Below are 52,215 nucleotides of genomic sequence, written 5' to 3'. Positions count from 1 at the left end.
GCCGCGCGTGTACTGCACGGCGCTCAGTCCGCCGGTCGGCGGGCGCAGCCGGTGGAGGTCGCCGTGCTGCACGAGCGGCCGGATCTCCTTGTAGAGAGCGATCCACTCGCGGGCCTCGGCGAGTTCCTCCTCGGTCCACTCGAAGAGGTCGCCGCCCACGCCGAGAACCCCGGCCATGGCGCTCACGAAGCGGAAGCGCAGGCTGCTGACCCGGTCGTTGAGCTGGGTGCTGGGGCTGTCGGTGACCCAGGCGGCCATCACGCGCGCGGGGTGGATCTGGCTGAAGCCGTGCTGGATGGCGAGCCGGTCGAGCGGGTCGGTGTTGTCGGAGGTCCACACCTGGTCCGTACGGCTGAGGATGCCGAGGTCGATCCGGCCGCCGCCGCCCGAGCAGGACTCGAAGGCGACACCGGGGTGGGCCTCCCGCAGTCGGTCCAACAGGGCGTACAGGGCGCGCACATGGTCGACCCAGAGGCGCTGCGGATAGGCGTCGCCGGGCCAGCCCGCGTCGGTGAAGCAGCGGTTGAAGTCCCACTTCACATAGTCGATCGGGGCGCTGGAGAGGAGTCCGTCGAGCTGCTCCCAGAGGTACTCCTGGACGTCCTCGCGGGCGAGGTTGAGGATGAGCTGATTGCGGAACTCCGTCCGCTTTCGTCCCTCCTGGTACTGCACCCAGTCCGGGTGGGCGCGGTACAGGTCACTGTCCGGGTTGATCATCTCGGGTTCGACCCAGATGCCGAACTGCATGCCCAGCGAGTGGACGCGGTCCGCGAGGGGCTTGAGGCCGGCGGGGAAGCGGTCCGGGTTGGGGGTCCAGTCGCCGAGTCCGGCGCGGTCGCTGGTGCGGGCGCCGAACCAGCCGTCGTCGACCACGAACAGCTCGACACCGGCCGCCGCCGCACGCTGTGCGAGCACCTCCTGCTGCTCCTCGGAGATGTCGAACTGCGTGGCCTCCCAGGAGTTGTAGAGCACCGGGCGGTCCTTGTCGGCGTCCGGGATGACGTGCGTGCGCTGGTAGTCGTGCCAGGTGCGGCTGGCGCCGCCGAAGCCGGCGTCGCTCCACAGGGCCGCGAAGAGGGGCGTCGTGAAGGACTCCCCGGCCGCGAGGCTCAGCAGCCCGGACTCGTCGTACCCGGCACCGCCGGTGATCTGCACGCGCGCGTCCGGGAGTTGGGCCACGGCGATCCGCCAGGACCCCGACCAGCCGAGGGCGCAGCCGTAGACCTCGCCGCGTTCCTCGGTCGCGTCGGTGTCGAGCGCGACCCAGGGGAGGTACTGGTGTCCGGTGTGGCCGCGGCGGCTGCCGATGACCTTCTCACCGTAGGTGAGGGGGGAGCGCACGAGCCGTGACTCGGCGGCCCAGCGTCCGTGCACGTGCGACAGCTGCCACTCCTCCCGGTCGGGCAGTGTCCAGGTGGCGGAGTCGGCGCGCAGCAGCTCCAGCGGCTCGGTCCCCTCGTTGTCGAGGACCGTCCAGCGTTCCACGACGTCGCCGCGCGTCCGGTAGTGCAGGGTGATCGCCAGTCCGGCGTCGCGGAAGCGGAGCCGCAGTTCGTCGCCGTCGGTGTCGTAGCGGTCGAAGGTCCACTCGGTGCCGCGCCGCTCCGGGGTGCGCACCGACAGGGCGGGGCGGACGAAGCGGGGGCCGCCCTCGACCGGGTACTCCTCGCGGCCGTCGAGCGGGGACTCGAAGGAGGAGCCGCCGGGGAGCGGGCGGGCGGCGAGTTCCTCGGCGTCGGCGAGCGCGATACGGGGACCCCAGTGGAGATGGAGCAGTTCGTCGCGCTCGGTGAGATGGACGGCGTAACTGCTCGTGGGGCCCGAAAGCACCCACGTACGGCCGTTCTCGGCGGTCTCCAGCATCAAGTCCCTCACAGATTCGAACAAGTCCACTCAAGCGCCAACATCATCAATGGTGCGGGACCTGCGAGGCAACGCCTGTGGAGAACTCATAACCTGTGGACACTCGTGTCACGCGTCCGGGTCAGCGATGACGGCCCGGTCCGGTCAGCACTCCGCTGAAGCCGGCCAGCACGGAGGGATTGTCGACCAGCCAGGCCCGTACCCGGTCCGCCCCGTGCCCGTCGGCCGGACCGGACCGGAAACAGGTGTCCAGGGTGTCGAGGAGAGCGCCGACCGTGCGGCGGGCCAGTGGCTCGCGCACCCGGTCGTGCGCCTTGGCGGCACGGTCCCGCCACAGCCGTGTCTCCTCGGCCGCCGAGGGGACGGGCGGTCCGAAGGCCGCGACGGCCACCATGCCGAGGGCGGACATCGCCCTGCGGTCGAGCGGTGCCGTGGGGCTGTCCCAGACACCGGCGAAGATCGTCCGGGCCTCCGGGAAGCGGTCCCCGTGGAAGGCGAGCGCTCCGCGCAGGACGGCCGCGGCGGCGCGGACGTCGTCCGCGCCGAGTTCGTCGGCGAGCCGCGCCACCTCCGCGAGCCGGTGCTCGGCGGTGGCGATCGCGCCCTCCCCGATGTCCAGGCAGACGATCCGCAGCGCGGTGTAGGCGTAGAGGGCGCGCGCGCCGATGGGGCGCAGCAGGTGGACGGCCTCGGTCCAGTGCTCGCGGGCCCGGTCGCGGAAGCCGCCGCTCTCGTCCGCGTCGCCGCGGAGCACGAGGGAGAACGCCCGCGCGTAGTCGTCGCCCGCGGCGCGCGCCGCCGCGACGGCGGTCCGGCCGTGCGCGCGGGCGCCGTCGATGTCGCCGCGCTGGAGGCAGTACGTCGTCCAGTTGGTCTGTAGGACCGCCCGGTCCCAGTGGAAGTCGGTGCCCGCGATGCCGTGCTCGGCCCGTGCGAAGAGTTCCTCCACGTCTTCGTGGCGTCCGCTCAGCATGGCGTGGAGCGGCTCGTGGCAGGCTCCCAGGACGCCGACGTCGGGGTTCTTCGCCCGTCGGCACGTCACCTGGTACTGGTCGATGAAGAGGCCGGCCTCGGCGTGCCGGCCGACGACATGACTGAGCCAGACGAGCCAGGTGAGCGCGCGGAAGAGCGCCAACTCGTCCTCCTCGGTGGGCTCCACGACGTCGTAGGCCCGCAGGCTGCGGCGCAGGCGGTCGATGCCCTCCTCCTCCCGGCCGCTGATGGTCCAGTAGTAGGCGCGTCCGGTTTCCAGGCCCAGGGCCTCGGCCGTTCTCGACCGGGCCATCAGGAGGTCCGAGGCCGCCCGGACGTTGGCGGACTCCGCGGTGTGCCGGCTGATCCACTCCCCTTGGCCGCCTGGCGCGGTGTCGTGCACGAAGCGCAGGGCCCACGCCATGAAGCGTTCCTCCGCCTCGGCCTCCCGCCCTTCGGCCCTGAGCCGGTCCAGCGCGTACTCGCGGACCGTCTCCAGCATCCGCAGTCGGCTCCCCTCGGGCGTCGGGACGGTGAACAGGAGGGATTTGTCGACCAGTTGGGCCAGCACCCGCAGGGTCTCGTGGCGGTCCGCCCCGGGGAGGGAGAGCGCCGTCTCCGCCGTGTCGAGGGAGCAACCGCCCACGTACAGGGCGAGTTCGGTCAGCACCCGCTGTTCGGTGGTGTCCAGGAGGGCGTAGCTCCAGTCGAGGACGGCACGCAGCGTGCGGTGCCGGGCGGGCGCGGTCCGCTTCCCCTTGGCCAGCAGGGCGAAGCGGTTGTCGAGGCGGCGTTCGATCTCGCGCACGGGCAGCAACCGCACATGTGCGGCGGCGAGTTCGACCGCGAGCGGCAGACCGTCGAGTGCCCGGCACAGCGAACGGACGTCGTCCAGCTCCGGCCCCTCCGCGCTGAAGTCCGGGTCGATCATGAGGGCCCGGGTGCCGAACAGCTCGGCGGCCTCGCCGTCGGACATCGGCTCCAGCGGGAACAGCCGCTCGCCCGCGACGGCCAGCGGCGCCCTGCTGGTGGCCAGCACGGTCAGCGCGGGGCACCGGCCGAGCAGGACCGCCACGAGCGGGGCGACCGTGTCGAGCAGATGCTCGCAGTTGTCGAGCACGAGCACGGCCTGACGCTCCGTCAAGAACGAGGTGAGCCGGTGCACATAGTCGTGCGGCGGCCGGTCGGGCCGTACCGCGGCGTCCGAAAGGCCCAGGGCCGCGGCGATGGCCGGGAGGACACCCGCGCCGTCCGCCGCCGCCAGATCGACCCACCACGCGGCGTCGTACGAGGACGTCATCGACGCACAAGTCTCCAGCACCAGCCGCGTCTTGCCGACACCACCGGGCCCTACGACGGTCACCAGCCGCTCCCGCGCCAGGGCCGCCCGCAATCCGTCGAGGTCCGCCCCACGGCCGACGAACGGGCCGAGGGGATGGTCGGGCCCGCCCCGCCCGGGCGCCGGACGGGAGTCGGCGGGTGCCGGGAGCAGTCGTACGGCGTCCGGGACCGCCGTCCCGGGGGACCGGTCGCGGGTGAGCAACTCCTCGTACAGGGAGCGCAGTTCCGGGGAGGGGTCGACGCCCAGCTCGGAGCGGAGCAGGCGGCGGCCCGCCTCGTAGACGTCGAGGGCCTCGGCGTGGCGCCCGCCGCGGTGGAGGGCGAGCATCAGGCGGGCCCGGGACCGTTCGCGCAGGGGTGCGGAGGAGACAAGTGCCGTGAGTTCGGGGACCAGTTCGGCGGCGCGGCCGAGTTCGAGACCGGCGGCGGCCGCGTCCTCCCGTGCGCCCAGGCGCAGTTCCTCAAGGCGCAGCCGTTCGGCGTCGAAGACCCGGCCCTTCAGATCGTCCAGGGCGCGGCCCCGCCACAGCTCAAGTCCCCGCCGTAGAGCGTCTTCCGCCTTCCGGTACGCGCCCGCCGCCAGCTGCTCGCGCCCTTCTCGGACGGCCGCCTCGAAACGGACCGTGTCGAGTTCGTCCTCCGGGGCCAGCACCAATTGGTAGCCGCCGTAACGGGATTGGAGGCGCCGGTCCCCGCCGTGCGCCGCGAGGGCCGCGCGCAGTTTCGTCATCTGGACCTGGAGGGCGTTGACGGGGTCCTTGGCCCCGCGCTCCTCCCACAGTTCGTCGATGAGGGTGTCGCGGTGCACCACCGCTCCCCCGGCCAGCAGGAGCCGGGCGACGATCGCGCGGGAGACGGCACCCGGCAGAGCGACGGCACCGCTCGCGTCGGCGAGCTCCAGGCGGCCGAGGAGTCGGAAGTGGATGCCGTCATCGTTCATGTCTCGACCTTCGTGCACGTCGGCCACCGTACGGAAGCGGTGGCGGTTACCCGCAAGGGTTGCTGGTACCCGTTGGGTACCATCGCTGGATGACGAAGACATCGGGCCTCTGCGACGACCCCAAGAGCGTCTATCTTGCCGCCTGCCCCTGCCGCGACATGCTGGACCTGCTCGCCAACAAGTGGAGCGCCCTCGCTCTCGGTGCCCTGGAGGGCGGCCCGCAGCGCTTCGGCGCGCTGCGCTCCCGGCTCCAGGGCGTGAGCCCCAAGGTTCTCACCCAGACGCTGCGCCGACTGGAGGACTACGGCCTGGTCGACCGCCGGATCTACGCCGAGGTGCCGCCCCGGGTCGAGTACAGCCTGACCCCGCTCGGCCTGGACGCCTGCGCGCCGCTCGCGCATCTGCGAACCTGGGTGGAGCAGAACATCGACCGTTTTCCTGATGCCGCCTGACCTGACCTGGATACTTCCTGATGGGAAGTAGGCTCCCTTGAAGGTTACTGCCTCCCGATGGATACCGTTCGGAGCGTGGTCGCGGCCCTTCACCGGCCACCGCACGAACCGAGGAGATCCATGATGAGCGTGACCCCGAAGACGATGCCCGCGGTCGGCTACCGCAAGAGCCTGCCGGTCGACGACGACGAAAGCCTGCTGGACCTCGAACTGCCCCTCCCGGAGCCAGGTCCGCACGATCTGCTGGTCCAGGTCGAGGCGATCGCGGTCAACCCGGTGGACTACAAGGTCCGGCAGGGCAACGACCCGGGCGGCGAGCCCAAGGTGCTGGGCTGGGACGCCGCCGGCACGGTCGTCGCGGTCGGCGACAAGGTCGAGCTGTTCGCGGTCGGCGACGAGGTCTTCTACGCCGGCGCGATCGACCGGCCGGGCAGCAACTCCCGTTTCCACGCCGTCGACGAGCGCGTCGTCGGCCGCAAGCCCCGCACGCTCTCCTTCGCCGAGGCGGCGGCACTGCCCCTGACCTCGCTCACCGCCTGGGAGGGCCTGTTCGAGCGCCTGGGTCTGCGGCAGAGTCCGGACCAGACCGGCACGCTGCTGGTGACCGCGGCGGCGGGCGGGGTCGGGGCCATGGTGGCCCAGCTGGCCCGAGCCCTCACCGGCCTGACCGTGATCGGTACCGCCTCCCGCCCGGAGACCGTCGAGTTCGCCCGCCGTATGGGCGTGACACATGTGGTCGACCACCATCACCCCCTGCCCGCGCAGGTGGCCGAGGTGGCACCCGGTGGCGTGGACCACATCTTCGGCACGGCCGGAACGGACCGGAACCTCGCCGCGTACGCCGAGATCCTCAAGCCGTTCGGCGACCTGCTCGCCATCGACGACTTCGGTGCCGTCGAGATCGGGCTGCTGAAGTCGAAGAGCATCTCCTTCCACTGGGAACTCATGTTCACCCGCTCCCTGTACCGGACCCCGGACCTGGCGGCGCAGCACCACGTCCTCGGCGAGATCGCCCGGCTGGTGGACGCGGGCAGCCTGCGGACCACGGCCACCCGGGACCTCGGCACGATCAACGCGGCCCATCTGCGCGAGGCGCACCGCGTCCTGGAATCCGGCGCCGCCATCGGCAAGGTGACGCTCACCGGATTCTGATCGGCCTGTGAACCTCCTTGTTCCTCGTCCCGTTTACCAAGCGGAAGAGGAAAAGGCTTTCTCGTAACCACGGAAAGATGACGAGCATGCGGGTCATGAGGTTCACGCCGGAGCAGCGCATCGATCACCTGCTCCGCTGGGCGGCGGAATGGAACGGGACGCGACGGGGACGAAGTATGTGGGCCTACTCGCTCAGCCTCGGGGGCTCCCATGCCCTGCTGAACGACTGGGTCAACAACGAGCGGCTCATGGATCTCCTCACCTCCGAGGAGAGGAGATCGGTACATGAGGCACGCGAGCGGGCGAGACAATAGCCTTCCCCGGTATTCCGAAGAGCGACGGGCACCGGATGTCTCCGGTGCCCGTCGCGTCGGTCAGTTCGAGGAACCGGACCGCCATTCCCCGCGCCACCGGCACGGTGTCGCGTGAGCGCGGATTTCCCTCCGAGTCGGAGAACCGTACGACGACGGGGGTCGGCGGCGGGCAGATCTGCGGGGATGCCGGACATGTCGTTCCTCCACGACGGCAGTGGGGTGCCGCCATGTTCCGGTACACGAGGAGGGCCGCGGAAACGGTTCACGCGCCCGAGTCGCACGCCCGGCACCGCCTACGGGGTGTAGCCCCGCTCCGCCAGCGCGGCCCGAAGTGCCTTGAGGGCCAGGTGTGTTCGGGACTTGACCGTGCCCGGCGGGATGCCCAGCATGGTCGCCGTGCGGGCCACCGACTGGTCCAGGAACTCGACGTGGACGAGGATCTCGCGGTGTTGCAGCGTCAGGTCCACCAAGGCCTCGCGCACGATCTTCCTGGTGAGCGCGGGATCCACGAGTTCCGGCCCTGGCAGGTCCCGCAGCGCGGTGTCGACCGTCTCCGGAGGGCGGGCCTGCCGGGCGCGGTAGCCGTCGATGACGAGGTTGCGGACCACGGTGACGAGCCAGGGCCGGATGCCCTCGGCCCCCGGGTCGAGGATGTCGGCGTGCTGCCAGGCGCGCAGGACCGCTTCCTGGACCAGGTCCTGGGCCTGGTGGCCGTCGCCCCGGAGCAGTCCGGTGGCCACTCTCAGCAGATACGCGCCGTGCTTGTCGTAGACGGCGCGGATGAACGCCTCGTCCCGTGCCTGTGCCCGTTCACGCGTCCCGCCGTCCGGGCGGGCCGGCCGTGTGTCCCGGATCGCTGTGCCGTGTTGCCTCATTGCCACGTTCCCCCAGTGCGCCGTGGGTCCTGCGCGGCGCACCAATTCGTTGAAAGCTGAACGGGGAAACCTTGGGAGGGACCTCTTGCCGGGCCCTTGATGTCCGCTTTCCTCGCCCGCGTCCCCGAGGACAGGAGCGGGAAAGGAAATGGACAGCGGGCACGCGCGCGTGCCGGCTCACTGCCGGCGGGGTACGGGCGGGCTCTTGGCCAGGGCGGCCCGGACCGCTGCCTCCCGCAGTTCGAAGAGGCTGCCGGACCAGTCGCCCAGCACCTCCTCGTCGGGCAGCAGCCGGACGGCGGCGAGCGCGGTGCGGATCTCGTCCACCTCACCCGCGCAGCCCGGGCACGCCCGCAGATGGCGGCCGACGCGTACGGTCTCTCCGGGATCGAGGGCCGCCATGGCATAGGCGGCCAGTTCGGTTGTCTCCTGCTCACATGTCACCGCGGTCTCCAGCCTGCCGACGCCGTCCGTTCCCCGGTCCTGGGCTATTTCGGGGTGATGGTGTGGTTGTTGACCCGGAAGAGGTTCCGCGGGTCGTAGCGCCGCTTGAGGCGGCGCAGCCGGGCCAGGTCGGCGTCGGTGAACACGTTGTCCGCCCGGTCGTCGCGGCCGGCGAAGTTCGTGTACGTGAGACCCGTGGACCACGGGCGCAGCCGTTCGACCATCCCGCCCAGCATCGTCATACCGGCCTCGACGACCTCCGGCGGGCCGACCGTCGCGCCCCACACGTTGAACACCGCGTCCCGCGCGGCGACGGGAGCGGCGGCGGCCGGCCGGGCCGCCAGCGCCCCGCCGAGATGTCTCAGCTCCAGGACCGTGACGAGTCCCCCGGCGGCGATCTGGGCGCTCTCCACCAGGGAGTCGACGGCGGCGGACGGCAACTCGGCCAGCAGGGCGCCCTGTTCCTCGTACGGGAAGGGTTCCGCCGGGTCGGTGTGCACGAGGGCGTACGAGCCGTAGGGGTGCCGGGCGATGGTGTCGAGGATCCCCGGGCCGATGGCCCGGAAGGGGGCGAGGAGCTTCTCGGCCTCCTCGTCGGTGCCGAGGTGGGTCACCCTGAGGTGGGCGAGGAACCGGCCGCGCAGGGGTTCGGGCACCTGTGGGACCGGCGGGAGGTTCAGCAGCGCCACCGAGCAGGCGAAGGTGTCGGGCGCGGCGCGGACCACCTCGGGGAAGGCGCGGAGCACGGCCTCGACGTCCTCGGCGGGGAAGTAGACGCCACCGCCGTAGAAGGAGGTGACGGGGAAGAGCCCGATCTCCAGTGCGGTCACGACACCGAAGTTGCTGCGTCCGCCGCGCAGGGCCCAGAAGAGGTCGGGTTCGTGCTCCGGTGTCGCGCGGCGCGGTGTGCCGTCGGGCGTGACCACCTCGATGGCCACGACCTGGTCGGCGGCCCAGCCGTGGGACCGGCCCAGGAAGGGGCTGAGTCCGCCGCCGAGGGTGAAGCCCACGACTCCCACGTCCGGGCTGGACCCGTTCAGCGGTGCGAGCCCTTCCTCCTGCGCCGGTCCCACGACGTCCGACCAGCGCGCGCCCGCGCCGACGCGGGCCACCCCGCGCTCGATATCGATGTCGACCGTGCGCATCGCGCCCGTCGTGACGAGCAGGAAGCCCTCCTCGGCCGGGAACGGCTGATGTCCGGTGGCCATGACCCCGACGGGCAGGTCGTGGGCGGCGGCGAAGGCGACCGCTCTCTCCACATCGGCGGCGCTGCCTGCCGCGACGACCAGGGCGGGCCGCTGCCGCGAGCGCAGGTTGAACCCCGCGACCGCCTCCTCGTAGCCCGCGTCGCCCGGGACGAACACGGATCCCCCGATCCGGTCGGCCAGTTCGGTGACGGCCGCTGCGCCGACCACGGTCCGGCCCTGGTACTCGGTCATGCTGCTGTGCCTTTCGTCGGAGCGTCGGCCACCCGGAAAGCAGGCGGAAACGGCTCCCCGACGCGACCGGGTGCCGTCCGATGGCTGCTACGGCGCGCAGTCCGAAGAGGTTCACGGCTCGCGCGTGCCGCCTTGACGAAAGTTCGAGGACGGTCAGCAGAAGGCGGCGAGCACCGAGGAACCGCCCACGAGCCAGGCGCAGACCTGGTCCGGGTCGCCCTGCCCGCTCCCCCCGGAGCGGTGGTGGGTGTCGAGCCGGTCCAGCAGTACGCCCACCGCGTGCCGGGCCAGCGGCTCCAGCAGTCCGCCCTGGGTCCGGCGGGCCCGGTCGGTCCAGGTCCGCGCGCCGGCGGCGGCGGTGGGGCCCGGCGGGCCGAACGTCGCCAGGACCGCGAGTCCCACGGCGGAGACCGCTCTGCGGTCGGCCGGTGCCGCCGGACAGTTCCAGACCCCGTCGAAGACCGTCGCCGCGTCCGCGAAACGGCCGTCGTGGAAGGCCAGCACTCCGCGCAGGTTGGCGACGGCCGCCTGGAGGTCGTCCGCGCCGAGTTCGTCCGCGAGCCTGCTCACGTCCACGAGCCGCCCCTCGGCGGTGACGGACTCCCGCTCGGCGATGTCCAGGCAGGCCAGTCTGAGCACGGTGTAGGCCGAGCGGGTGCGCGCCCCGACGGCCCGCAGGATGCCGGCTGCCTCGGTCCACTGCTCGCGGGCCCGGGCGCGGAGGCCGTCGCTCTCGTCCGCGTCGCCGCAGAGGGTGAGGGAGAAGACCCGGGCGAAGTCGTCCTCGGCCGCGCGGGAGGCCGCCACCGCGAGCAGACCGTGGCGGCGGGCCCCCTCGACGTCCCCGCGCTGTAGGCAGTAGGTCGACCAGTTCGTCTGGAGGACCGCCCGGTCCCAGTGGAATTCCGTGTGCGCCACGGCGGTCTCCGCTGCGGAGAACCGTTCCTCCACATCGTCGCGCCCGTCGAGCATCGCGTGCAGCGCGTCGTAGCACTGGCCCAGGACCGATAGGTCGGGGTTCTTCGCGTGCCGCCAGACCGCTGTGTGCCGTTCCCCATAGGAACGGGCTTCCGTGTGGTGCCCGGCGACATGGTTGAGCCAGGTGAGCCAGGCGATGGTGTAGAAGAGGGCCCACTCGTCGTCCTCGGTGGGCTCCGCGGTCCGCCTGCCTGCTGCGGCGTCGTAGGCGAGCAGGGTGCGGTGGAGGCGGTCGATGCCCTCCTCCTCCCGGCCGCCGATGAACCAGAAGTAGCCGAGTCGCGCCTCCAGCAGCAGCGCCTCGGCCTCCCTGGACCTGGCCGTCATCAGGTCCGAGGCGGCCCGGATGTTGGCGGACTCCTCGGTGAGCCGGCGGACCCACTCCTGCTGGGCGGGGGACGAGAGGCCCGCGCTGCCGTCGCGGACGAAGTGGGCGGCCCAGGCCATGAGCCGTTCCTCGGCGTCCGGCGCGCGGCCTTCCTCGCGGAGCCGGGCGAGCGCGTACTCGCGGACCGTCTCCAGCATCCGCAGCCGGGTCCCGTCGGGGGTGGAGAACGGGACGACGAGGGACTTGTCGACCAACTGCGCCAGTACGTGCAGCAGTTGGGCACCGTCGGCCCCGTGCAGCGCGGCGGCGGACTCCGCCATGTCGAGGGAGCAGCCGCCGACGTAGAGGGCCAGTTCCGTGAACAGGCGCTGTTCGGAGGTGTCGAGGAGGGCGTAGCTCCAGTCGAGGACGGCGCGCAGGGTGCGGTGTCTGGCCGGTGCGGTGCGGTCCCCCTTGGTGAGCAGGGCGAAGCGGTTGTCGAGGCGGGCCTCGATCTGCCTCACGGACAGCAACCGGACGTGGGCGGCGGCGAGTTCGACCGCCAGCGGCAGTCCGTCGAGCCTGCGGCACAGGGAGCGGATGTCGCGCAGCGCCGTCTCGTCCGGGGCGAAGGAAGGGTCGATCATGGCGGCGCGGGCGCCGAACAGGTCGGCGGCCTCCTCGTCCGCCATGGGCGCCAGCGGGTACATCACTTCGGCCGGGACCTCCAGCGGTGCCCTGCTGGTGGCCAGCACGGTCAGCGCGGGGCAGCGGCCCAGCAGCGTCGCCACGAGCGGGGCGACGGCGTCGAGGAGGTGCTCGCAGTTGTCGAGCACGAGCACCGCCTGACGGACCGTCAGGAACGAGGTGATCCGCTGCACATGGTCGTGCGGCGGCTGGTCCGGCCGGACGGACGCGTCGGAGAGCCCGAGCGCGGCGGCGATCACGGCGAGCGCGTTCGCGTCGTCGGCGGGGGCCAGGTCGACCCACCAGACGTTGCCCCGGGCGGGCTGGAGGAGCGCGCACACCTCCAGCGCCAGCCGCGTCTTGCCGACGCCGCCCGGCCCCAGTACGGTCACCAGCCGCTCGCGGTCGACGACCTCCCGCAGCGCGCCGAGCTCCTTGTGCCTGCCGACGAACGGGCCGAGCGGCCGGATCGGACCGCCTTCGCCGACCGCAGGCCGCACGTCCGTACGGAGGGAGGACAGCGCGGACGCACACCCCGACGCGGCAACCGGCCCTTGGAGCGCCGGGTCCTGGCGGATCATCGCGGTGTGCAGCGAGCGCAGCTCCGACGAGGGAACGGCACCCAGCTCCGACCGCAGCAGCGGCCGGCCCGTCTCGTAGATCTCCAGGGCCTCCGCGGTCCGCCCGCAGCGGTGCAGCGCAAGCATGAGGCGGGCCCGGGACCGCTCGCGCAGCGGTGCGAGGGAGACCAGGGCCGTCAGCTCGGGGACCAGTTCCCGCGCCCGGCCGAGGGCGAGACCGGCGGTGGCCACATCCTCCAGGGCGCCCAGCCGCAGCTCCTCAAGACGGGTCCGCTCGGCTTCGAAGACCCGTCCCTCCAGGCCGTCCAGGGCACGCCCCCGCCACAGCGCGAGCGCCGACCGCAGCTCGCCCTCGGCCTTCTCCCACTCCTCCGCGGCCAGATGCTCACGGCCCGCCCGGACCGCCGTCTCGAAAGCGGTTGCGTCGATCTCGTCGTCCGGCCCCAGGACGATCCGGTAGCCGCCGTGCCCGAACAGCAGCCGCGTGTCCTCGCCGCCCGCCGTGAGCGCGGACCGCAGCTTGGCCATCTGGACCTGGAGCGCGTTGACCGGATCCTTGGCCCCGCGCTCCTCCCACAGCTCCTCGATGAGGGTGTCGCGCCGTACGACGGCCCCGTGGGCGAGCAGCAGCCGCCCCACGATCGCCCGGGAGACGGCGCCGGGCAGGGCGATCGCGCCGTTGCCGTTCACCAGCTCCGGGCGGCCGAGCAGTCGAAAGAGCATGGCCGCCATTCTGCCGCCGGCGGCCGACCGCGCCGAAAGGGCTTGTCGGCGCGTCGCGCCGGCGGGTGAACCGAGTCGTGGGAGGCCCCGTAGACGTCCACGTCCACCGAGGCACGACATCGACGGCAGGAGCGGAAATGATCCGGAACCTCGTCTTCTTCAAGCTGAACGACGGTCTCACCCGCCAGTCCCCGGAGGTCGTCGAGGGATTCGAGCTCGTACGGAACCTGGACCGCGAGATCCCCGAGATCCGGCAGTGGGAAGTGGGGTGGCACGCGTTCGACGAGACGCCCGTCTCCTACGACTTCGCCCTGAACAGCCTCTTCGACGACACCGCCGCCTTCCAGCGGTACTTCAACCACCCCGCGCACCTGGCCGCCATCGCCCACTGGATGGACCACGCCACCTGGGTGGTCGTCGACATGCACGTCTGACGGACCGGGCAGGGGCCGAAGTGGCGGGCCGGTCGCGCTGCCGCCAGGCTGACGGGCAGACGTACCGGCACGCACGACGCACGGACGGACGCACAGAGGGACTGGTTCCACATGCAGATCGACCTGACGGGACGCACCGCGCTGGTGACGGGTTCGACGCAGGGCATCGGCGCGGCGATCGCCGCCGGACTCGCGCGCTCCGGCGCCCGGGTGGGGGTGAACGGCCGCGACGAACAGCGGGTCGCGGAGGGCGTGGCACGGCTGGCGGAGGAGGTGCCGAACGGCGTCTTCGTGCCCGTGGCCGCCGACGTGACGACCGAGGAGGGCGCCGCGCGCGTCCTGGAGGCCCTGCCTGAGGTGGACGTCCTCGTCAACAACCTCGGAGTGTTCGGCGCCGCCGACCCGCTGGAGATCAGCGACGCGGAGTGGCGCCGCTATTTCGAGGTGAACGTGCTGGCCGCCGTACGACTGACCCGCGTGTACCTGCCGGGCATGACGGGCCGCGGCTGGGGCCGGATCCTGAACATCGCCAGCGACTCGGCGATCGTCATCCCGGCCGAGATGATCCACTACGGCATGTCCAAGACCGCGCTCCTCGCCGTGAGCCGCGGCTTCGCGAAGCAGGCGGCGGGCACGGGAGTGACGGTCAACTCGGTGATCGCGGGCCCCACGCACACGGGCGGTGTCGAGGACTTCGTCTACGAACTCGTCGACCGCGAACTGCCCTGGGACGAGGCGCAGCGCGAGTTCATGCGGAAGCACCGGCCGCAGTCCCTGCTGCAACGGCTGATCGAGCCCGAGGAGATCGCCAACATGGTCGTCTACCTCAGCTCCGACCAGGCCTCGGCCACGACGGGCGGCGCGCTGCGGGTGGACGGGGGTTACGTCGACTCGATCCTGCCCTGACGCCGCTCGGAGGAGAGCCAGGTCAGCGCCTCCAGGGCATCCCGGGCCGCGGTACGCATGTCGTATCGTCGACAGGGTGCCCGCCGGTGAGCCGCGCCGTAGGGCCGAGTGGGAGGAGCCCTCGTGACGCAGCAGATTCCGTCGACCGAGCCGGAGTTGTCCGGAGTGCGCAATTTCCGGGACGTGGGCGGGCTCCCGACGGCGGACGGACGGCGCGTGCGACACGGTGTGCTGTTCCGCAGCGGCCATCTCGCGCACGCGACCGAGGAGGACGCCGCGTTCCTCGACTCGCTGGGCCTGCACACGATCTTCGACTTCCGCAACGCGTCGGACCAGAAGCTGGAAGGCCCCGACGTCGAACTGCCCGGCGTCCGCAACGTGAACCTGCCGCTGTCCGACCCGGCGGACGGCTCCGAGTTCTGGAAGATGGTCCGCGACGGCGAGATAGAGCAGTTGCGCGAGATCCTCGGCGGCGACAAGGGCGCGAACCGCATGATCGCCTCGTACCGCACGATCGTCACCCAGCGCACCGCCGAGCACTCCCGGGTGCTGCACGCGCTCGCCGAGGACAGTGTTCCCGCGCTGATGCACTGCGCGGCGGGCAAGGACCGCGCGGGTCTGTCGATCGCCGTGACGCTGCTCGCCCTGGGCGTGGAGCGCGAGGCGATCGTCGCCGACTACCTGGAGTCGAACGCCAAGCACCGCCGCTACCAGGTCCGCCGCAGCAACTCCTCCGTCGCCGGCTACTCCCCCGAGGTGATGGAACTCCTCAGCCCCCTCTTCGACGCCCGCGCCGAGTATCTGACGGCGGCCTTCGACACCGTCGAGGAGACCTGGGGCAGCGTGGACGCCTATCTGGAACAGGGGCTCGGCATCACCCCGGAGATCCGGGAGCGGCTGCGCGAGCGTCTGCTCGACTGAACTCGCGCCCGCGGTGCGCTACTTGGCGCCCACGGAGAACAACAGGTAGATGAAGGCCGCGAAGAGATGGCCGACGGCGATGTAGATGAGGAGCCGTACCCACAGGGCACGGGGGAACCTGTCCTCGATGTTGTTGCCGCTCATGGTGTGTCTCCGGTGATCGGGCCCAGGCACAGGGTGGCCGTGGGACTCTGCAACAGGGTGTGGACGAAGAGCACCTCGACGCCGTTCTCGTCGGCGGCGGCGAGGCGGTGCGGGGTGAGCGAGTCGAAGTGGGCGCTGTCGCCCGGCCCGAGGATGTGCGCGGTGTCGCCGAGCCGCAGCCGCAGCCGCCCCTTGAGGACGTACAGCCATTCCTCACCGGGGTGCACGCGCACGATGTCGCCCTGGGAGCCGTGCGGGATGCGGACGCGCAGCGACTGCATCCCGCGGCCGGGGGCGCCGGCCTGCCAGTACGTCCAGCCGCCCGCCCGGGTCGGTTCCATGTCGGCGGCGCGTACGACGGCTTCCCGGTCGGTGACCGTCTCGCCGAGCAGATCCGAGACTGTCGTACCGTAGATACGGGCGAGCGCGAGCAGCATCGGCAGCGAGGGCTGGCGCTGCCCGGTCTCCAGGCGGGAGAGATGGGCGGGCGAGAGTCCGGCCGAGCGGGCCGCGGTCTCCAGGGTGAGGGAGGCGCGGCGGCGCAGGGCACGGAGCTGGGGAGCGACGGTGGCCGGCAGGTCGTCGGCCGGTCCGGCCGGCGGTTCCGGCTCGATCCCGGTCTCGGTCTCGGAGGGGCTCATGCCTCCATTCAGCCGGACTTTTGCCCCTGCGGCAAATTTCTTGTCACAGAGGCAAAAATCTCGGTTCTCGCAGCTCAGCGGTTGGCGACCGCCTGCTTCACGAGCGTCCTGCTGAAGTCCCACATCAGCCCGCCGCCGCTGTGCGCGTCGTCCATCACGGCCGTGAAGGCCTCGACGAACCGGTCCACCTCGCGCTCCCCGACGACCAACGGCGGGATCAGCTTGATGACCTCCAGGTGGTCGCCGGAGACCTGGGTGAGGATGCGGTGCCGCTGGAGCAGCGGTACGACCACCATCTGCGCGAACAGGCCCTTGCGCGCCGCTTGCAGCATGGTCCAACGGCTGCGCAGCTTCAGCGACTTGGGCTTCCCGAACTCGATGCCGATCATCAGGCCCCGGCCGCGCACGTCGGCGAGCAGCTCGTACTTGTCGACCAGCGCGGCGAGCCGGGTCCTCAACTGGTCCCCGGTGGCACGGGCGTTGGCGACGATCTGCTCGTTCTCCATGACGGACAGCACGGCGAGGCCTGCCGCCATGGCCTGGGCGTTGGACCCGAAGCTCGCCGAGTGGACCAGCACGCGGTCCATGGACGAGTAGACCTTCTTGAAGATCCAGTCCTTGCCGAGGGTGGCGCCGACCGGCACATAGCCGCCGGACAGCGCCTTGGCGACACACACCAAGTCCGGTTCCACGCCGTCCTCGTGCTGGTAGGCGTAGAAGTCGCCGGTGCGGCCGAGCCCGGTCTGCACCTCGTCGGCGATGAGCAACGCCTTGTGTTTCCGCAGGAGTTCCTGCGCGGCGCGCAGATAGCCGGGCGGCGCCTCGTGCACGCCCTTGCCCTGGATCGGCTCGACGACGAGGGCCGCGACGTCGCCCTTCTTCAACTCCCGTGCCAGGGCGTCGAGATCACCGAGGGGTACGGCGGTGTCGGGCAGCAGCGGGGCGAAGCCGTCCCGGAAGCCGTCCTCGCCGTTGACGGAGAGCGAGCCGGTGGTCAGGCCGTGGAAGGCGTGGTCGCAGTACAGGACGCGCGGCTTCCCGGTGGCGTACCGGGCGAACTTGAGCGCGGTCTCGACCGCCTCCGTACCGCTGTTGCCGAAGAACACCCTGTCCAGGTGCGGGCTGTGGGTGAGCAGCTTCTCGGCGAGCAGGCCGGGCAGCGGCTGGCAGTCGAAGCGCGTGAGGTCGGCGAGCTGGGCGTCGAGGACGTCGTGCAGCGCCTTGCGGACGACGGGGTGGTGGCGGCCCAGGCCCATCACCCCGAACCCGGCGAGCATGTCCAGGTAGTCGTTGCCGTCCGCGTCCCAGAAGTAGGCGCCCTCGCCCCGCTCGTAGACCTTGTCGAAGCCGATGGTGTGCAGCATGCGCGGGAGCTGGTGGTTGAGGTACTTGCTGTGCAGCTCGTAGCGCTCGGCTCCGCGCTCGGCCAAGAGCGCGGTGAGGTCGAACTCCTTGGTCATTCGGGTTTCTCCTTGGCTGCGTGGCCGGTCGCGTCCTTGACCGCCAGGCTTGCGCTGATCCGTCCGGCGACCTCGACGGGTGTGAGGCCGATGTCGGCGAGCACCTCGCCGCGTTTGGCGTGCGCGAGGAACTGCTCCGGGATGCCGAACCGCCGTACGGGGACGTCGACTTCGGCGTCGCCGAGCGCCAGCGCCACGGCGGCGCCGACCCCGGAGGCGCGGCTGTTGTCCTCGACGACGGCCACCAGGCGGTGTTCGGCGGCGAGGCCGGGCAGCGCCGGGTCGACGGGTTTGACCCAACGGGGGTCCACGACCGTGCAGTTGATGCCGCGCGCTTCGAGGAGTTCGGCGGCCTGGAGGCAGACGGGCGCCATCACTCCTACGGCGACGAGCAGCACGTCGGGGGTCTCCGCGCCCCGGTGCAGGACGTCGAGGCCGCCCACGCGGTCGATCGCGGGGATCTCCGGTCCGACCGACTCCTTCGGGAAGCGGACGAGGGTCGGCGCGTCGTCGACGGCGACCGCTTCCCGCAGCTGGGCCCGGAGTTGGTCGGCGTCGCGCGGGGCGGCGATCCGCAGGCCGGGGACGACCTGGAGGATGGACATGTCCCACATGCCGTTGTGTGACGCTCCGTCAACTCCCGTGACTCCAGCGCGGTCCAGGACGAAGGTCACCCCGCAGCGGTGCAGCGCCACGTCCATCAGGAGCTGGTCGAAGGCGCGGTTGAGGAAGGTGGCGTAGACGGCGACGACGGGATGCAGCCCGCCGGTCGCGAGGCCCGCCGCCGAGACGGCCGCGTGCTGTTCGGCGATGCCGACGTCCCAGACGCGGTCGGGGAACCTCGCGGCGAACTTGCCGAGGCCGACCGGGTGCAGCATGGCCGCCGTGATGGCCACGACGTCCTCCCGCTCCTCCCCGATGCGCAGGATCTCCTCGCCGAACACGCTGGTCCAGGAAGGGCCGTTGGAGGGTACGAGGGGCTCGCAGGTGAGCGGGTCCATCACGCCGACGGTGTGGAAGTGGTCCTCCTCGTGGGCGAGGGCGGGTTCGTAGCCGCGCCCCTTCTCCGTGAGGCAGTGGACGAGGACCGGGCCGTGGAAGCGTTTCGCACGGCGCAGCGCGGACTCGACGGCGCCGATGTCGTGTCCGTCGATCGGGCCGACGTACTTGAGGCCCAGGTCCTCGAACATGCCCTGCGGGTTGAAGGCGTCCTTGAAGCCCTTCTTCGCGCCGTGCAGCGACTCGTAGATCGTGTTGCCGACGACCGGCGTGCGCAGCAGGACGTCCTTGCCCCAGGCGAGGACCTGCTCGTAGCTGTCGGTCGTGCGCAGGGTGGCCAAGTGGTTGGCGAGGCCGCCGATGGTGGGCGAGTAGGAGCGCTCGTTGTCGTTGACGACGATGATCAGCGGGCGGTCCTTGGCGGCGGCGATGTTGTTCAGCGCCTCCCAGGCCATACCGCCGGTGAGCGCGCCGTCGCCGATCACCGCGACGACATGGCCCTTCTCCCCCTGCACCTGGCGGGCCTTGGCGAGGCCGTCGGCCCAGCCGAGCGCGGTGGAGGCGTGGCTGTTCTCGACGATGTCGTGCTCGGACTCCTCGCGCGAGGGGTAGCCGGACAGGCCGCCCTTGCCGCGCAGCTTCGAAAAGTCCTGACGGCCCGTCAGGAGCTTGTGCACATAGCTCTGGTGGCCGGTGTCCCAGACGATGCGGTCGACCGGTGACTCGAAGACCCGGTGGAGCGCGATGGTCAGTTCCACCACGCCCAGGTTCGGCCCGAGATGGCCGCCGGTCCTGGCCACCGCGTGCACCAGGAACTCCCTTATCTCTTCGGACAGTTCGCCGAGTTCCGCCTCGGACAGCGACTTCAGGTCGCGTGGTTGCCGGATGCTCTCCAGGATCGTCACGTCGGGCCCCCTTCGGTCCGTGCTGTTTCAGCTCACGGTGACGGCCGGTTCCCCCGACGCGACGCCGTCCTGCTCCATCTGCTCGGCGATCTTCATCGCCTCCTCGATGAGGGTCTCCACGATCTTCGACTCAGGCACGGTCTTGATGACCTCGCCCTTCACGAAGATCTGCCCCTTCCCATTGCCGGAGGCGACCCCCAGGTCCGCCTCCCGCGCCTCGCCGGGTCCGTTGACGACGCAGCCCATGACCGCGACGCGCAACGGCACCTCCATGCCTTCCAGACCCGCCGTGACCTCGTCGGCGAGCTTGTAGACGTCCACCTGGGCGCGCCCGCAGGACGGGCACGACACGATCTCAAGCCGGCGGGGCTTGAGGTTCAGCGACTCCAGGATCTGGAGGCCGACCTTGACCTCCTCCACCGGCGGGGCGGACAGCGACACCCGGATCGTGTCGCCGATGCCCTCGCTGAGCAGCGCCCCGAAGGCGACGGCCGACTTGATCGTGCCCTGGAAGGCGGGCCCTGCCTCGGTGACCCCGAGGTGCAGCGGATAGTCGCTCTGCGCGGCCAGCAGCCGGTAGGCGTTGACCATCACCACGGGGTCGTTGTGCTTGACGGAGATCTTGATGTCGCCGAAGCCGTGCTCCTCGAAGAGCGACGCCTCCCACAGGGCCGACTCGACGAGCGCCTCGGGCGTCGCCTTGCCGTACTTCTGGAGCAACCTCCGGTCCAGGGAACCGGCGTTGACCCCGATGCGGATCGGCGTGCCGTGGTCCTTGGCGGCCCGCGCGATCTCCTTGACCTTGTCGTCGAACTGCTTGATGTTGCCCGGGTTCACGCGAACTGCCGCGCACCCGGCCTCAATTGCGGCGAAGACGTACTTGGGCTGGAAGTGGATGTCCGCGATCACCGGGATCTGCGACTTGCGCGCGATGGTCGCCAGCGCGTCCGCGTCGTCCTGCGTGGGGCAGGCGACGCGGACGATCTGGCAGCCGGACGCGGTGAGTTCGGCGATCTGCTGGAGGGTGGCGCCGATGTCCGACGTACGGGTCGTGGTCATCGACTGGACCGAGACGGGGGCCCCGCCCCCGACCGCCACCGGTCCGACCTGGATGCGTCGCGACACACGTCGCTCGGCGATCGGCCGGACCGGCATCTCGGGGACGCCCAGGGAAACGGCGGTCATGACGTCAGTCGCGGTTTCCGGCGACGGTCTCGCGCATGGCCCGCAGGGACTCCTTGAGGGAGCCCATGGTGGCGAGGACGGCGGTGGGCTCGTAGCCGCAGTGCGCCATGCAGTTGGCGCAGCGCGGGTCCTTGCCGCGGCCGTACTTGTCCCAGTCGGTCTCCTCGATGAGTTCGCGGTACGTCGGGACGTATCCGTCGCTCATCAGGTAGCAGGGGCGCTGCCAGCCGAAGAGCGAGTAGTTCGGGATCGCCCAGGCCGTGCACGGGAAGTCGACCTTGCCCTCCAGGAAGTCCAGGAAGAGCGGGGAGTGGTTGAGCCGCCACTTGCGGCGGTTGCCGTCCGCGAAGGCCTTCTTGAACAGCTCGTGGGTCTGCGCGACACCCAGGAAGTGCTCCTGGTCGGGCGCCTTCTCGTAGGCGTAGGCGGGCGAGATCATCATCTCGTCGACCTTGATGTCGTCGTTGAGGAAGTTCAGGACCTCGATGATGGTCTGCGGAGTGTCGGTGTTGAAGAAGGTGGAGTTGGTGGTGACCCGGAAGCCGCGCTTCTTGGCCTCCTTCATCGCCTCCACCGCCTCGTCGAACACGCCCTCCTTCGCGACGGACTCGTCGTGCCGCTCGCGCAGCCCGTCGATGTGCACCGCGAACGCGAAGTACGGCGAGGGCGTGAACTTGTCGAGCTTCTTGCGCAGCAGCATCGCGTTGGTGCAGAGGAAGACGTACTTCTTCTTCGCCACCAACTGCCGCACGATCTCGTCGATCTGAGGGTGCATCAGGGGTTCGCCGCCCGCGATGGACACCATCGGCGCACCGGATTCGAGCACCGCCCCGACGGCCTGCGCCACCGGCATGCGCTGCTTGAGCACGCCCGCCGGGTGCTGGATCTTGCCGCAGCCCTCGCACTTCAGGTTGCACGCGAAGAGAGGTTCCAGCTCCACGATCAGGGGGAACTTGTCCCGCCTGCGGAGCTTCTGTTCAGCCAAATATGTAGCGACCTTGATGGACTGGCGCAGCGGCATGGCCATCTGGCTCACCTCCGAGGGAGCAACAAAGAACGGTGCCATTCGAAAAAAGCGGGAAGAACGGATCGAAGAACGCGGAAAGCCGATATTCCACCGCGCACCGTGCCGATCCGGACGAGTTCATGTTCAGGAGCGTCCACGACCACCCGTACGGCCGCAACCGGGCGCGCGCCCGTACGCACGGCGCTCAGCAGCGTGGCCGCCGATTCCATGTCGACCGCGATTGCGCCGGTCGCGAGCAGATCCGACCGTTCCTGACCACGGACGACATGATCGGAGCCGGTCAGGGGGCCGGTGTGGACGGTGCGGCCGGGCAGGGCCCGCACCAGTTCCTTGACGAGCAGTTCGGTCGCTACGCACGGAACGGTTCCGCGCGGGTCCCGGGTCTCCTCGGCGACCACCAGGTCGCCGGGGTGCATCCCGGGGGCGAGTCCGGCGCAGAAGCCCGTGGCCAGTACGGCGGCCTCGGACAGCGCCGGGTCGGCGAGGCGCCGGGTGACGGCCGCTTCGGCCGCCACGGGCCCCATACCCGTCCGCAGGACGGTGACCTGCCCTTCGGCGCCGGAGCGGTCGCCGGTGCGCAGGGCGAGGTGCTCGATGCCGAGCGCGCAGGCGATCAACAGCGGCGGGGCGGCGGACCGGGTGCTCATCAGCCCCCCTTGGCAGGAGAGACAGCCGGGGAGACGGCCGGGGAGACGGTCCGGGTGAACGGTTCTCCGTGGACGTAGCGCCCGAGCGCGGTGAGCGGGAAGACCTGCCGGTAGAGGTGGTAGTTGATGGAGAAGTCCCACGGGAAGCCGGTGCCCGTGAAGTAGGGCTCGTCCCAGGAGCCGTCCTCCCGCTGGGTGGTCGCGAGCCATTCGATGCCGCGCTCGACGGCCTTGGAGTCGTGCTCCCCCGCCGCCAGCAGGGCCATCAGCGCCCAGGCCGTCTGCGAGGCGGTCGAGGCGCCCCGGCCGCTCCACTCCTTGGCGTACTTGTAGGAGCGCAGGTCCTCGCCCCAGCCGCCGTCGTCGTTCTGCACGGTCTCCAGCCAGGTCACCGCGCGCCGGATCGCCGGGTGCGAGCCGGGGATCCCGGCCGCGGCGAGGGCGGGCACCACGGACCCTGTGCCGTATACGTAGTTGACGCCCCAGCGGCCGAACCACGAGCCGTCCGGCTCCTGTTCGGCGAGCAGCCACTCGATGCCGCGCCGGGTGCGCGGATCGTGGGCGAGGCCCTCGACGGCGAGCATCTCGACGACGTGCGCGGTGACGTCCGCCGACGGCGGGTCGATGACCTCGCCGAAGTCGCAGAACGGCAGCCGGTTGGGGAAGGGGCTGGTGTTGTCGACGTCGAAGGCGCCCCAACCGCCGTTCTTGGACTGCATTCCGAGGTTCCAGCGGACTCCGCGTCCGACGGCCCGGTCGAGGCGTTCCGGGTCGTGATGTCTGACCCGGCGCAGCGCGAGCACCACCTCGGCGGTGTCGTCGATGTCGGGGTAGTTGTCGTTGTGGAACTCGAACGCCCAGCCGCCGGGCGGCAGTTGGGGCCGCTTCACCGCCCAGTCGCCGGGGCGGACGATCTCCTCCCCGAGCATCCAGTCGGCGGCCTTGACCAGTTGGGGGTGGTCGGCGGGCACGCCCGCGTCGGCGAGGGCAATGGTCGCGAGGCAGGTGTCCCACACCGGGGACTGGCAGGCCTCGATCATCCGGGCCCCGTCCTCGCGCCAGATCGCGAACCGGTCGAGTGACTCAAGTCCCGCGCGCATCACGGGGTGTTCGAGGTCGTAGCCCAGCAGGTGCAGGGCGATCACCGAGTACACAGCCGGCGGCTGGATGCCGCCCCAGCAGCCGTCGTTCTCCTGCCGCTCGATGATCCAGCGCGCGGCGGCGTTCATCGCCGACTTGCGCAGCTTGCGCGGGGCGACCTTGCGGTAGAGGTGCAGCGCCTTGTCGAGCCGCTGGAAGGCGCCGTCCCAACTCGCCACCTTGGCGAGGGGCTTGACCGGGTTCGGGTCGTTCGCGTCGGTGTGGAGTTCGTCGAGCGGGAAGGGCGCGGGCCTTACCGGCCGCTTCGCGGAGACCACCGTCAGCGGCACGATGGTCTGCCGGGCCCAGCATCCGAAGTCATAGATGTTGAGGGGTACCCAGGTGGGGAAGTAGATGAGTTCCGGGGGGAGTTCGGGCAGGTCGTCCCACTTCCACCAGCCGAACAGGGCGAGCCAGATGCGGGTGAAGACCCGGGCCGAGGCGATGCCGCCGCGCTCGCGGACCCACGCGGACGCCTTCGCCATGTGCGGGGCGTCCGGCGCGTCACCGGCCAGCCGGAGGGCGACGTACGCCTCGATGGTGGTGGAGAGTTCGCCGGGCCCGCCGTAGAAGCTGGCCCAGGTGCCGTCCTCGCGCTGCTCGCCGCGGATGAAGAGTGCAGCGGCCCGGGTCGTCGACTCGTCGCGGATACCCAGGAACTGACGGAGCAACAGATCCTCGGCGTCCATCGTGACGTTCGTGTCGAGGTCGCCCTTCCACCAACCCTGCGCGTCCTGGAGGGAGAGCAGGAAGTCGGTGGCGCGTTGCACGGCGAGTGCGGCGGCGTCGTGCACCCCGGCCGCCACGGGTGTGTTGATGTCGGTTTCGCTGGCCGCGGCAACACGGGGCCGCATCGCCCCGGTGCTTCCGTCGGTCGTCGCTGTCATGGCTTCCCCTTCGTGCAGTGGCATGTCTCTGCTGTGGGTCCGCCGTCGGCCGGTACTCATGTCTCCGCAGCACCGGCCGGCGACTACGCGAGGGCTATTCGACCGATAGTGATCATCTCTTTCGTACGACGACGAAGTCGGCGAGCGCCGTGAACTGCGCCCGAACCCGGTCGGGCATGGTGATGGCGTCGAGGACCTCGATGGCGATGGTGTGCTGACGGCGTGCCTCTTCGGCGGTCCACTCGCGGCCGCCGGCCTCCTCGATGAGCGCGGCGCGGGCCGCGAACTCCTCCTCGGAGAAGTTCTCGAAGTCGCTGCTCTTGGCGTCGGCGGCGAGGATCTCGCCGAGCCGCTCGGAGGCGGGTCCGCCCGCCGCGAGCGCCGCCACCACGGGCAGGGACTTCTTGCGCTGGCGCAGATCGCTCCAGGTCTGCTTCCCGGTGGCCTCCGGGTCGCCCCAGATGCCGAGGAGGTCGTCGACAGCCTGGAAGGCCAGGCCGAGGTGGTGGCCGTACTTCTCCAGGACGTCGGCGGTGCGGTCGTCCGCACCGCCGAGCACGGCCCCGATGGAGGAGGCGCAGGCGAGCAGGGCGCCGGTCTTGTTGCCCTCCATCTCCAGGCACTCCTCGACGCTGACGCGGTCGCGGTGCTCGTAGGAGATGTCCTGCGCCTGGCCGTCGATGAGGGCCCGGGTCGCGGTGGTGAGGCGGCGGGTGGCGCGGCCGGCCTCGACGGTGCCGAGCTCCAGCAGGACCTCGTTGGCGAGCGCGAAGAGGGCGTCGCCGACCAGGATGGCCTGCGCGGGGCCGTGCACCTTCCACACGGTGTCGCGGTGCCGGCGCTGTTCGTCGCCGTCCATCAGGTCGTCGTGCAGCAGCGAGAAGTTGTGGACCAGCTCGACGGCGACGGCGCCCGGGATGCCGACCTCGGGTGCGGCACCGGTGACCTCGGCGGAGAGCACGGCGAGCGCGGGGCGCACGGCCTTGCCGCCGTCGCCCGCGGCCGGCTTGCCCTCGGCGTCGATCCAGCCGAAGTGGTAGGCGGAGACGGTGTCCATGGGCGGTGCCAGACGGTCCACGGCGGCCCGCAGCACCGGTGTGGCAAGGGTCCGGCCGCGCTCCAGGAGCGCGGACACGTCCACCGCGGTCGCAGCGGCCTTCTCGGCCGGGGGCACAGTGGGCACAGTCTCTCCTCTTGTCGCGGTACCGGGGGTGCGGGGGCCTGCCGTGTGACGACCGAGCATCACGCCGCCTCCTCGAACTCGAAGAGCCGATGAGGGCGGGGCCGGCCCAGGGCAGCGAGCGCGGCGTCCGCCGCGCTCACCCCGCTGCGGACCGCACTTTCCATGGTCGCGGGCCACCCTGTGGCGGTCCACGCTCCGGCCAGGTACAGGCCGGGGGCCTTGGTGCGGGCGCCGGGCCGCAGCCGTCCGACGCCTGGGGCGGGAGCGAACGTCGCCGTGCGCTCCCTGGTCACGAAGAAGTCCCTCACCTCGGCGCCGCGCGCACCGGGCAGCAGCCGCTCCAGTTCGGGGAGGTAGCGCTCGCGCAGTTCGGCGACGGTCTCGTCGATCTCGTCGTGCGCGGCGGACTGGGACAGCGCCAGGTACTGGCCGTCCTTCAGCCCGGACGCCTCGGTCCGGTCGAACACCCACTGCACGGGGCTGCCCAGCGCGGCGAAGAAGGGCCGGGCGAGCACCTTGCGGTCGTAGACGACGTGGACGTTGAGGATCGGCGCCGTGTCGATGGCGAGCAGCCGCTCAGGGGCGTCGAGGGCGCCGTCGGGCAGCAGATCATGGGCCTCGCGCTGGGGTACGGCGAGGACGACGGCGTCGGCCTCAAGGGTCTCGCCGGGAACCTGAACGCTCCAACGCCCGTTCTCGTCAGTGGAGATGGAGGTGACGCGTGTACGGACTTCGGTGCGCACGCCCGCGGAGTCGAGCGCCTTGCGGGCCAGCCGGTCGTGCAGTTCACCCAGCGGCACATGGGCCCAGCCGATGTCGGCCGCGCCCGGGTCGGAGAGCAGACCGGTCTTGAACACCATCGCGGCCAGCGCCAGCGAGGAATCGCCGGCCACCGCGTTGAGGGTGGCGACCCCCACCAGGTCCCACAGTGCCTCGACGGCACGCGCCGACTGACCGTGTGCGGCCAGCCAGCTGCCGAAGTCCTGCGTGTCCAGGGCCGGATCGTTGAGGTCGAGCGCTTTGAGCGCGAGAGCGGCACGGCCGACTTTGGCGCGCTCTGCGAGCGAGAGATGCGGGTAGGTCGCGAGGCTGCGCCCGAGATGCAGAGGTACGGGCAGCGGGTCGCGCCGGAGTCTGCCGAGCCTGCGTCCCTCGGGGCGGTTGGCGTCGAGTACGGGCACGTCGAGACGATCCTGCAACGGCGACAGCGCTGAGCCCTCGATGCGGTCGAGGAACCAGCGGTAGGCGGTGCAGCAGCGCAGATACACGTGCTGTCCGTTGTCGACGGTCAGGTCGCCGCGCTGGAAGGAGAAGGCGAGTCCGCCCAGGCGCGGGCGGCCTTCGAGCAGGGTGACGCGGACTCCGGCGTCGGCGAGCGCGAGCGCGGTGGTGACGCCGGCCAGCCCGCCGCCGACCACGACGGCATGCCGTCCGGCCCCTCCCGCCGATGGATCCGAGGGCAGCCCGTCGCCCCGCGTCCCGTCGCTCATCGTGCACTCCCCCCTGTGCGCCCACCGTGGCAGGTCGTCGCAGTCAGGGACGCGACTTCACACCGGAGGGTTGCGTGCCGCATTTCTCCGGTGACATCACCTTGGCCCACTTTGTCCATCAGGTGCGCCTCCTGAGGGTCCTGCGCGTGACGTGGCGGGTGTCCAGTCCGGACAGGCCGCGCACGGCGACGTAGGCCTTCTCGCGGCCGGGCAGCGAGACACGGCCGCGCAGTACGGCCTCCGGCTCGCGCTCGATGCGGTCCAGGAGGCGGCGGTAGATGCCGGCCATCGCGGCGACACAGGCGCCGCTGCGGCGGTCGAGCATGGGGAGCAGCCGGTAGCCCTCGGCGAAAAGGGTGCGGGCCCGGCGCACCTCGAAGTGCACGAGACCCGCGAAGTCGGAGCCCTCCGGCGGAGTCGGCCCGTTGAACCCGGCCGAGCAGCCGAATTTCGCGAGGTCGTCGGCGGGCAGATAGGTACGGCCGCCCTCGGCGTCCTCGCGGACGTCTCTCAGGATGTTGGTGAGCTGGAGCGCGAGCCCCAGCGTGTCGGCGTACTCGGAGGCGCGTTCGGAGCCGCGCGCCCCCGCCTCCGTGCCGAACACGCCGAGCGAGAGCCGTCCGATCGCGCCCGCGACACAGCGGCAGTAGACCTTCAGGTCGTCCCAGGTCTCGTAGGTCTCGCCCTGGACGTCCATCAGGACGCCGTCGATCAGCTCGTCCAGGCCGCCGAGCGGGATCGGGAAGGCCTCGGCCGCGTGCGCGAGGGCGACCGCGACCGGGTCGGTGTCGTCCTCCTCGACCTTGCCTTCGCGCACCCGGGTCAGCAGCGCCCGGGTGTCCTCCAGCCGCGCCGACTTCACCTCGGTCGCCAGCGTGCCGTCGCCGATGTCGTCGACACGCCGTGAGAACGCGTACAGCGCCGACATGGCGCGGCGCTTCGGCGTCGGCAGCAGTCTGATGCCGTACGCGAAATTGCGCGCCTGTTGTCCGGTGACGGCCTCGCAGTAGCTGTAGGCGGCGAGTACCGGCGCGGACATGTGCGGTGCAGACTCCACGGTCCGGATCACCCCTCTCCTCGCAGAGTCACGCCCACCTCACGCAGCAACTGGATCTTGCCGGGTTTGGGCGGGCCGGGAAGTACGTCGTATTCGGCGGCGACGATCGCTCCGACCGCCGCCCGTCCCCCCGCCACGAACCCCGCGAGCAGCAACTTCAGTCTGCCGTGGACGCTACCCACCAGGGGGGCGCCTTCATTCAGGAGATCGCGGGCGCGTTCTGCTTCGTATGCAACCAGTGCGCGCACCGATGCGCCCGCGGAGGGCGTGGCGAGATCCGCTTCCTGGACGTGAAAGCGCTTCATGTCCTGGGCGGGCAGGTAGATGCGGTCGCGGCCGAGGTCCTCGGTCACGTCCTGAAGGTGTTCGACGATCTGTAGTGCGGTGCAGATCGCGTCGGAGAGCCGGACCCGCTCGGGGGTCTCGGTGCCGGTGACACCGAGGACGAGGCGGCCGACGGGGTTCGCGGAGAGTTCACAGTAGGCAAGGAGATCGTCGTAGGTCTCGTAGCGCGTGACGAGCTGGTCCTGGCGGTTCGCCGCGATCAGGCCGAGGAAGGGTTCCGGAGTGAGCGCGCACCGGCGGACGGTCGGCTGGAGGCGGCGCAGCAGGGGGTGGCTCGGGGTGCCGTCGAAGACCCGGCGCAGATCGGCCTCGAAGGCGTCGAGGAGGAGCAGACGGTCCTCGGCGTCCTCGGGCGACACGCCGAGCAGCCTGGCGTCGGCGCCGCCGGGGGCGAGGTCGCCGTCGCCGATGTCGTCGACGAGGCGGGCGAATCCGTAGACCGCCATGAGGTCGGTGCGCCATGCCCTGGGCAGGAAGAAGGGCGCCACGGGGAAGTTCTCGGCCGCGGCCTTGTCGAGTGTGCCGCGCTCCGGATCACCGGTGGCGGCGGTGCCGCTTCCCGTCACCGCTCACTGCCAGGGGCGGGGACGGCACACGCTTCGGTGAGCTGGGGAGTTTCCGTAGCCATTGCCGTCACATCTCCCGTTCTACACTGCCGACCCAATACACACTATTTCGGACACGCCGCCCAGTCGTCCGCTCGGTGACCCGTATTTGGGTGTCGCGCATTATCGCCCCACTTGCCGCTATTCGGCACCGGTACAGCTTACGTTGTACAACGCAGTGAGCTTCCTCGGGGTGTCCTGCACATCACAACAACACACCGATTGGCGTCAAGATTCCTTGGGCCGGGCCGAGTTGACGTTTCCTTTGCAGACGCGGAGCCCCGCCGGAGCAGTTCCGGCGGGGCCCTGGGAAGCGTTCCGGGCTTTTGCGCCCATATGCGAGTGGACTACTTGCCCGTGAACTTCTCGTACTCCTTGATGACCTCGTCGGTCGGGCCGTCCATCCGCAGTTCGCCGCGTTCCAGCCACAGCACGCGGTCACAGGTGTCGCGGATCGACTTGTTGTTGTGACTGACCAGGAACACCGTGCCCGCGGACTTGCGCAGCTCACGGATGCGTTCCTCGGAGCGGACCTGGAACTTGCGGTCGCCGGTGGCCAGCGCCTCGTCGATCATCAGGACGTCGTGGTCCTTGGCGGCGGCGATGGAGAAGCGCAGCCGGGCCGCCATTCCGGAGGAATAGGTGCGCATGGGAAGGGTGATGAAATCGCCCTTCTCGTTGATCCCGGAGAAGTCGACGATGTCCTGGTAGCGCTCCCTGACCTGTTCGCGGGTCATGCCCATGGCGAGACCGCCCAGGATGACGTTCCGCTCGCCGGTGAGGTCGTTCATCAGGGCCGCGTTGACGCCCAGCAGCGAGGGCTGGCCGTTGGTGTAGACCCGGCCGCTCTCGGCGGGGAGCAGGCCGGCGATGGCGCGCAGCAGGGTCGACTTGCCGGAGCCGTTGGAGCCGATCAGGCCGACGGCCTCGCCCCGGTAGGCGACGAAGGAGACGCCCCGGACGGCGTGCACCTTGCGCACCCCGCGCTCCTCGCCGCGCTTGACTATGCGGCTGAGGGCCGAAGTGGCGCTGCCCTTGCCGGTCTTGGCGCCGTGCACGCGGTAGACGATGTGCAGTTCGTCCGCGACGACGGTGGGGATCAGTGCCTCCGGGGTCTGATCCACCGAGTTCTGTTCGACAGTGTGCTCAGCCACGGCCGTACCTCTCCTCCGCCTGCCAGAAGTACACGAAACCGCCGACGAACAGGACCACGGCCCAGAAGGTGGCGATGGCCCAGACGTGCGGCGGCAGGTTCGAGGAGCCGTAGCCGTCGATGAGCGCGAAGCGCATCAGGTCCATGTAGATGGCGGCCGGGTTCACCTGGAGGAAGCGGATGAACACCTCGGAGCGGCCCTCCATCATCTTGCTGATGGAGAACATGACGCCGGACGTGTACATCCAGGTGCGCAGGATGAACGGCATCAGCTGGGCGAGGTCCGGGGTCTTCGCGCCCATCCGCGCCACGATCAGCGCGAGCCCGGTGTTGAAGAGGAACTGAAGCAGCAGGACCGGGAGGATGAGCAGCCAGGACAGGCTCGGGTAGCTGCCGAAGCCGACCACGATGAGGAACAGCACGGTCATCGAGAACAGCAGCTGCTGGAGCTGCTGGAGCGCGAAGGAGATCGGCAGCGAGGCCCGCGGGAAGTGCAGCGCGCGCACCAGCCCGAGGTTGCCGGAGATCGCGCGGACGCCCGCCATGATCGAGCTCTGCGTGAAGGTGAACACGAAGACGCCCGTGACCAGGAACGGGATGTACACGTCCCGCGACATGCCTCGGCTGGCCTTCAGGATGACGCCGAAGATGAAGAAGTAGACCGCCGCGTTCAGCAGCGGGGTGGCCACCTGCCAGAGCTGGCCCAGTTTCGCCTGGCTGTACTGGGCGGTCAGCTTCGCCTGGGAGAAGGACAGGATGAAGTGACGGCGCCCCCAGAGCTGGCGGACGTAGTCGACGAGTCCGGGGCGGGCGCCGCTCACGGTCAGCCCGTACTTGGCGGCGAGCTGCGGCGCCGTGAGGCCTTCGTCGGGCGACGGGCGCGGGCTCACCGCGACCCCGCCGTCATGCGTTGTCTCACTCAAGGGTGGAAGCCTTCATGTTCGGATGCGTCTTACGATCGTCTTGCGTTCGTCTTACGGAATTGTGCTACAGGAAGCGACACGTATCCGCCGCCGGACACGGTTCAGGGGTGTCCGCGCGCCGAGCGCGCGGACACGCACCGTCGGGCCTGTCAGATCACGGGGGGCCGGCCCAGTCGGGTCAGCCGCCACACCGTACGCCACTTGATGGGCCTGCGCGGTCCGCACGGAGTGGTCCAGCCCTCCCTGAACCCGCCGAACCAGGCCTGTAGGGCAGGCCGCGAGGGGCGGCGCAGGAGGGTGAGGAGCAGCCACACCCCGAGGTAGACGGGGACGAGGGGGGCGGGGAGGTTGCGGCGGGCCAGCCAGACCCGGTTGCGGGCGACCATGCGGTGGTAGACCGCGTGCCGGGAGGGCGCCGTCGTCGGGTGGTACAGGACCATGTCCGACCGGTAGTCGATCATCCAGCCGGCGTCGAGGGCCCGCCAGGCGAGGTCGGTCTCCTCGTGGGCGTAGAAGAACTCGTCCGGGAGGGCGCCGACCTCGGCGAAGACCTTGGTGCGGACGGCGTTGGCGCCGCCGAGGAAGGTGGTGACCCGGGAGGAGCGCATCGGGTCGGAGGCGCGCAGCCGGGGGACGTGGCGGCGCTGGGTGACGCCGGTGTCCGGGTCGGCGATGCGGAAGCTGATGATGCCGAGCCGGGGGTCGGCGGCGAAGGCCTGGCGGCACAGCTCGGCGGTGTCGTGCTGGGCGAGCAGCCCGTCGTCGTCGAGGAACATCACTATGTCGACATCGCGACCGGCGGGCCCGAAGGCGTCCAGGCCGATGTTGCGGCCACCGGGGATGCCGAGGTTCTCGGGCAGTTCCACGGTCCGCACGCCCTCGGGGACGTCCGGGACGGGCGAGCCGTTGCCGACGACGACCGCCTCGACCCGGTCGCCGTCCTGCTTGGCGACCGAGTCGAGCAGGGCACGGAGTTCGTCGGGCCGGTTGCCCATGGTGATGATCACCGCGCCGACCTTCATGCCGCTCACTTCAGCCTGCTCGACGCAAGGATCGACACCAGGTGCAGCAGGGTCTGGAGCAGCGCGATGCCGGCGAGTACGGCGACGCCGAGCCGCGACCAGAACAGGTCGCCGCGGACCTGGTCCACGATCGCGAGGACCAGGATCAGCAGGGACGCCTCGATGCCGAGGATCAGCCGGTGGAACTTGAGCATCGCGGCGGCCTTGCGGGCCAGCGCCATCCCGGAGGACCGCATCTCGGCCGCGGACTCCTGCACCGGGGCCTTGCCGGTCTGGTGCCGGGCGACCCCGACCAGGTCGGTCTCGGCCTTGATGAGGATCGCGCCGAGCGCGGCCAGCGTCCCGAGGAAGGCCCACAGCCAGTCGATACGGCCGCTGCCCCACAGGTCGGCGGCGCGCAGCCCGAAGCCGACCAGCACGGCCGCGTCGGTGAGGTAGGCGCCGACCCGGTCGAGGTAGACGCCTGCCAGGGAGTACTGCTTGCGCCAGCGGGCGATCTCGCCGTCGACGCAGTCCAGCAGCAGATACATCTGGACGCACACCACGCCCAGCACGGCGCCCGTGATCCCCGGCACCAGCAGCGCCGGGGCGGCGAGTACGCCGAAGACGGTCATCAGGTACGTGAGCTGGTTGGGCGAGACCCTGGTGTTCACCAGGTAGCGGTCGACCCGCAGGGACACCTCACGCATGTAGAGGCGTCCCATCCAGTGCTCACCGCTGCGCCGGTCCTTCACCCCTGCGGGGTGGACGACGGGACGGAGTTCAGCTACCGATGGCCTTGACATAGTCGGCGTAGTTGTCCTTGATCTGGTCGGTTTTCAGGTCGAGGTGTTCGAGGATGGTGTAGCGGCCGGGGCGGGTCTCCGGAGCGAACTCCACCGCGCGGACGAACTCGTCCACCGTGAAGCCGATCTCCTCCGGCAGCACCGGCAGTCCGTGCCGGCGCAGCACCTCGGCCATGTACGCCGATTCCTCGTGGGCTCCGCGCAGGTACATCGCGAAGGCCGCGCCCAGTCCGCACTGCTCGCCGTGGGCGGCGGCGCGTTTGGGGAAGAGCAGGTCGAAGGCGTGGTTGATCTCGTGGCAGGCGCCGGAGGACGGGCGGGAGTCGCCCGACACCGACATGGCGACACCGGTGAGGACCAGTGCCTCGGCCAGGACCTGGAGGAAGCCGTCGTCGCCGACGCCACCGGGGTGCCTGAGCACCGCCTCGCCGGCCTGCCGGGCCATCGCCGCGGCGAGACCGTCGATCTTCTCGCCCTTGACCCGGTTGGCCAGCTCCCAGTCCGCGACCGCGGAGATGTTGGAGACGGCGTCGCCGATGCCGGAGCGCACGAAGCGGACGGGGGCCTCACGGATCACGTTGAGGTCGATGACCACCGCGATCGGGTTCGGCACACCGTACGAGCCGCGCCCCGCGTCGTTGTCGAGCGTCGCGACCGGTGAACACAGGCCGTCGTGCGCGAGGTTGGTGGCGACGGCCACCAGCGGAAGGCCCACCCGCGCGGCCGCGAACTTGGCGCAGTCGATGATCTTTCCGCCGCCGAGGCCCACGACCGCGTCGTACCGGCCGCCCTTTATGTCGTTCGCCAGCCGGACCGCGTCGTCGATGGTGCCGCCGTCGACCTCGAACCAGGTGGCGCCGGGCAGGCTCGGCGCGATCCGCTCGCGCAGCCGGGCGCCCGAGCCGCCGCTGACGGCGATGGCGAGTTTGCCGGAGTGCGAGATGCGTTCGTCGGCGAGCACGCACGCCAGGTCATCGAGGGCACCCGGGCGGATGTCGACGACGACGGGCGAGGGAATCAGCCGGGTCAGTACAGGCACGCGATCTCCCGCCCCTTGGCCAGATCCTCGTGGTTGTCGATCTCGACCCACTTGACGTCGCCGATCGGGGCCACGTCGATCCGGAAGCCGCGGTTGACCAGTTCCTGGTAGCCGTGCTCGTAGAACTGCTGCGGGTCGGTCTCCCACACGGTCTTGAGCGCGTCGGCGAGTTCGGGGGTGGCGTCGCCCTCGATGAGGGTCACGCCGATGTACTCGCCGGTGGCCTCGGCGGGGTCCATCAGCTTGGTGATCTTCGTCATGCCCTTGGCGGGGTCGACGACGACCTTCATCTCCTCGTCCGCGAGGGACTTGACGGTGTCGAGGGCGAGGATGATCCGCTTGCCGTCGCCGCGGGCGGCGAGCAGCGTCTTCTCGACGGAGACCGGGTGGACGGTGTCGCCGTTGGCGAGGATCACGCCGTCCTTGAGGGCGTCACGTCCGCACCACAGGGAGTAGGCGTTGTTCCACTCCTCGGCCTTGTCGTTGTCGATGAGGGTGAGCTTGAGTCCGTACTTCGCCTCAAGGGCCGCCTTGCGTTCGTACACGGCTTCCTTGCGGTAGCCGACGATGATCGCGACCTCGGTCAGACCGATCTCGGCGAAGTTGCCGAGCGTGAGGTCCAGGACCGTCGGTTCGCCCTCTATGCCCGCGGGCCCCACCGGCACCAGAGCCTTGGGAAGGCTGTCGGTGTAGGGGCGCAGACGCCGTCCGGCGCCGGCCGCCAGCACGAGGCCGATCATGCGGGTTCTCCTTCATCGTGTACGGCGGGCGCGCCTCCCAAGTGGGAGGTCACCCAGAAGCGGATGCTCTCGACGAGCACCAGCAGGGCCACGGCCACGGCCAGGACCGTGAGCGCGACCGGGAACTGCGACGCGGTGAGCGCGGCGGCGAGAACGGTGACGAGCAGCGTCCGCCCCTCCTGCCCCCCGATGGCGCGCACCAGCCAGGCCGGGGGCGCCCCGGCGTTGCCGCGAATGCGGTACACCGTGTCGTAGTGATGGTAGGCGACGGCGGCCACCAGGCCGAAAGCCGCAGGAAGCGCTCCGTTCACCTCCGCTTCAGCGGCGAGTACCAGGACGGTGCAGTATTCGGCCGCCCGGAAGAGCGGGGGGACCAGCCAGTCGAGGGCGCCCTTGAGGGGGCGGGACAGGGCCTGGCCGGAGGTGAGCGCGTAGACGAAGGCGCCGACCACGGGGGCCCAGGTGACGCCGGAGAAGAGGGAGACGGCGAGGATCGCGGTGCCCGCGAGTGCGATCAGGAGCGGGGCACCGAGGCGGCCGGGGTTGACGCGGGCCACGAAGGCGGCGAGCGGTCCGTTGTCCGCCAGGTCCGCCAGCGCCTGCGCCGCCCGGTCCGTCCGCCGCGCCTTCCGGGTCAGCGAGCGCAGCACCCGGCCCGCCGCCGTGTACGTCGCCGCGAAGGCACAGCCGACGAGAAGGACGTAGAAGGTGATGCGGGGGGTCGTCACCGCGGTGAGGACGGCGATCATCGCCCATCGTTCGCCGATGGGCAGGACTATCATCCGGCGCACCCAGACCGTCCAGCCGACGCTGTCGAGCTTGTCGGAGAGGGCGGCGGTGGGGCTGGTGTTGGCGGTGGCGTCGTGGTTGGCCTCGTTGAAGGAGAAGTCCACGACGTGCCGGCAGGTCTGGAGGATCATCGCGCCGAGCGCGAGCGCCCATACGTCGTCGCCGCCCCTGGCCGCTCCCAGCGCGAGGCCCGCGTAGTAGGCGTACTCCTTGGCCCGGTCGAAGGTGGCGTCGAGCCAGGCGCCGAGGGTGGAGTACTGGAGGGAGTAGCGGGCGAGCTGGCCGTCGGTGCAGTCCAGGACGAAGGACGCGATCAGCAGGACGCCGGCCGCGACGAACCCGGCGCGGGTGCCGGTGGCCGCGCAGCCCGCCGCGATCAGCGCGGTGAGCAGGGAGGCGGTGGTGACCTGGTTCGGGGTGAGGCCGCGGCGGGCGCACCAGCGGGCGATGTAGCGCGAGTACGGGCTGATGAAGTGGGTGGTGAAGAAGCCGTCGCGGGACTTCACGGCCGACTTCAGGCGTACGGCCTCGTCGTCGACGGCGGCGACGGCCTGGCGTGCCTCGTTGCGGGACTGCGGGTCGGCGGGGACCGTGGCGACGAGGCTGCCCAGCTCGGGGTGGTGCACGTCCGAGCCGTCGGCGTCGAGGGCGGTGACGATGCGGTCGGCGAGGTTGTCGAGGAGGGTCGTGCCGCCGCCGGCCGAGTTCTCGCGGGCCATCGCCCGGGTCAGGGCCTGGCGGCCGGCGGGCCGCGCGGTGACGGCGCCCGGTACCGCGGCGAGCGGGAAGCGGGGGTCGGTGAGACCGAGGCGCAGCGCGTGCAGATGGCCGACGAAGCGGGCGTCCACGACGGCGACGCGCCGGTCGCCCGGAACGGCCGCCAGCAGCGTTTCCGCCTCGGTGGCGTCGGCGGCGATCCGGACGTCGAAGCCGAGCGAGCGCAGGTCGTCCTCGATCGACGATCCGGGGACCGGCTGACCGGTGAGGATGGCGGTCGACAACCGAACTCACTCCCTGGTGCCGACGCGTGGGCGCCGGTCATGTGCATGGTGGTGGCGCCCTTCGGGTGGCACCCGGGCGGCATGTCGGCAGAGGCTATCGGATGCTCTCAAGCCCGTGTTCACCGGCCGTTCATAGGCTGATCAACAGGATTTGCAGGCGCCTCCGCCGAGATCATCATCAGGGATTCGGCCCCTGGCCGACAAACCGCACCGGCCAGAGCGGGCATCGCGGGACATTCCGCGGAGCCCACGACGGCGGCCCACAGCGGCGGATGTCCGGCGGGCCCGCCGTCCGGCCCCTCCCGCAGGCGCTCCGCACCACCCTGACCTGCGATCCGTTTGCGCAGGTCAGAGCATATGACAACGGTGTTCAGTGCCGCGTTGCCCGATACCCCCCACCCGTAGTTCACTGTGGTTCCGGGCAGTCATCAGGAGGGCGGCTTTCATGGGGGCAGGGCACGACCACGGGCATTCCCACCCGCACGACAATCCCGTCACCGGTACGGCCGCGGCGGCGTACCGGGGCAGGCTGCGGGTCGCGCTGGGGATCACGCTCACCGTGATGGTCGTCGAGGTGGTCGGCGGGCTGCTCGCGGACTCCCTGGCGCTCATCGCGGACGCGGCCCACATGGCGACGGACGCGCTCGGGCTCGGCATGGCGCTGCTCGCCATCCACTTCGCCAACCGCCCGGCGGCCGGCAACCGCACCTTCGGCTACGCCCGCGCGGAGATCCTCGCCGCGCTCGCCAACTGTCTGCTGCTGCTCGGCGTCGGCGGCTACGTCCTGTACGAGGCGGTCCAGCGGTTCGTCGCGCCCGCCGACACCGAGGGCGGACTGACCGTCGTGTTCGGTCTGATCGGCCTGGTCGCGAACATGATCTCCCTCACGCTGCTGGTGCGCGGCCAGAAGGAGAGCCTGAACGTGCGCGGCGCGTTCCTGGAGGTGGCCGCCGACGCGCTGGGCTCCCTCGCGGTGATCGTCTCGGCCGTGGTGATCCTGACCACGGGATGGCAGGCGGCCGACCCGATCGCCTCGCTCGCCATCGGCCTGATGATCGTGCCGCGCACGCTGAAGCTGCTGCGCGAGACCCTGGACGTCCTGCTGGAGTCGGCGCCCAGGGATGTCGACATGCGGGAGGTGCGCGCCCACATCCTGGCCCTGGACGGCGTCGAGGACATCCACGATCTGCACGCCTGGACGATCACCTCGGGCCTGCCGGTGCTCTCCGCGCACGTGGTCGTCGGCTCGAACACACTGAACGCCATCGGCAACGAGAAGATGCTCCACGAACTCCAGGACTGCCTCGGCGACCACTTCGACGTGGAGCACTGCACCTTCCAGCTGGAGCCGGGCGGGCACGCGGAGCACGAGGCGAAGCTCTGTCATTGACGGCTTGATCGACGGCTTGATTGACGACTTACCGATGACTGACCGAAGCCGACGGAATCCGAGGGAAATCGACCAGGTCGGACGGAACGCAACCGTCCGGTGCACACCCGTGTCCACACTCCCGTGACCCCACCCCCGGACGGTTCCCCCGTCGCCGCGCCGGGCACGATGAACTGCCGGGAGTGCCGGATTCGTACGGCAGACTTGGCTTTGAAGACCGATGTGAAGGATGGGTATGCCGATCACACCTGCCACCGCGACGCACAGCTCGTCGAACGGCACCGCCGAAGCGATCCTGCTCGAACTGGTCGACGAGAACGGCGTGACGATCGGCACCGCGGAGAAGCTCTCCGCCCACCAGCCACCGGGGCGGCTGCACCGCGCCTTCTCCGTCTTCCTCTTCGACGAAGAGGGCCGGCTCCTCCTCCAGCAGCGGGCGCTCGGCAAGTACCACTCCCCCGGCGTCTGGTCCAACACCTGCTGCGGCCATCCCTACCCGGGCGAGGCACCCTTCGCGGCGGCGGCCCGGCGGACGCACGAGGAGCTCGGGGTGTCCCCCTCGCTGCTCGCCGAGGCGGGCACGGTGCGCTACAACCACCCCGACCCCGCCTCGGGCCTGGTGGAGCAGGAGTACAACCACCTCTTCGTCGGCATGGTGCAGTCCCCGCTGCGGCCGGACCCGGAGGAAGTGGGCACGACCGCGTTCGTGACCCCCGCCGAGCTGGCGGAGCGGCACGCGAAGGACACCTTCTCGTCCTGGTTCATGACCGTGCTGGACGCGGCCCGCCCGGCGGTCCGCGAGCTGACGGGCCCGTCCGCGGGCTGGTGAGCGCCCGGCCTACGGCACCCGCGCGACGGTGAGCGGCAGCGCGGCCCAGATCACCTTGCCGCCGCTCGCCGTGTGCTCGACGTCGCACACCCCGCCCGCCTCCCGGGTCACCTCGCGCACCAGCAGCAGTCCCCGGCCACCGGTCTCGTCGTGGTCGGCCACCAGGGCGGTCGGGCGGTAGGGGTGGTTGTCCTCGACGGACACCCGCACCCACTCGGCGCCCACGGCGACCTCCACCGCGAGTATCGGCGACAGCAGCGCCGCGTGCTTGACCCCGTTGGTGACCAGCTCGGACACGATCAGCAACAGCCCCTGCAACAGGTCGTCCGTCAGGGGCACGCCCTGGCGGAGGAGCAGGTCCCGCACCGCGTGCCGCGCCTGCGGGACGGAGGCGTCGACGGCGGAGGCGGTGAACCGCCAGACTCCCTCGTACGGCAGCGGACCCGGCGGGGCGGGGGCCGGGGGATCGTCCCCGACGCCGCCTTCTGGGCGGGGGCCCGACCCACGCCCATCGTTCTCCATCGTCCGGTCGCCACCCTTGCGCTCGATTGTCACCACCCGACGAGTGTTGGCAACGACCCGCTCCGCCCCCTACGACTGAACAGAAGTCAGCAGTTTTCGGGTGTATTACGACCGCTTCCGCACGGCACGGTCGCGTGTTGGACCGCTCGTGTTCCGATCGTGCCGACTTCACGAACTCTTCCGGGTGTACGTAGCATCCAGCGCATGGAGCCCCGCCTGCTGCACGAGGTGACCGACTCGGTCGCCACCGTCGTCATCCACCACCCCGACAAGCGCAACGCGATGACGGCCGCGATGTGGCGCGCGCTGCCGCCGCTGCTCGACACCCTCGCGGCCGATCCGGCGGTACGGGCACTGGTGCTGACCGGTGAGGGCGGTACGTTCTGCGCCGGGGCCGACATCTCCACGCTGCGGGAGTCGCCGGGCGAGGCGCAGCGGCTCGCGGTCCTCGCGGAGGAGGCGCTGGCGGCGTTCCCGAAGCCGACGCTGGCCGCGATCCGGGGCCATTGCGTGGGCGGCGGCGCGCAGTTGGCGGCGACCTGCGATCTGCGGTTCGCGGAGCAGGGGGCACTGTTCGGGGTGACTCCGGCGAAGCTCGGGATCGTGTATCCGGCCTCCTCCACCCGGCGGTTGGTGTCGCTGGTGGGTCCCGGGACCGCCAAGTACCTCCTCTTCTCGGCCGAGTTGATCGACGCGGAGCGGGCGCTGCGCACCGGGTTCCTCGACGAGCTGCTGCCCGAGGGCGAACTCGCCAAGCGGGTCGCGGAGTTCACCCGGGTACTGGCCACCCGCTCCCGATTGACGCAGGCCGCGGCGAAGGAGTTCGCCGACGGGCGTACGGACAGGGACGGTCACTGGACCGAGCAGGCACGCGACAGCGACGACACCGCGGAGGGCGTCGCCGCGTTCCTGGAACGCCGAGAGGCGCGCTTCACCTGGACCGCCTGAGAACGAAAGGACGGTTCGCGTGGCGTGGATTCTTCGCGTTTCCCGATGCCGGCCGCAATGGCGAGTACCCCACCTTTCCCACCGTCTGATGCCTGCCATCCGATGCCCGCCACTGGAGACCGTACCGACCAGTCGGTAACGTGACCGTCATGACTACTGCCGCTGTCGATCCCCGTGCCGGGCGCCGCTGCCACAACGCGCTCAACTCCCTGCACGCCACGCTCTACTTCTCGCCCGACCTGGGGAGGGAATTCTCGGAGCTCGGGGTCACGGACTCCAGGGCCATCAACTTCGCCGCGCGGGCGGCGGCGCTGGGACGGGTCGGGCCCGGAGTGGTGGCGGCGACCTTCTACAACTACAAGTACGAACTCGTGGCCCAGCACGTGCCCGCCGTGTGGGAGATCACCTCCCCCGAGCAGGCCCTCCAGGCACGCGCGCGTGCCGTCGACGCGACCCTGCGCCGACTGCTGGACGACGACGTCGCCGAGTCGCAGGAGATGGCGGAGGCCGCCCGGCTGGCGCTGCGGGCCGTCGAGGCGTGCACACGTGCCGCCCGCCCCCTGTACGCCGCGCATGCCGATCTGCCGGTCCCGGACGAGCCGCACCTCGCGTACTTCCACGCCGCGACCCTGCTGCGCGAGCACCGCGGAGACGGCCATCTGGCCGCCCTGCTGTCCGCCGAACTCGACGGCCTGGAGGCGGTGGTGACCCACACCGCGACCGGCAAGGGCATGACCCCGAAGTGGGTGTTCGGCACGCGCGGCTGGAGCCAGGAGGAGTGGGACGCCGCCGCGGGACGGCTACGGAAGCGCGGACTGCTCGACGGGGACCGCGAGTTGACCGAGGCGGGGGTCGCGCTGCGCGCCGGGATCGAGGCGGAGACCGACCGGCTGGACCGGGCACCCTACGAGCACCTGGGCACCGAAGGGGTCGTACGACTGACCGAGCTGGCGACCGGGTTCGCCCGGCGCGCGCTCGCCGCCGGGGCGTTTCCGGCGAATCTGCTGGGCAAGAGCTAGCGGCCGGACCGCGACCGGACATCACACGGGCGCTGCCGGGGGTTGAAATCCGAGGTGCGGCGGAGCGCGACGTAGTAGAAGATCACGTCGGAAGGGGGGCCAGTTGTCTGTTGCCTGCCTATACCAGGCGATACCCGCGGCCTGTCCTGCTCCGCTCTCGCCGTCCAGAAGATCACGCAAAATCGAATCCCGGACGGCGCCCTGATCCCCGAGTGTCGGTGCCACCTGCCACAATTGCCGCGCAACCTCAGTGGAGAAGGCGGTACGGGCGTGACGACACCCCTCGTAGGGTCCATCGAAGGCAGGATCGCCGAGGAGCTCGGCGTACGGGAGCGGCAGGTGAAGGCCGCCGTCGAGCTGCTCGACGGCGGTTCGACGGTGCCCTTCATCGCCCGCTACCGCAAGGAAGCGACCGAGATGCTCGACGACGCGCAGCTGCGCACGCTCGAAGAGCGGCTGCGGTATCTGCGGGAGCTGGAGGAGCGGCGGACCGCGATCCTCGAATCGGTGCGCGAGCAGGGCAAGCTCACCGAGGAGCTGGAGGCGCAGATCCGGGCGGCGGAGACGAAAGCGCGCCTTGAGGACATCTACCTCCCCTACAAGCCCAAGCGGCGCACCAAGGCGCAGATCGCGCGCGAGGCCGGTCTTGAGCCGCTCGCGGAGGGCCTGTTGGGCGACCCGAGCGTGGAGCCGCTGGCCGCTGCCGCCGCGTTCGTCGACGCCGACAAGGGTGTCGCCGATCCGCAGGCCGCCCTGGACGGCGCCCGGGCGATCCTCACCGAGCGGTTCTCGGAGGACGCCGACCTGATCGGCGAGCTGCGCGAGCGGATGTGGGGGCGCGGGCGCCTCGCCGCGAAGGTGCGGGACGGCAAGGAGGAGGCGGGCGCCAAGTTCGCCGACTACTTCGACTTCTCGGAGCCGTTCACCGCGCTGCCCTCGCACCGCATCCTCGCGATGCTGCGCGGCGAGAAGGAGGACGTCCTCGATCTCGTCCTGGAGCCCGAGGAGGACACCGAGGGGCCTTCTTCCTACGAGGGGATGGTCGCCCACCGATTCCAGATCCTCGACCGGGGCCGTCCCGGTGACAAGTGGCTTCAGGACACGGTCCGTTGGGCCTGGCGCACCCGCATTCTCGTACACCTCGGCATCGACCTCAGGCTGCGGCTTCGCACGGCGGCCGAGGACGAGGCGGTCAACGTCTTCGCCTCGAACCTGCGCGACCTGCTGCTCGCCGCCCCGGCCGGCACCCGCTCGACGCTCGGCCTGGACCCCGGTTTCCGTACGGGCGTGAAGGTGGCCGTCGTCGACGCGACCGGCAAGGTCGTCGCCACCGACGTCATCTACCCGCACGTCCCGGCCAACAAGTGGGACGACGCCCTCGCCAAGCTGGCCCGGCTGTCCGCGCGGCACTCGGTCGACCTGATCGCGATCGGGAACGGCACGGCGTCCCGCGAGACCGACAAGCTCGCCGGTGAACTCATCACCAAGCACCCGGAGTTGAACCTCACCAAGGTGATGGTGTCCGAGGCCGGCGCGTCCGTGTACTCGGCGTCCGCGTTCGCCTCGCAGGAACTGCCCGACATGGACGTGTCGTTGCGCGGCGCCGTCTCCATCGCGCGCCGACTCCAGGACCCCCTCGCGGAGTTGGTGAAGATCGACCCCAAGTCGATCGGGGTCGGCCAGTACCAGCACGACCTGTCCGAGGTGAAGCTGTCGCGTTCGCTGGACGCGGTGGTCGAGGACTGTGTGAACGGCGTCGGCGTGGACGTCAACACGGCCTCCGCGCCGCTGCTTTCACGCGTCTCCGGCATCACCTCCGGCCTCGCCGAGAACATCGTGTCGCACCGCGACGCCAACGGCCCCTTCACCTCGCGCACCCAGCTGAAGAACGTGGCACGGCTCGGCCCCAAGGCCTACGAGCAGTGCGCGGGCTTCCTGCGCATCCGCGGCGGCGACGACCCGCTCGACGCGTCCAGCGTGCACCCCGAGGCGTATCCGGTCGTACGGCGGATGGCGAAGACCACGGCCGGCGAGGTGGCGTCGCTGATCGGCAACACGACGGTGCTGCGGTCGCTGAAGCCGACGGAGTTCGTGGACGAGAAGTTCGGTCTGCCGACCGTGACCGACATCCTGAAGGAGCTGGAGAAGCCGGGGCGCGACCCGCGGCCCGCGTTCAAGACGGCCACGTTCAAGGACGGCGTCGAGAAGATCTCCGACCTGGCGCCCGGGATGGTCCTGGAGGGGGTCGTCACGAACGTCGCCGCGTTCGGGGCGTTCATCGACGTCGGTGTCCACCAGGACGGACTGGCGCACGTCTCCGCCCTGTCGAAGACGTTCGTCAAGGACCCGCGGGACGTGGTGAAGCCGGGCGACATCGTCAAGGTGAAGGTGCTCGACGTCGACATCCCGCGCAAGCGGATCTCGCTGACGCTGCGGCTGGAGGACGAGGCGCAGGCACAGGCCTCCGGCGGGGAGCGGCGACAGCAGGGTGGGGGTGGCGAGCGCCGGCAGCGGAGCGGTGGGCGTCCGCCTCAGCAGCGGCAGCAGCAGGGCGGTGGCTCGCGCCAGGCTGCGGCTCCGCCGCCGGCGAACAGTGCGATGGCGGATGCTCTGCGCAAGGCGGGGTTGGTCGATCCCAAGAAGGGGCGCAAGTAGGAGGTCGTTGGGGAGCTGCGGGCCGGTGGGGGCTGGCAGCGCCCTGCTGAAGAATGGGCGCATGACCTCACCGGACTTCAAAGCCGACCTCCGCGTCATCCTCCAGGACAGCCGTGACACGCTCCTCTGGAAGCTCGAAGGGCTGTCGGAGTACGACATCCGGCGGCCCATGACGCCGAGCGGCACCAATCTGCTGGGGCTGGTCAAGCATCTGGCCGGAGCCGAGGCGTTCTACTTCGGGACCGTCTTCGGACGGCCCGTCGACGCACCGGAGTTGTGGATCGCGGGAGACGCAGAGCCGAACGCGGATCTGTGGGCAAGGCCCGACGAGACACGGGAGCAGATCGTCGGGGACTACCGACGGATCTGCGCACACTCGGACACGACGATCGAGGCGCTGCCCCTGGACGCGGTCGGCCGTATCCCCGGTGCCGGGGGAAATGAGATCACCCTGCACCGCACCCTCGCCCACATGATCTACGAGACGTCCCGGCACGCGGGCCACGCCGACGTCGTACGAGAACTCGTCGACGGAGCGGCGGGCCAGCGGGCCGGGGGCGACAACATGGCGCCGGGCGACGCGAGTTGGTGGGCGGAGCACAGAGAGCGGGTGGAGCGTGCCGCAGAAGAAGCCTCACATCAGCGCGCCCCAAAGGGGCGCGGGGAACTGCGCGACCAGCCCCCACCGACCGGCAGTGAACGCACTACCTGAGCCTCACCGCCGCTCAGTCACCTTCCCGCCCGCCACCTCCAATCGCCGAGTCACCTGAACCGCGTCCAACATCCGCCGGTCATGCGTGACCAACAACAACGTGCCCTCATACGCGTCCAGCGCCGACTCCAACTGCTCAATGGCAGGCAGGTCCAGGTGGTTCGTCGGCTCGTCCAGAACCAGGAGGTTGACACCCCGGCCCTGGAGCAACGCCAGGGCGGACCGCGTCCGCTCGCCCGGTGACAACGTCCCGGCCGGCCGCATGACATGGTTCGCCTTGAGCCCAAACTTGGCGAGCAGCGTGCGGACTTCGGCCGGTTCGGTGTCGGGCACGGCCGCGCAGAACGCGTCGAGCAACGACTCCGTACCGTGGAACAACTGCCGGGCCTGATCGACTTCGCCCACCAAGACACCCGAGCCGAGCGTCGCGGCCCCCGCGTCCAGCGGGATCCGGCCGAGCAGCGCACCGAGAAGCGTCGACTTGCCCGCGCCGTTCGCGCCGGTCACCGCGACCCGGTCCGCCCAGTCGATCTGGAGGGACACCGGGCCGAAGGTGAAGTCTCCGCGTCGTACCTCGGCGTCCCGCAGGGTCGCGACGACCGCGCCGGAGCGGGGCGCGGAGGCGATCTCCATGCGCAGTTCCCACTCCTTGCGGGGCTCCTCGACGACGTCGAGGCGTTCGATCATGCGCTGGGTCTGCCGGGCCTTCGCGGCCTGCTTCTCGCTGGCCTCGCTGCGGAACTTGCGGCCGATCTTGTCGTTGTCGTTGTTCGCCTTGCGGCGGGCGTTCTTGACGCCCTTGTCCATCCAGCCGCGCTGCATCTGGGCGCGGTCCTGGAGCGCGGAGCGTTTGTCGGCGTACTCCTCGAAGTCGTCGCGGGCGTGCCTGCGGGCCACGTCCCGCTCCTCCAGGTAGGCCTCGTAACCGCCGCCGTAGAGGTTGATCTGGTTCTGGGCCAGGTCGAGTTCGAGGACCTTGGTGACGGTGCGGGTGAGGAACTCGCGGTCGTGCGAGACGACGACCGTGCCGGCGCGGAGGCCGGAGACGAAGCGTTCGAGGCGTTCCAGGCCGTCGAGGTCCAGGTCGTTGGTCGGCTCGTCGAGGAGGAAGACGTCGTAGCGCGAAAGCAGAAGCGAAGCCAGGCCCGCTCGCGCCGCCTGGCCGCCGGACAGGGAGGTCATCGGCTGGTCGAGGTCGATGGTGAGGCCGAGGGTGTCGGCGATCTCCTCGGCGCGTTCGTCGAGGTCGGCGCCGCCGAGGTCGAGCCAGCGCTCCAGGCTCGCGGAGTAGGCGTCGTCGGCGCCGGGTGCCCCGTCGACCAGGGCCTGGGTGGCCTCGTCCATCGTGCGCTGCGCCTCGGCGACGCCGGTGCGGCGGGCCAGGAACTCGCGCACGCTCTCGCCCGGGCGCCGCTCCGGTTCCTGCGGGAGGTGGCCCACGGTCGCGGCCGGCGGGGAGAGGCGCAGTTCGCCCTCCTCCGGTGCGAGCAGTCCGGCGAGCATCCTCAGGAGGGTGGACTTGCCGGCGCCGTTGGCACCGACAAGGCCGATCACATCTCCGGGGGCGACGACGAGGTCGAGTCCGGTGAACAGGGCGCGGTCGCCGTGTCCGGCGGCGAGATTCTTGGCGACGAGAGTGGCAGTCATCAGACCGCCGATCCTAATCGGTCCCCTTCCCGGCCCGCGCCGCGCGTTTCAGCGTGCCATCGGCGCCACCAGCACGCTCCCCGTGGTGCGGGCCACGACGAAGGACTCGCCCTTCACGGCTTTGGCGTCGAGGGCGATGCGGTGGCGGCCGGGTTCGAGGACGCCGTCGAAGACGTCCTGGGTGTGGCCGCGGTGAAGGCGGTCGAGGCGGTACGCGGTGACGCGCACGCGGCACGGGGAGGTGACCTCGATGCCGGCCTCGCCGTCGGCGGCGACCAGGCGGGTCAGCCGGTGCTGCTCCAACGGGCGCCGGTCCAGGGCCTGTTCGATCTGGGCGACGAGGAGCGGGACGACGGGGGCGAGTCCGTCGACGTACGCCACGTCGACGCCCGCGCCGTCGAAAGCGGCCCGTACGGCGGCGCGTTCGTCCGCGGTGACGGCGCGGCCGAAGGCTACGGCGCCGTAGCCGCGGAGTTCGTCGGCGGGGACGTAGGTCGCGTCGCCGGTGATCTCGGCGCCGATGCCGATGGCGCGGAGGGCGGCGGCGAGCTTGTTGAGGACGGCGACGCGGGCGCCGATGAGGAGGACTCGGCGTTTGGCGGCCGGGGGTTCGGTGCCGTCGATGAGGGAGTCGAGGGCCGTGCGGTACTCGGGGCCGGCGAAGCGGAAGGGCCCTATGCCGTGGTAGCCGTTGCGCTCCAGGTCGGCGTGTTCGTCGGTCTGCCAGGCGAAGTCGCGCCAGATGTAGTCGGTGCCGTCCCGTTCGATGACGGCGGTGACGGCGCCGCAGGCCAGGTCCGCGCACTCGGGGCAGCCGTAGATGATGTGGCGTCCGCCCTCCAGGGGTGGGTCGGTCTCCAGGAGGAGGCTGCGGACCTGGGCGGTGAAGATCGCGGGCGGGATGTCGGAGGCGAGCGGGGAGACGGCGTCCAGGTCGGCGAGCTGGAAGAGCAGCGGGCGGCCGTCGACGAGGAAGTCGACGAAGTCGCGGTGCACCTGGTAGCCGCCGTCCGCGAGGACGTCACCGGCGCGCATCGCCGGTGCCAGGCCGAAGGCCGCGTACGCGGCGGACATCGCGTGTTCGGCAGACATGCTGTGAGTATCCCCAGCGCGCCACCGATGTCTGCACGGCTTGGTGCATTCCGCTACCGTCCGCGCATGGAGAGCGGTGTGAGTGGCGAAGTCATCGTGGTCGGCGGGGGCGTCATCGGGCTGACGACGGCCGTCGTCCTGGCCGAGGGCGGTGCCCGGGTCCGGGTGTGGACGCGCGAGAGCGTCGAGCTGACGACCTCGGCCGTCGCGGGCGCGCTGTGGTGGCCGTACCGGATCGAGCCGGAGGCGCTCGTCGGTGAGTGGGCGCTCCAATCACTGCGCGTGTACGAGGAGTTGGCGGCGCGGCCCGAGGAGACGGGCGTACGCATGGTCGAGGGTGTACAGGGCGGGACGCGGCTGGACGAGCTGGGGCCGTGGGCGCGCCGGGTGCCGGGGCTGCGGTCGGCGCGGGCCGAGGAGTACGCGGGCGGCGGACTGTGGGGAAGGCTGCCGCTGATCGACATGTCGACCCATCTGCCGTGGCTGCGGGAGCGGTTCCTGCGGGCGGGCGGGACCGTCGAGGAGGCGTCGGTGACGGACCTCACCGAGGTGCCGGCGCCCGTCGTCGTCAACTGCACGGGCCTGGACTCCCTGGACCTGGTGCCCGACCGTTCGATGCGGCCGGTGCGCGGTCAGTTGGTCGTGGTGGAGAACCCGGGGATCACGACCTGGTTCACGTCGGTCGACCACACGGCGGACACGTCCACGTACTTCTTCCCGCAGCCGGGCGGGCTGATCCTGGGCGGCACGGCCGAGGACGGCGCCTGGTCGATGACGCCGGACCCCGCGACCGCCGAGGCGATCATCGCGCGGTGCGCGGCGGTCCGCCCGGAGATCGCCGACGCCCTGGTCCTGGAGCACCGGGTGGGCCTGCGGCCGACGCGGCCCGCCGTACGACTGGAGCGTCAAGTGCTGCGGGACGGGCGGGCGTTGGTGCACAACTACGGTCACGGCGGGGCGGGGATCACGGTGGCGTGGGGATGCGCCGAGGAGGCCGCGGAGTTGGCACGGCCGCGGCTGGGCTGAGCCTCACCTGTCTGCCCGGAGCGGGGCGGAACGGCGGAGTGTGTTCGCGCCGCTGCCCCGCTCCGGGGCCGTGATCAGTTGCCGGGTACTCGCTGGGCGGCGGCACGGGGTGCCCGTACGCCGTCCAGGGTCGTGGCCGTGGGAGCCGTGGACTTGACTCCCGCCGTGGCCTTGGCGAACGCCGACGCCCCGCCGACGAGCGGGAGTTGGGCCGACGTGCGGGACAGGGTCACGGTGAGGGTCGGGGTGGTGGACGGCGGGTCGATGAGGTCCCGGTCCGTGCCCGCGACGATCAGGGCGAGGCGGTGCCCGGCCGGGACGACGTGGTCGGTCGCCGCCAGGTCGAGCGTGATGGTGTACGCCTTGCCGGGGGTGAGCGGTACGCCCTTCGTGGCGGAGGCGTAGTTGCCGAGATCGGCCCAGCCGCGGCTGAAGACGTTGTAGTCAACTGCCGTGGTTCTGGCCTGGGTTGCCAGGAAGCAGGCGCTGTCCCCTGCCGTGCTCTCGCCCCAGCAGGTGCGGTTGGTGAGCGTCGTGATGCCCTCCGCCGAGTCGGCGTAGTCGCGGATGGTGTCGGGGCCCAGGTCGACCAGGACGGCGGAGAGATGGGCCGTGGCGGTCGTGGGCGTCGCGGTGATGGTCACCTTCGACGAACCCGACAGCCGCAGGTCCTTCTTGAGCGGTCCTGTCACGAAACCGGCCTTGTCCGCCGTCGACTTGTCGATCGCGGCGGCCCAATCCGTCTCGCTCTCCTGCGGGTTGTCGGTGAACGTCTCGGTCCCGGTGCCCTTGCCGAGGCCGAGCGTGCCGACACCCGCCTGGGTGCCCCGCGCCGGGTGGAGGGTCGTGGTCGCGGTGCCGCTCGGCGGCCAGGTCTTCGACGTCTCCCACTGGTCGGGGTGGCGTTCGACGTCGGCCATGGGCCGGCGGTCGATTCCGTTGTCGTAGCCGAGGAGTTCGTGGTCGAACCAGCGGTGCAGGGTGTCGACCCAGGCGTCGCGGCGGTAGTCGAAGGGGTCGACGTGGCCGGTCTGGGAGAGCCAGATCTTGCGCTCGACGCCGTTCTTGGCGAGGGCGTCCCACCACTGGCCGAAGTTCTTGGTGCGGACGTTGAGGTCCTGCATCCCGTGCAAGAGGAAGACGCTGGCCTTGACCTTGCTCGCGTCCTTCACGTAGTCGCGCTCGGTCCAGAACGGCGTCCAGTCGCCGGTGCGCGGAGCCCCGTCGACGATCTTCTGCTGGACGGCGGCGCACTTGGCCTGCGCGTCGGGGCTCTCGACGGCGTCGGACAGCCAGTCGGGGCCGGAGTCGTAGAGCGGGGCGCCCTTGGCGAAGTAGTAGTCGTACCAGGAGGAGATGGCGCTGATCGGGACGATCGTCTTCAGGCCCTCGACGCCGGTGGCGGCGACGCCGTTGGCGATGGTGCCGTCCCAGCTCTTGCCGATCATTCCGGTCTTGCCGTTGGTCCAACTGGCTTGCGTACGAACGGTTCCGGTGCGTGTCGTGTACGCCTTCGCGCGGCCGTTCAGCCAGTCGACGACGGCCTTCGCGGACTGGATGTCGGAGCGGCCACCTACGTCGACGCAGCCGTCGGAGCGGTTGGTGCCGGCGAGGTCGACGCCGACGAAGGCGTAGCCGCGCGGCACGAAGTAGTTGTCGTAGAACAGCGGCATCTGGACAACGTTGCCGCTCGCGTCGTAGGTCTTCAGCTGGCTCTCGTTGCCGCGTCCGCAGCAGGAGTAGTAGGGGCTGGCGTCCATGATGACGGGGACTTTGCGGCCCTCGCGGGCGGGTTCACTCGGCCGGACGATGTCGACGGCGACCCGGTCGGTCCTCCCGTCGCCGTCGCCGTCGAGTCCGGTGTCCACCCAGACGGCCTCGCGGACCGCGTTCGCGTAGGAGTAGACGGGTTGGCTTTCCTGCGGGGCGCTCTGGGCCACTGCCGGGGTGAGGAAAGTGGCCAGGAGGGCGGCGGTCGCCGCCGTCGCGAGCGATCTCCAGATCGTGAAGCGCGTGCGTTTCGGCATGCGCGGACGGTACATCGGTCAACTCCCGTGCTGGAAGAGGCACTCGGAGTCATGTCGGCCGAATGGCGATCGTGTGACAGGAGGTGCCGTGGACAGGCGTGGGAGCACAGGGACTGAATAGCCTTTGAACAGACTGAAGACCGAGTGAACCAACCTTTCGGCTCGACAGATCTACAGATCGACAGCTCTACAGATCTATGGCTCTTCGACCTTCGTGGACCCCCACGGCTCCCCGGCCTTCCGTGGAGCCCTACGACTTGGAGTTCTCGTGCACCGCAGAATCATCGCGCCGGGAGCGCTCGCGGCGGCCTCCCTGCTGCTGGCGATCCCGGCCTCGGCGGCAAGCTACTCCCCCGGCGCTCCGGGTATCGGCGACCCCTACTACCCGTACTACGGCAATGGCGGCTACGACGTCTCGCACTACGACCTCAGGCTTCAATACCAGCCCGCGACGGACGAGTTGGCGGGTACGGCGACCATTCTCGCCAGGACCACGCAGGATCTCTCGCGGTTCGATCTGGACTTCCTCCTCGACGTGAGCGAGGTGCGGGTCAACGGCGTGAAGGCGACCTTCGCGACCTCCGGCCAGCACGAGCTGGAGATCACCCCGAAGACCCCGCTGCCGAGCGGCACACCGATCACGGTCGTGGTCCGCTACAGCGGGGTGCCGTCCACGAAGAGCGCCTACGGCTTCACCACCTGGCACCGCACTCCGGACGGCGCGGTCGCGGCGGACGAGCCCGAGTCGGCGTGGTGGTGGTTCCCCAGCAACGACCACCCCAGCGACAAGGCGACCTACGACGTGTCGGTGGCCGTACCGAACGGCACCCAGGCCATCTCCAACGGCACGCTCCAGTCGACGAGTTCACAGCTCGGCTGGACCCGCTACAACTGGCGGGAGAACAAGCCGCAGGCCACATACCTGGCCACGCTCGCGCTCGGCAGGTTCGACATCACGACCAGCACCTCGGAGGGCGGGGTCCCGGTCGTCAACGCCTACAGCAAGGACCTCGGCGACAACGACGGGTCCGCGCGGGCGAGCGTGGAGCGGACCGGGGAGATCGTCGACTGGCTGAGCGGCTACTTCGGTCCGTATCCCTTCAGCAACGCCGGCGGGTATGTGCCCAACACGACCACCGGGTACGCGCTGGAGACGCAGAGTCGCGTCTACTACAGCCCGAGGCAGTTCGCGAACGGCGCCAACACCTCTGTCGTCGTGCACGAGTTGGCCCACCAGTGGTATGGCGACGACGTGTCGCTGAAGGGCTGGAAGGACATCTGGATCAACGAGGGCTTCGCGCGCTACGCACAGTGGCTGTGGTCCGAGCACGAGGGCGAGGGCACGACGCAGCAACTCGCCGACTACGTCTACGCGTTGCACCCGGCGGACGACGCCTTCTGGACGATCGCGCCGGGCGACCCGGGTCCGGACGACCAGTTCGAACTCCCCGTCTACGACCGGGGCGCGCTGGCCATCCAGGCACTGCGCAACGACATCGGCGACGACGCATTCTTCGCGATCCTGAAGGGCTGGCCGAAGGAGCACGCGTACGGCAACGCGTCCGTCCAGGACTTCCAGGCCTACGCCGAGCAGGTGTCCGGGAAATCGTTGTCGGCGCTCTTCGACACCTGGCTGTTCCAGCCGTCGAAGCCGGCGGCCCCGGCGGCCCGTTCGGCGTCCATCGCGAAGGCGTCGGCCGCTCCGACGCAGCCGAAGTCGTGGAAGAAGATCGCCGCGACGAACGACGTCCACGGGGGCTGACGGCACGGCGGCGGCTGAGCGGTACCGGTACAGGCAGGACTGTCCGCCCTGCTGACCCGCCTCGGCGCGGGCACCGACGTCGCCCTGGGC

General features: G+C 70.6%; 43 protein-coding genes. 13 read left to right on the top strand and 30 right to left on the bottom strand.

The window, feature by feature from the left end; genetic code table 11:
* The coding region (locus ACWIHT_RS14835) for an alpha-galactosidase (RefSeq protein WP_456168101.1) at window positions 1-1,863 on the bottom strand (1,863 nt) is incomplete at its 3' end.
* Between the two features lie 121 nt (window positions 1,864-1,984).
* Window positions 1,985-5,116, bottom strand: coding sequence for an AfsR/SARP family transcriptional regulator (locus ACWIHT_RS14830; RefSeq protein WP_456168099.1), 3,132 nt, complete (start codon window positions 5,114-5,116; stop codon window positions 1,985-1,987).
* Window positions 5,117-5,274: 158 nt separating this feature from the next.
* Here ACWIHT_RS14830 and ACWIHT_RS14825 point away from each other — a divergent pair, with 158 nt between their 5' ends.
* Both ACWIHT_RS14825 and ACWIHT_RS14820 read left to right on the top strand, forming a co-directional pair.
* The gene (locus tag ACWIHT_RS14825; protein ID WP_456168829.1) at window positions 5,275-5,568 is read left to right on the top strand and encodes a winged helix-turn-helix transcriptional regulator; all 294 of its coding nucleotides are present in this window, start codon (window positions 5,275-5,277) and stop codon (window positions 5,566-5,568) included.
* Window positions 5,569-5,691: 123 nt separating this feature from the next.
* Complete coding sequence (locus ACWIHT_RS14820) at window positions 5,692-6,720, top strand: zinc-binding alcohol dehydrogenase family protein (RefSeq protein ID WP_456168827.1); 1,029 nt, start codon at window positions 5,692-5,694, stop codon at window positions 6,718-6,720.
* A 607-nt stretch (window positions 6,721-7,327) separates the two neighbouring features.
* Here ACWIHT_RS14820 and ACWIHT_RS14815 read toward each other — a convergent pair.
* The 4 genes from ACWIHT_RS14815 to ACWIHT_RS14800 form a co-directional block, all read right to left on the bottom strand.
* On the bottom strand, window positions 7,328-7,909 hold the full coding sequence (locus ACWIHT_RS14815) for a sigma-70 family RNA polymerase sigma factor (RefSeq protein ID WP_456168097.1): 582 nt from the start codon (window positions 7,907-7,909) through the stop codon (window positions 7,328-7,330).
* Between the two features lie 177 nt (window positions 7,910-8,086).
* The gene (locus ACWIHT_RS14810) at window positions 8,087-8,353 is read right to left on the bottom strand and encodes an anti-sigma factor family protein (RefSeq protein WP_456168095.1); all 267 of its coding nucleotides are present in this window, start codon (window positions 8,351-8,353) and stop codon (window positions 8,087-8,089) included.
* 44 nt (window positions 8,354-8,397) lie between these two features.
* Window positions 8,398-9,792: an FAD-binding oxidoreductase gene (locus ACWIHT_RS14805; protein ID WP_456168093.1), complete on the bottom strand. Its 1,395-nt coding sequence runs from the start codon at window positions 9,790-9,792 to the stop codon at window positions 8,398-8,400.
* Window positions 9,793-9,945: 153 nt separating this feature from the next.
* Window positions 9,946-13,068, bottom strand: a complete 3,123-nt coding sequence (locus ACWIHT_RS14800; RefSeq protein ID WP_456168091.1) for an AfsR/SARP family transcriptional regulator — start codon at window positions 13,066-13,068, stop codon at window positions 9,946-9,948.
* A gap of 137 nt (window positions 13,069-13,205) precedes the next feature.
* Between ACWIHT_RS14800 and ACWIHT_RS14795 the strand changes: the two genes are divergently transcribed.
* The 3 genes from ACWIHT_RS14795 to ACWIHT_RS14785 all read left to right on the top strand — a co-directional run bounded on the left by ACWIHT_RS14795 (window position 13,206) and on the right by ACWIHT_RS14785 (window position 15,329).
* Window positions 13,206-13,502 (top strand): Dabb family protein, encoded by a 297-nt coding sequence (locus tag ACWIHT_RS14795; protein WP_456168089.1) that lies wholly within the window; start codon window positions 13,206-13,208, stop codon window positions 13,500-13,502.
* A 111-nt stretch (window positions 13,503-13,613) separates the two neighbouring features.
* On the top strand, window positions 13,614-14,408 hold the full coding sequence (locus tag ACWIHT_RS14790; protein ID WP_456168087.1) for an SDR family NAD(P)-dependent oxidoreductase: 795 nt from the start codon (window positions 13,614-13,616) through the stop codon (window positions 14,406-14,408).
* 123 nt (window positions 14,409-14,531) lie between these two features.
* Entirely contained in the window at window positions 14,532-15,329 is a 798-nt protein-coding gene (locus ACWIHT_RS14785) for a tyrosine-protein phosphatase (protein WP_456168085.1), read from the top strand.
* 18 nt (window positions 15,330-15,347) lie between these two features.
* Here the strand turns inward: ACWIHT_RS14785 and ACWIHT_RS14780 are convergent, their stop codons facing one another.
* From ACWIHT_RS14780 to ACWIHT_RS14685, 20 genes are all read right to left on the bottom strand, one after another.
* Entirely contained in the window at window positions 15,348-15,473 is a 126-nt protein-coding gene (locus ACWIHT_RS14780) for a DUF6126 family protein (protein WP_019069690.1), read from the bottom strand.
* On the bottom strand, window positions 15,470-16,114 hold the full coding sequence (locus ACWIHT_RS14775) for a helix-turn-helix domain-containing protein (RefSeq protein ID WP_456168083.1): 645 nt from the start codon (window positions 16,112-16,114) through the stop codon (window positions 15,470-15,472). Before ACWIHT_RS14775 ends, ACWIHT_RS14780 begins: the two co-directional genes overlap by 4 nt.
* A gap of 74 nt (window positions 16,115-16,188) precedes the next feature.
* Window positions 16,189-17,574 carry an aspartate aminotransferase family protein gene (locus ACWIHT_RS14770; RefSeq protein WP_456168081.1) on the bottom strand — a complete coding sequence of 462 codons (1,386 nt, stop codon included), beginning with the start codon at window positions 17,572-17,574 and terminating at the stop codon, window positions 16,189-16,191.
* Window positions 17,571-19,478: a 1-deoxy-D-xylulose-5-phosphate synthase gene (dxs, locus tag ACWIHT_RS14765; RefSeq protein ID WP_456168079.1), complete on the bottom strand. Its 1,908-nt coding sequence runs from the start codon at window positions 19,476-19,478 to the stop codon at window positions 17,571-17,573. The genes ACWIHT_RS14770 and dxs overlap by 4 nt, the downstream gene beginning before the upstream one ends.
* Window positions 19,479-19,505: 27 nt before the next feature.
* Window positions 19,506-20,663 carry a flavodoxin-dependent (E)-4-hydroxy-3-methylbut-2-enyl-diphosphate synthase gene (gene ispG / locus ACWIHT_RS14760; protein WP_456168077.1) on the bottom strand — a complete coding sequence of 386 codons (1,158 nt, stop codon included), beginning with the start codon at window positions 20,661-20,663 and terminating at the stop codon, window positions 19,506-19,508.
* 4 nt (window positions 20,664-20,667) lie between these two features.
* Window positions 20,668-21,690, bottom strand: coding sequence for an adenosyl-hopene transferase HpnH (gene hpnH / locus ACWIHT_RS14755; RefSeq protein ID WP_456168075.1), 1,023 nt, complete (start codon window positions 21,688-21,690; stop codon window positions 20,668-20,670).
* Between the two features lie 5 nt (window positions 21,691-21,695).
* Window positions 21,696-22,337, bottom strand: a complete 642-nt coding sequence (locus ACWIHT_RS14750) for a 5'-methylthioadenosine/S-adenosylhomocysteine nucleosidase family protein (RefSeq protein WP_456168073.1) — start codon at window positions 22,335-22,337, stop codon at window positions 21,696-21,698.
* Window positions 22,337-24,364 (bottom strand): squalene--hopene cyclase, encoded by a 2,028-nt coding sequence (gene shc / locus ACWIHT_RS14745; RefSeq protein ID WP_456168071.1) that lies wholly within the window; start codon window positions 24,362-24,364, stop codon window positions 22,337-22,339. The genes ACWIHT_RS14750 and shc overlap by 1 nt, the downstream gene beginning before the upstream one ends.
* A 112-nt stretch (window positions 24,365-24,476) precedes the next feature.
* Window positions 24,477-25,607: a polyprenyl synthetase family protein gene (locus ACWIHT_RS14740; RefSeq protein ID WP_456168069.1), complete on the bottom strand. Its 1,131-nt coding sequence runs from the start codon at window positions 25,605-25,607 to the stop codon at window positions 24,477-24,479.
* Entirely contained in the window at window positions 25,607-27,037 is a 1,431-nt protein-coding gene (hpnE, locus tag ACWIHT_RS14735; protein ID WP_456168067.1) for a hydroxysqualene dehydroxylase HpnE, read from the bottom strand. The genes ACWIHT_RS14740 and hpnE overlap by 1 nt, the downstream gene beginning before the upstream one ends.
* Window positions 27,034-27,156, bottom strand: a complete 123-nt coding sequence (locus ACWIHT_RS14730) for a DUF6380 family protein (RefSeq protein ID WP_374195603.1) — start codon at window positions 27,154-27,156, stop codon at window positions 27,034-27,036. The genes hpnE and ACWIHT_RS14730 overlap by 4 nt, the downstream gene beginning before the upstream one ends.
* On the bottom strand, window positions 27,156-28,106 hold the full coding sequence (gene hpnD, locus ACWIHT_RS14725) for a presqualene diphosphate synthase HpnD (RefSeq protein ID WP_200710412.1): 951 nt from the start codon (window positions 28,104-28,106) through the stop codon (window positions 27,156-27,158). The genes ACWIHT_RS14730 and hpnD overlap by 1 nt, the downstream gene beginning before the upstream one ends.
* On the bottom strand, window positions 28,103-29,005 hold the full coding sequence (gene hpnC / locus ACWIHT_RS14720) for a squalene synthase HpnC (protein ID WP_456168065.1): 903 nt from the start codon (window positions 29,003-29,005) through the stop codon (window positions 28,103-28,105). Before hpnC ends, hpnD begins: the two co-directional genes overlap by 4 nt.
* Window positions 29,006-29,391: 386 nt before the next feature.
* A complete protein-coding gene (locus tag ACWIHT_RS14715) occupies window positions 29,392-30,198 on the bottom strand; it encodes an ABC transporter ATP-binding protein (protein ID WP_456168063.1) in 807 nt (268 codons plus the stop codon).
* Entirely contained in the window at window positions 30,191-31,120 is a 930-nt protein-coding gene (locus ACWIHT_RS14710) for an ABC transporter permease (protein ID WP_456168061.1), read from the bottom strand. Before ACWIHT_RS14710 ends, ACWIHT_RS14715 begins: the two co-directional genes overlap by 8 nt.
* Before the next feature lie 149 nt (window positions 31,121-31,269).
* Window positions 31,270-32,142 carry a glycosyltransferase family 2 protein gene (locus ACWIHT_RS14705; RefSeq protein ID WP_456168825.1) on the bottom strand — a complete coding sequence of 291 codons (873 nt, stop codon included), beginning with the start codon at window positions 32,140-32,142 and terminating at the stop codon, window positions 31,270-31,272.
* Window positions 32,143-32,147: 5 nt separating this feature from the next.
* Window positions 32,148-32,927 carry a CDP-alcohol phosphatidyltransferase family protein gene (locus ACWIHT_RS14700; RefSeq protein WP_456168059.1) on the bottom strand — a complete coding sequence of 260 codons (780 nt, stop codon included), beginning with the start codon at window positions 32,925-32,927 and terminating at the stop codon, window positions 32,148-32,150.
* On the bottom strand, window positions 32,905-33,966 hold the full coding sequence (locus ACWIHT_RS14695) for an iron-containing alcohol dehydrogenase family protein (RefSeq protein WP_200710407.1): 1,062 nt from the start codon (window positions 33,964-33,966) through the stop codon (window positions 32,905-32,907). The genes ACWIHT_RS14700 and ACWIHT_RS14695 overlap by 23 nt, the downstream gene beginning before the upstream one ends.
* Window positions 33,954-34,706, bottom strand: a complete 753-nt coding sequence (locus tag ACWIHT_RS14690) for a phosphocholine cytidylyltransferase family protein (RefSeq protein ID WP_456168057.1) — start codon at window positions 34,704-34,706, stop codon at window positions 33,954-33,956. Before ACWIHT_RS14690 ends, ACWIHT_RS14695 begins: the two co-directional genes overlap by 13 nt.
* Entirely contained in the window at window positions 34,703-36,496 is a 1,794-nt protein-coding gene (locus ACWIHT_RS14685; RefSeq protein WP_456168055.1) for a DUF5941 domain-containing protein, read from the bottom strand. Before ACWIHT_RS14685 ends, ACWIHT_RS14690 begins: the two co-directional genes overlap by 4 nt.
* A gap of 445 nt (window positions 36,497-36,941) precedes the next feature.
* On the opposite strand from ACWIHT_RS14685, the gene ACWIHT_RS14680 reads away from it, so the two are divergent.
* Together ACWIHT_RS14680 and idi are read left to right on the top strand one after the other, a co-directional pair.
* Window positions 36,942-37,886, top strand: coding sequence for a cation diffusion facilitator family transporter (locus tag ACWIHT_RS14680; RefSeq protein ID WP_456168053.1), 945 nt, complete (start codon window positions 36,942-36,944; stop codon window positions 37,884-37,886).
* Between the two features lie 235 nt (window positions 37,887-38,121).
* Window positions 38,122-38,715 (top strand): isopentenyl-diphosphate Delta-isomerase, encoded by a 594-nt coding sequence (gene idi, locus ACWIHT_RS14675; protein WP_456168051.1) that lies wholly within the window; start codon window positions 38,122-38,124, stop codon window positions 38,713-38,715.
* 9 nt (window positions 38,716-38,724) lie between these two features.
* Here the strand turns inward: idi and ACWIHT_RS14670 are convergent, their stop codons facing one another.
* Window positions 38,725-39,237, bottom strand: coding sequence for an ATP-binding protein (locus ACWIHT_RS14670; RefSeq protein ID WP_456168823.1), 513 nt, complete (start codon window positions 39,235-39,237; stop codon window positions 38,725-38,727).
* 204 nt (window positions 39,238-39,441) lie between these two features.
* Here ACWIHT_RS14670 and ACWIHT_RS14665 point away from each other — a divergent pair, with 204 nt between their 5' ends.
* The 4 genes from ACWIHT_RS14665 to ACWIHT_RS14650 all read left to right on the top strand — a co-directional run bounded on the left by ACWIHT_RS14665 (window position 39,442) and on the right by ACWIHT_RS14650 (window position 44,571).
* Window positions 39,442-40,185, top strand: coding sequence for an enoyl-CoA hydratase/isomerase family protein (locus ACWIHT_RS14665; RefSeq protein ID WP_456168049.1), 744 nt, complete (start codon window positions 39,442-39,444; stop codon window positions 40,183-40,185).
* Between the two features lie 149 nt (window positions 40,186-40,334).
* Window positions 40,335-41,204, top strand: a complete 870-nt coding sequence (locus ACWIHT_RS14660; RefSeq protein WP_456168047.1) for an SCO6745 family protein — start codon at window positions 40,335-40,337, stop codon at window positions 41,202-41,204.
* 270 nt (window positions 41,205-41,474) lie between these two features.
* Window positions 41,475-43,859, top strand: coding sequence for a Tex family protein (locus tag ACWIHT_RS14655; RefSeq protein WP_456168045.1), 2,385 nt, complete (start codon window positions 41,475-41,477; stop codon window positions 43,857-43,859).
* Window positions 43,860-43,920: 61 nt separating this feature from the next.
* Entirely contained in the window at window positions 43,921-44,571 is a 651-nt protein-coding gene (locus ACWIHT_RS14650) for a DinB family protein (protein ID WP_456168043.1), read from the top strand.
* 3 nt (window positions 44,572-44,574) lie between these two features.
* Here ACWIHT_RS14650 and ACWIHT_RS14645 read toward each other — a convergent pair whose 3' ends face one another.
* On the bottom strand, window positions 44,575-46,218 hold the full coding sequence (locus ACWIHT_RS14645) for an ABC-F family ATP-binding cassette domain-containing protein (RefSeq protein WP_456168041.1): 1,644 nt from the start codon (window positions 46,216-46,218) through the stop codon (window positions 44,575-44,577).
* Between the two features lie 48 nt (window positions 46,219-46,266).
* On the bottom strand, window positions 46,267-47,292 hold the full coding sequence (locus ACWIHT_RS14640; protein WP_456168821.1) for an oxidoreductase: 1,026 nt from the start codon (window positions 47,290-47,292) through the stop codon (window positions 46,267-46,269).
* Between the two features lie 84 nt (window positions 47,293-47,376).
* Between ACWIHT_RS14640 and ACWIHT_RS14635 the strand changes: the two genes are divergently transcribed.
* Window positions 47,377-48,336, top strand: a complete 960-nt coding sequence (locus tag ACWIHT_RS14635; protein WP_456168039.1) for an FAD-dependent oxidoreductase — start codon at window positions 47,377-47,379, stop codon at window positions 48,334-48,336.
* 74 nt (window positions 48,337-48,410) lie between these two features.
* On the opposite strand, the gene ACWIHT_RS14630 is transcribed toward ACWIHT_RS14635, so the two are convergent.
* Window positions 48,411-50,363, bottom strand: coding sequence for a Xaa-Pro dipeptidyl-peptidase (locus ACWIHT_RS14630; RefSeq protein ID WP_456168037.1), 1,953 nt, complete (start codon window positions 50,361-50,363; stop codon window positions 48,411-48,413).
* 268 nt (window positions 50,364-50,631) lie between these two features.
* Here ACWIHT_RS14630 and ACWIHT_RS14625 point away from each other — a divergent pair, with 268 nt between their 5' ends.
* On the top strand, window positions 50,632-52,125 hold the full coding sequence (locus ACWIHT_RS14625; protein WP_456168035.1) for a M1 family metallopeptidase: 1,494 nt from the start codon (window positions 50,632-50,634) through the stop codon (window positions 52,123-52,125).
* Window positions 52,126-52,215 lie beyond the last annotated feature (90 nt).

Source organism: Streptomyces sp. NPDC002276 (assembly GCF_053891435.1).
This window is presented reverse-complemented; position numbering and strand designations above follow the sequence as displayed.

What these genes read in the sequence shown, in the direction of transcription:
- ACWIHT_RS14775 (WP_456168083.1), bottom strand. Translation starts at nt 16,114, where the DNA reads ATGAGCCCCTCCGAGACCGAGACCGGGATCGAGCCGGAACCGCCGGCC.
- hpnH (WP_456168075.1), bottom strand. Translation starts at nt 21,690, where the DNA reads ATGGCCATGCCGCTGCGCCAGTCCATCAAGGTCGCTACATATTTGGCT.
- ACWIHT_RS14740 (WP_456168069.1), bottom strand. Translation starts at nt 25,607, where the DNA reads ATGCTCGGTCGTCACACGGCAGGCCCCCGCACCCCCGGTACCGCGACA.
- ACWIHT_RS14700 (WP_456168059.1), bottom strand. Translation starts at nt 32,927, where the DNA reads ATGTCAAGGCCATCGGTAGCTGAACTCCGTCCCGTCGTCCACCCCGCA.
- ACWIHT_RS14690 (WP_456168057.1), bottom strand. Translation starts at nt 34,706, where the DNA reads ATGATCGGCCTCGTGCTGGCGGCCGGCGCCGGACGGCGTCTGCGCCCC.
- ACWIHT_RS14805 (WP_456168093.1), bottom strand. Translation starts at nt 9,792, where the DNA reads ATGACCGAGTACCAGGGCCGGACCGTGGTCGGCGCAGCGGCCGTCACC.
- ACWIHT_RS14645 (WP_456168041.1), bottom strand. Translation starts at nt 46,218, where the DNA reads ATGACTGCCACTCTCGTCGCCAAGAATCTCGCCGCCGGACACGGCGAC.
- ACWIHT_RS14640 (WP_456168821.1), bottom strand. Translation starts at nt 47,292, where the DNA reads ATGTCCGCCGCGTACGCGGCCTTCGGCCTGGCACCGGCGATGCGCGCC.
- ACWIHT_RS14815 (WP_456168097.1), bottom strand. Translation starts at nt 7,909, where the DNA reads ATGAGGCAACACGGCACAGCGATCCGGGACACACGGCCGGCCCGCCCG.
- ACWIHT_RS14705 (WP_456168825.1), bottom strand. Translation starts at nt 32,142, where the DNA reads ATGAAGGTCGGCGCGGTGATCATCACCATGGGCAACCGGCCCGACGAA.
- shc (WP_456168071.1), bottom strand. Translation starts at nt 24,364, where the DNA reads ATGACAGCGACGACCGACGGAAGCACCGGGGCGATGCGGCCCCGTGTT.
- ACWIHT_RS14665 (WP_456168049.1), top strand. Translation starts at nt 39,442, where the DNA reads ATGGAGCCCCGCCTGCTGCACGAGGTGACCGACTCGGTCGCCACCGTC.
- idi (WP_456168051.1), top strand. Translation starts at nt 38,122, where the DNA reads ATGCCGATCACACCTGCCACCGCGACGCACAGCTCGTCGAACGGCACC.
- ACWIHT_RS14670 (WP_456168823.1), bottom strand. Translation starts at nt 39,237, where the DNA reads ATGGAGAACGATGGGCGTGGGTCGGGCCCCCGCCCAGAAGGCGGCGTC.
- ACWIHT_RS14660 (WP_456168047.1), top strand. Translation starts at nt 40,335, where the DNA reads ATGACTACTGCCGCTGTCGATCCCCGTGCCGGGCGCCGCTGCCACAAC.
- ACWIHT_RS14790 (WP_456168087.1), top strand. Translation starts at nt 13,614, where the DNA reads ATGCAGATCGACCTGACGGGACGCACCGCGCTGGTGACGGGTTCGACG.
- ACWIHT_RS14635 (WP_456168039.1), top strand. Translation starts at nt 47,377, where the DNA reads ATGGAGAGCGGTGTGAGTGGCGAAGTCATCGTGGTCGGCGGGGGCGTC.
- ispG (WP_456168077.1), bottom strand. Translation starts at nt 20,663, where the DNA reads ATGACCGCCGTTTCCCTGGGCGTCCCCGAGATGCCGGTCCGGCCGATC.
- ACWIHT_RS14750 (WP_456168073.1), bottom strand. Translation starts at nt 22,337, where the DNA reads ATGAGCACCCGGTCCGCCGCCCCGCCGCTGTTGATCGCCTGCGCGCTC.
- ACWIHT_RS14830 (WP_456168099.1), bottom strand. Translation starts at nt 5,116, where the DNA reads ATGAACGATGACGGCATCCACTTCCGACTCCTCGGCCGCCTGGAGCTC.
- ACWIHT_RS14680 (WP_456168053.1), top strand. Translation starts at nt 36,942, where the DNA reads ATGGGGGCAGGGCACGACCACGGGCATTCCCACCCGCACGACAATCCC.
- ACWIHT_RS14825 (WP_456168829.1), top strand. Translation starts at nt 5,275, where the DNA reads ATGCTGGACCTGCTCGCCAACAAGTGGAGCGCCCTCGCTCTCGGTGCC.
- ACWIHT_RS14795 (WP_456168089.1), top strand. Translation starts at nt 13,206, where the DNA reads ATGATCCGGAACCTCGTCTTCTTCAAGCTGAACGACGGTCTCACCCGC.
- ACWIHT_RS14770 (WP_456168081.1), bottom strand. Translation starts at nt 17,574, where the DNA reads ATGACCAAGGAGTTCGACCTCACCGCGCTCTTGGCCGAGCGCGGAGCC.
- hpnE (WP_456168067.1), bottom strand. Translation starts at nt 27,037, where the DNA reads ATGAGCGACGGGACGCGGGGCGACGGGCTGCCCTCGGATCCATCGGCG.
- ACWIHT_RS14630 (WP_456168037.1), bottom strand. Translation starts at nt 50,363, where the DNA reads ATGCCGAAACGCACGCGCTTCACGATCTGGAGATCGCTCGCGACGGCG.
- ACWIHT_RS14780 (WP_019069690.1), bottom strand. Translation starts at nt 15,473, where the DNA reads ATGAGCGGCAACAACATCGAGGACAGGTTCCCCCGTGCCCTGTGGGTA.
- ACWIHT_RS14800 (WP_456168091.1), bottom strand. Translation starts at nt 13,068, where the DNA reads ATGCTCTTTCGACTGCTCGGCCGCCCGGAGCTGGTGAACGGCAACGGC.
- ACWIHT_RS14820 (WP_456168827.1), top strand. Translation starts at nt 5,692, where the DNA reads ATGAGCGTGACCCCGAAGACGATGCCCGCGGTCGGCTACCGCAAGAGC.
- ACWIHT_RS14650 (WP_456168043.1), top strand. Translation starts at nt 43,921, where the DNA reads ATGACCTCACCGGACTTCAAAGCCGACCTCCGCGTCATCCTCCAGGAC.
- ACWIHT_RS14730 (WP_374195603.1), bottom strand. Translation starts at nt 27,156, where the DNA reads ATGGACAAAGTGGGCCAAGGTGATGTCACCGGAGAAATGCGGCACGCA.